Origin of the sequence: Natronococcus amylolyticus DSM 10524 (genome assembly GCF_000337675.1) — an archaeon.
Classification (GTDB): domain Archaea; phylum Halobacteriota; class Halobacteria; order Halobacteriales; family Natrialbaceae; genus Natronococcus; species Natronococcus amylolyticus.
Map to the genome: position 1 here is coordinate 1 of NZ_AOIB01000043.1, position 57671 is coordinate 57671.

A 57671-nucleotide genomic window follows, 5' to 3' on the forward strand; every position below is an offset into this window, starting at 1 on the left:
CCTCGCGCCATCAGAGATGTGTATAAGAGACAGGCGAACGGGATCATCACCGCGAGCGCGAAGATCCCGAGCGTTGCGAGAAAGTTGAGGGTCTCGTAGGGGAACAGCTGCCACCCGACGGCGTTCGCGAACGACAGCAACACCGCTGTCGGGATGTTCATCACCAGCAAGCCGTACCACTGCCAGATGAAGAACGAGCCGACCTGTTTCACTCGCTGGTGGCCGCCCCAGTAGGCCAGGATGAAGAAGATCGGCAGTACGGCCGGGTAGACGAACAACAGGACGTGCCGAGTCGCGTGAATCAGCCCGAGGGCCGCACCGCCGACCCAGCCCTTGAAATACAGGATCAGCGCACTCGCCACACCACCCGAGTATGTCGTCACCTCCGAATCAAGGACCTCCTCGCCGTCCGGGAGGAACAGCTGTGCCGCCGCGTCACTCAACGCGTGCATCAGTGTCGCGAACTCCCAGACCGCCACGATCATCATGACGACGAAGACCCCCGAGGCGAGTATCGAACCGACCTTCCGGCGTGTGATCGCTGTGATCGCCGGCGCGACCAGCATCAACAGCGCTAGGAGGAACATGATCGACATCGCCATCGGCATGATCAGCCCGAGGTAGACCTCCTCGTAGACCGTCACGTAGTTCTGGGAAGCGAAGGCGTCGTATTGACTAGCCTCCGTGTTCGCCGGCGTCTGCTCACCTTCCTCGATGGCTTCCGGCGTGCCGAGGATCCCGAAGGCGCCGTCGTTGTTAATCGTCGGCGTCCCGAGTGCCTGGTTGAAGACCTCGTCGACGAACATCGTCATGGCCGACGCGAACATTTCGGTCAGCCGCTCCCAGACCTGCTCGGCAGCGTCAGCAGGGTCCAACGCGCTACCCGCGGCACCACCAATCGCGTCGCCGATGCCGCCACCCAGCGGCGATCGGCTGTCACCTTCCAGTTGCTCCTGTGCTTCGGAGAGCTCCTGGTGTTCCTCCGGTGTGATCGTGCCGTTCTCGAGGTCCTCCTGAGTGACGCCGTCGACTGACTCTACGGCTTCAGGGTCTAACCCGTCGCCATCGGTCTCGTTCTCTTCGGAACCGATGTCGCCATTATCGTCACCGAGGCCAAAACCCGAATCATCCGACGTACCGGTTTCGTCACCTTCGCCGTCGCCTTCGTTGTCGGCCTCATCGTCGTCGTCCTCTGATGGAGTCCAGACGCTTTCGTTGTCGCCGTCGGCGTCCTCGGTCTGGAGCACTACCCCCTCGGGCGTGAGGCCGGCGTCAGCAGCAGCGAGGCCTGGTACAGCGAGTGCTCCCGCGGTACACAACACTGCGACGACTAGGATGATTCGGGGAAAATTCATTGGAATGAGACTTTAGACGAACGGCGAGCAGCCTTCACCAACTCCTGGTCCATCAGCGTACCCGAGCGCGATGTCGATGAACTGGACGAAGAAGATGAAGGCGATGACACCGACGATCGGGCCAATCATCATCAGACTCCCAACCGCCGTCGAGCCGGTGAACAACGGCACCGCTCGGAGTACCAAGCCCAGCATGAAGATGACGAACAGTGCCCCGAGGATCACCTGCCAGGCCATCATCTGAATGTCGAAGATCATGAGCCCGAAACCCTCCCCGCAGATGTCCGTCCCGCCGTCCTGCGCTGCCACTGACTGGGAAGCGATCAGCGAGACGACTCCCATGAGGACGGTCGCCCGAACCGGTGTTACTAGCTGACGACGTAGCGATACCCCCGACGTGTGGCTTTGGTTGTCTCTCAGTTCCTCGAGCTCCTGGCGACTCTCATGGGCCGACCGCAGGATCCATAGCAGAAGCTTTTGAAACACCGTGCGATCCTTGTCGTCATTCGTGGTGGGTGTCTGTTCAGTCATCCGTGTATTCAACCGCTAGGCCCCACATCTTTCTTACTTTGAGATGCGCTTTCAGTGAGGCTGTGTACTGACAATTCATATCATAGACAATATACCTGGCGGCACTTTTAGCCGATCCGGCAAATGGGATTTTATATAACAAGGCTTCAACTCAGTATATTGTGTTACACAACACATCATATACTCTGGCTCAGGCACAGGAATACAGGTGGGGACTATGACGGACTCCGATAACGGAGACGAACCCAAATCGATCAATATCGAGGTGTCGGGTGCCGAGAAGAAGCGATACGTTTCGGTCGAGATGCCCTACAACCAATACGAACGTCTCGACGAACTCAAGAACCGAAACGGGCTCACTTGGCGCGGACTCCTTATGCACACTCACCGTAGTCTCGGCTCACCAGAAGCCGAAGGTGACGGTCAGTACGAACAGCTAAACGCGACTCGGCAGCACCACGGGTTCACCTGGAAGGGGATGCTTCTGTACGCTGCTCGCGACCTCGAGGACGAATAGCCAGGGCGTCTACTTTTTTACTATGAGAGGCCGAATCCGACGCCGAGAATCAGGAGAACCATCCAGATCACACCCCCAGAAACGCGTCGGAGCGCGCCGTGGTTGTACGGATCTCCAGTGAGAACCCACAGAGCCACGCCGGCGACGGCGAGGGTGAGCGCTGAGAGGAGTTCGGACGACGCAAACGCCGTGTAGGCGGCTATGAACGTCACCACCGCGGTGAACCTCGCAGCTGCAGCGTTCGATCGTGTGAGTAGCCCCGGCATTTCTCTATGACTCCACAGTACAATCTCACTCTACAAAGATCTTTCTCTCATATAGAGAGTTAACAGTAGATTGTAGTGTGACTTCTTTAACTAGTACAGGAGTTGATCTAAAGTAGTCGGTTCGTTATGTGCAGATGCTTACTGATCGCTGATTGTTCTGTCAGGAATGAGTAGATTCCAGAACGGCGTGCTGCGGACTATAGAGAGCGGTTCTTAAGAGCATTACCTGCTCTCGGAAATCGGTTTCTCTCAGTACTACCAGACGTTAGTAGAGAATATCATGAAAGGCGAAGGAACTGCCGATCATCAGCCCGTTCTTCTGTTGCTGGGTACATAATGACAAAGTTGCCGTCGGTGAGCGTCGAGATGCTCTTTGGGAGCGTTTGGAGTTCTGAGTGCCAGCCGACCTCATTGCGACGAGAACTCATACAAACGACGAGGTCGTCCGCCTGTACGTCGTCACGAAGGGTCGAGAGCAATTCCTTCCCCCCGCCGATTTCCTCGAAATCGCCGGGTGCTTCCGGTTCAACGAGCGTGAACAACCGCTCGAACTGCTCGGGATTCCCGTCGACAGCCAGCCCGTAGATCGGTGCCCCAGTATCTTCGGAGATGAGTTTTACCGTGTGTAATGCCTCATAGAATCCGTCATTGTGGTCGATCCCCGGCGGAAGGACGAGGATAATCCGTTGCGTTGTGTTGAGCGGTTCGCTCACCCGCCCAACGAGCGTCAGTTGGGTGGTCCACTTTAGCACCTGATCGATGATGTGACCGAACACCTGCTGAGTGCGCGAGCGGGCGCNTCGAGCGTTGAACGGGCGATCCCTGAGGCGATATTAGAATTGACCTGGGTGTGGTCCTCAATCGGGACTTCAGCTCCTGCAGCGTACTGTTCAACCCCTTCGAAGAGTTCCTCTGCTTCGGCGACTTTCGCTTCGGTCTGTGTCCGCTGTTCGGGTTGGACCACCGATACCGTGTGGATCGGCTGATCGGCGCGCTTGTCACGGATCGTGAATGCGAGGTCCAGCAGGGATTCTGTGTGTTTCGAGTCTTTCGAAACCGGGACGAGGATCCGCTGGGGCGTCTCACTTGGATCGTACTCCGTGCGATCGCGGGCGCGAACAAGCGCCCCGCCAGCACGTTCGACGAGCGCGGGACTCACCAAACTCACCACAAGGATCATCAGCACCACGGCGTTGATCATATGCTGATCGAAACCGGGCACGCCGACATCGAAGCCGATCTGGACGATCGCCAGCGCGGCGGCGGCCTGGCCGACCGACAGGCCGAACATACCGAGGATCTGGTCACTGTCGTACCCATACATCTGTCCTGTCGCCCACGAGGCGGCAAATTTCGTCGTCACAACCATGACGATCAACGAACCGGCGATGAGCAACGTGTCGATTCCCTCGAGGAGGACACCAGCGTTGACAAGNATCAACGAACCGGCGATGAGCAACGTGTCGATTCCCTCGAGGAGGACACCAGCGTTGACAAGCATTCCCACTGAGAGCAGGAAGAAGGGGATGAACAGCGCGTTACCGACGAACTCGATCCGGTTCATCAGCGGACCGGACTCTGGAATTAGCCGGTTGAGCGCCAGTCCTGCGAGAAACGCGCCGATGATGTGCTTGACACCAATGAGTTCGGCGAGGAACGCGCAAATAAACAGAACGGCCATCACGAAGAGAAACTCGAAGTAGCTCTCCTCGTTGTGGAGCCGAAAGAACCACCGGCCGAGTCGAGGGACGATCAGCCACACCCCTGCGAAAAAGACGGACAACCCGACCGCGAGTTGGATCCAGAACGCAGCATCGAGTGTACCGCCGACCGAGGCGACCACGACCGCAAGCACGAGCAGAGCGAGCGTGTCCGTCAGGATAGTGCCGCCGATCGTCGCCGTCATCGCCTCGTTTTTCACGATTCCCAGCCGGTTAACGACCGGATAGGCGAGTAACGTGTGCGAGGAGAAGATCGCCGCGAACAGCAGCGCGGACGCAAGCGTCAGGTCAAGCACGTAGACCCCAACGGCGGTGCCGACTGCCTGCGGCACGATGAACGAGAGCAGCCCGAAGACGATACTGCGATCCTTGTACTCGATGAACTGGTTGAGATTGATCTCGAGACCCGCGATAAACATGAGGTACACCAACCCAACTTCGCCGAGCAACTGAATCGTCTCCCCGCGCTCAAGCAGGTGCGCGCCGTTAGGCCCGATTGCCGCGCCGATAAGGATAATGCCGATGATGCCCGGTAATCGATAGCGCTTGAGCACGAGCGGGGCAGCGAGGAAGATCACCATCGCGATACCGAAGATGAGGATGGGATCGTCGAACGGCGTCGTCAACGACGGGCCCGTTGCGAGCGGAGTGACTGTGCCGGTCCTCGCCACTACGTCGAGCAGCCAGATCTGTAATAGACTATATGTCATATTATGAAACGTTAATTATTAGGAATGTTAGTGGTGCGATTGATCATCGAACGACGGTGACCGGAACGTTTGAGCGACGGATCACCGCCTCGGTGGTACTGCCAAGCAGCTTTTGTTTGAGGCCGACGCGGNAACGTTTGAGCGACGGATCACCGCCTCGGTGGTACTGCCAAGCAGCTTTTGTTTGAGGCCGACGCGGCCGTGGCTGGCCATCACAATCAAATCAGTGTCAGTGTTCTCCGCGCAGGTGACAATCGCTTTCACTACGTTTCCGGTAAGGGCGATCGTCGAGAGTTCGACGCCGCGTTCGGTCGCGAGTTCGCGTGCTCGCCCGAACAGTCGAGACGCCTGGCGTTTTTTCTTCCGATCATCGGCATTGGAGTCGAAGGAGGGGTTACTGGTCATCGAATCGTACACACCGGGGCTTCCAACGCTGTCAACGTACAGCACGGTCACGTCGGATTCGGGATAGACCGAACAGGCGTGCTCGAGCGCCTTCCAAGAGAGCTCCGATCCGTCAATTGGGACGAGTACCCGGTAAGAATCGTCGTCAGCAAGCTCGGTAGCTTCACCGATTTCTGGAGCCTCCTTCTCCGAGTGAGGGAAGACCAGGACCGGAAGCTCAGTTTCGGTTGTCAGCCGATGCGCGTGGTCTCCTGAGAGAAGTTTGACCCACCGGCTACCTGGTCGCGGCGTAAAGCCGATGGCTGCCGTGTCTACTTCCTCAGCGGCAGCAAGGATCTCGTCGATTACGTCCGTACCGTATCGGAGTTCTGTCCGGACGTCGTGGCCGGTCTCGGCCAGCTCCTCGCGAACGATCTCGAAGATCGCGTCGGCCTGCTCCTGTCTCGCCCCGATCGGTGCCTTATCGGGACCTCCTTTGGTCTTCTCGATGACGTGGACGACAACGATGTCGCCCGTCGGCGTGAGGTATGGCCTCACCGCGTCGCACGTTGCCACGGCGTGGTTCTCCTCAGCTATCGGCAGCAGAATGCGGTCAAACACTGGTTGCGTCATCGGTGAATCCCCTCGCGTTCGCCCCCGACGAACGAACGGACTGTCTCCTTACTCACACCTGTGTCGGAGAAGACGGTCACGACGTCGTCCCGGCGGATCGTGGTGTCGCCGTGGGGCGTGAGCAATTCTCCGTCGCGGCTGATTGAGACAACGAGTGGGTTGTCAACGAGGATCCCGTTCTCGACGGCGTCGGAGAGTGTCTCGCCTGCAATGGGCGCGTCGGCGCGGACCGTTAGTTCGACGACTTCGGACCCGGTCGAGGAGCTAATGAAGTCGACGGGGTGCTGGTTACGCGAGTCGTCGGGGCCGAACGCTTCGTACGGTCGTACTTCGTCGTTCTCGACCAGCATCTCATCCTCAATCTCAATACCGAGCTCCGACAATGTCGTCCCGATACGCCGTAGGTCGTCCGTGTCTTCGCCGACCGCGAGCACATGGAAGTTCCGACGGCCGCCCATGAGCATTCGAACGTTGATGACCCCCGGGATCTGGTAGGCTGCTCGAGCGATCGTTTCCCGCTCAGCGAACGGTACGTTGCACATGAACAGTGTCGACAATCGACCATCCGGCCGCTCGAAATCGATGTGTGCGTGATAACCCTTGACGATACCGTGCGCTTCCAGGTCCTCGATTCGATTACGGACGGTCCCCGGCGACACGCCGATCTTCTCGGCGATTGCCGGCGCCGAACTCCTTCGAGCGTCGGTCATCAGCTCGTAGATGATCCGCTGATCGACCTCGTCCAACGGATACGTCGATTCGGTGGTTTCGTCGCCCATCACTGATCACTGACCCTCCAGAGTGGGTGGGGAGATATAAGCATGCTCCTTAGATACTCAACTACTGCCGCTCTAATTCAGCAAATACGGAATAGTGGCGGTATTATTAGCAAAAGAACTGACTCTCGAAAGCGCTGTCTAAGATACTTCCGCCGTCAATCGAGACAAACCGCTACTCGGTTTGGTTCGAGAGACGCAGTATACATCCCTTTTGACAGTATCCGGAGAGATCAATAGCTGCTCCGTTACCTGCTTGACCTATACGTAACGGCTGCCTCCTTTGAGTACAGTTGCGCTCGAGACGAACACGCATTACGTAGAGAGGCGAACTGAACGGTTGGATCGTCAGTTGCCAGTAGACTCCTGTTGTTCCCGTTCCAGCCGCTGGCATCCTACTACTAAGGAGTCGGGAATTTCAGCTGCAGCCGACTGTAGGACTTCAAATACGACGGCGACTTCATCAAACTGCGGGCCACGGGATGCGACTAAGGGTTCAGTCTCCCACTTGATGAACCCCAGATCGGCCAACATCGGAAGATGAGAGTGGTATAACTCTTGCTTGAGTATCTCTGGATTGGCAGGGACATTCGGGTTTATTGCACTTTCTGGGAGTGGCACTGCTTGATCTGACGGCGAATCTAACAATGTGACAATAAGCTGCCGGCGAGGTTCGGCCGAGACAGCTTTAAACACGTTATCCCATTTCTGAATAACACGCTTTCCATTCTCAAATCTCACTACAACCATATTGATTGTGCTTTACGGTCCCACCCCTATTAAAGTGTTAAGTAGGAACAATAATGATTGATAATTCATGATGGTGTGTGCCTCTAATCCGGTTACCCAGAGCGACTAACTCGTTATGGTACTTGTTTCACCTATATTCAGCAGGCGGTTTTGACAGCTATCGGAGAGATTAATTGTCTCTCCGCTACCTGCTTGACCTGGGCCTTGTTTAGACGCGTGATTTCACAGGTGTGAGTCCTCGATGGCGCGTTCGATGTTGCGGACGGCGGATTTCATGACAAGTTCACGGAATTGTCCGAACCAGGTTCTCGACCAGAGCGTCTCGCCGTATCTGCGTCGGAGCCCAAAAAACACCGATTCAGCGTTCGAGCGCTGGTGGTACGCCCGATCCTTGATGAGCAAATTTCTCGCCCACCCTCGCATCCCAGGATCTCGCTGCGGAATCAGCGGCGTGATACTTTCCGCACGCAATCTCGTGCGAAGCTCCTCCCAGTCGTAGCCCTTATCGGCAGCGACAGTCGCCAACTCGTCGAGATTCCGCACTAACACCTGCCAGCCGACCTGTGTATCGTGCGGTTGTTTCATCGAACAGTGTATATCGAGAATCGCACTGGTTTCACAATCGACGAGCAGCGTCGTTTTCACCGCCTCGAACGTGTAGTCCGTCCGTTTTGCGTAGTGCTGGCTGGCTTGGACGCGATCGACACCGGTTGCGTCGATTGCTTGAACATCACCGAGTTCGTACAAGTCAGCCGAAGAATCAAGAATTGTTCGCCACCGCTTCATCGGGATTTCTTGTTTTCGTGTACAAACTGTCGAGAAGTGCGGCAACGTCTCAGCCGTCAACTCAAGTATTTTCGCAACTTGCGGCATCTCTTTGAGGACATCTAGCAGCTTCCTGTAGGGATGTCCGAGATACTCTTTCAGCCCCTGAATGGCGAGAATTACCCAATCAGCGTATCCGTCCTTGCCCGGTCGATAGGCCGGTTCGGGATCTCCAGCGACGGCTTTTTGAGCAAGCGATACAACGGTTTTCGTGAAGCGGGCGGTCTTGGTTTGCACACCCAATTCGTCCCGCTTCACTCCCTAGTAGATGTGGTATTTTCACCGAGCTACTAGCATGACGATACTAGATTCAGAGGGGCCACGCTTCCTGAACTCAACCGTCTAAACAAGGTCCATCCTCTGTATTCAGCGGGCCTCTCTTGTCTGGTAGTGAGGGTTTCAACAGAGCCGAAAATCACGCTCTCTTCAACCAACATACACCCGACTGAGACCGAACGTTGGTTAAGACGCCGTCATTGTATATTATTGGTTGACGAATCTGCGACGATCCCCCGAATACGACACGTACAGAATTTATTCTCTAATCATTTAAAGCAGCAAGTGGACGGAACTTGACTCTCTCGGGGGAACTCCGTCTGTTCTCCTCTCTTCATGCTATGAGGGTAAGTCCGCTGATTCACAGTGATCAAGACAGAGTTCAGCCAATTCAGGGAGGTCACGAATTACGACCATCTCAGACTGCTTATTGTATTCAATGAGCTTTGCATCTTTGAGCTGCGGGAGAAGTTTGTGGTGCAGATCGATCTTTACTCTCTGGGCTGCTTTATTTGAGACTTCACCGGGATGAGAGTTATATTCCCACGTGATGAGGTGGCGAACTATTTCACTTTTAGAGGCTGGACCTTCCTCCTGAAGATATAACATGATACGTCGCCGCTGGGTATTACTAAGACTCCTTAAAATCTCATCAGCCCGATGGTTGGCGCTGAAAGTGACGTTTTCGCGAGTAATGTCGGAGTATCGATAGCTGTCTGACATCGATTTTCGGTTTGACAGGTGTGGGCTTAAAGACTGGGTCACATTACTCTGGGTGAATAGTGGTGACTGTCTAATGGATAAGAACCACAGTCGGCCACTGCGGACCGTCGTCGCCCCTTGCTCACTCGAGTAGTCAGCGAAGACCGCGAATATTATATACTGGGGACCTGTGCCATATAGTGGCACGATGGATTGTGCCATGCGGCAGAGACCGCTGCCACCTGCCGTCATCGCACCCGAAGCCACCCAATTGTCGGGTCCGAACTCATGACGGTCGGTACCCTCTGTCGCTCCTTCAGGAACCAGTGAGCAACGGATCCTTTGAGTTGTCTACAGATGCGGTAGTCGTCAAAATGTCAACACTCAGGGGTTTGCCAAAGCCAACGTTACAGAAACACCCCGAGACCGAACCCCGGGTCATCGTTGTCTTGGGGATTGAGATACGGACAAATCTCATGGTATCGTGGGCCCTGATCAACTAACCGCTTGTTTTGATCCCAAGTGATGAACCCGGCATCGTCGAGGTTTGGAAGGTGATTATGAAATAGCGTTATTTCTTGGAGCCGGACCTCCTTGGAGTGGCCCGGATCGATAAGCGAGGTGAATGGGATGGGTGGATCTTGGCTCTTGAGGGTCGCTAATACCCGGCATCGAGGGGGGTTCGACAGCACCTCCTGGATTGAGTTGTTCACTATTTATAACACCTTGTCAAGAACCCGCTAACGCTCTTGGGTCAATAAGACTAAACCCAAATTCCCTTGGGTGTCATACAGATTTAGTTATTAAATGGTCTGTTGTCGAATCTACGACAAGTATGGCGGGATCACGGGAACGCGCTAATACAAGTGCTGTAACTGTAGCCGCGAAGCCCTCGAGCAGTCGGGAGACGGACAGTCATAGGTTCGAACGCTGATGCTCATACGTAGAACAGAGTCTCGAGACACTAATCAACAGGTGTGTGTATCTATGCCGGTGAGCGTGTCATAGAACTATTCTCATAGAGTTACCCTCATCCCTATTTCAGTGAACCAACCGCTACGTAGATGTGCGAACATAACGCGCTTACTTTCATCATTTAATAGACATATTGAGGAAGTTGTGCTGAATACAGGGCGCAAATATGGCACAGGTTTCGGATCAATTCACAAAGGCGGAAATCACTCGGGAGCCATAATCCGCCATGGTTGATAATTGTTCACTTTATTTCACGATTCGGTTATAAGTGCGCCCATCGAATTGAGTCTGCAATGGTGGATCTAACGACAAGTATACAGACTAATTCAACCATTGAAATTGTGAATAGAGTGGCTGATATGGAGGAACAGGATCCACTGGACTTGCCTCCTCTATATGATAGTGTTGACGTTGATGCACTAGACCGGCTTTCTAAATCAAGCAAGGTCCAGTTTAATTATGTTGGTTACGATATAACTGTAGATAGCGGTACAATCACGGTTGATCAGTAAGCAGGTCTCTTAATCGTATAGTTTAGCACTAACCTCTTGGAAGAAACGATACCAGTTTGCTGCATTCATCCTTCGTATGCAGCATGCCACTTTTGGCAGTGGCTCGGTAGTTCGATCACGATCTGCTGAACAGACAGCACGAATGTGATACGAACTTTGGAGTGATCACGGAGGAAGGTCAAACGCTCAGTACAGGTCAAGCAGATATCAGAGTTCGTCCGTATCTTCGTTCATAATTCGAAGGGTCGAATCCTCACAACAACTTCCCTTCATTCCTCCGATTGGCCGTATATTTCCGTCAGGACTTACGCGAACTGCGGTTGCAGCTCCGCAGTTCTCACAGATTGCTGCTTCGCGCTCAAGTTGGTCTTTATCGGCCATTACGTGAGCATTATTTACCACGCAGCGAGTTAACAGTCGTTGTGTGAAATCCAAAGTGTATAAGTAGGTGACACGTTCGGACGTGTAGTAATCGAATGGTTTCCTACTTTGACGCGAAACAAACAGAGTCGTCGGCTGCACTAATACTCTATATTCAGCAGGCGATTTTTGACAGCTATCGGAGAGATTAATATTCTCTCTTACCTGCTTGACCTGTACGTAACACGAGGCTCTGAATAACGAACCGTACTTCCAACTCCTGTTACGATGATCCATTCAGCGTCACATCCTCGAGCGTCGGCGTTTGGCCGTCCATCACGTCTGTTGGCGCTGATCCGGCATCCCAGCCCTCAGCGACGATGTCCACGTTCCGAAGCGTTACCGGCGCGGATGTCCCTGAGTAGAACGCATCCGCCGGTGCCTGCAGTGTGATCTGGCAGTTCTCGATCGTCGACTCGGTCACACCCGACCGCGCTCCAATTGCGAAGTTCCCTCCGGGCCCGCCGGCGTCGTCCTCGTGTGAGATCACAATCTCGCAGTCGCGGATCAGGCCCTCGCCCGAGTAGTGCCAGATTGACCGGCCGCTCTCGTATGTCCCCGATGGCTGCCGGTCGACGATCGCGATCGAGTTCTCGACTGTCGACGTTGGGTACGTCCCGTCTCGCGTGAGCTCGCCGTTTTCGTTCTCGTCGAGTTCTGGAATCGGGTCCCACTCGTCTGTGCTATTGAACCGGAAGTTAGCCGTCCCCGAGTTCGACGCAATACAGTTTCGGATGATCTGTCGACCGCCGCCTTGGACGTACATTCCGTTATCCGGCCATGGGCCACAGATGCAGTTCTCGAAGAGCGTCGTCCCCTGCATATCGGTGTGGCCCACGATCCCTGTCGTCGACCACGACTGACCAAGCCCCTCCTCATTCGTGTCCCCCGCGTAGTCGGTCGTCTCTCGCGTGTTGATCGTGTCGCCGTAGTGCATCCCTCCACCGCTCATATCGACCGAGCTCACTCGAGCGAAGGCATCCGGTGACGAGGTCGCCACCCGCATGTTCCCGTGTGATCCGAGATCGTGCAGCCCCGCAAAGGCGATGTTCCGGATCTCAGCCCGATCGTTGATGATCGCGTAGAGGCCGCGCATTCCCGAATTCTCCCGACTCCAATCAAAGATGAACCCGCCGAACACGAGCTCACCTTCGTGTGGACTGTTGAACGTCCCGAGCCGGAACAACATCGTCCCGCCGCGATACTCGCCCTCATCGACGGTGTGACCGTGGATCGCTTCGACCTCGCCGTGCCGGATCACCGCGTTCTGTCCGATCAGGCCGACGTCGCGCCACCCCGTTCGTCGGAACCCCTGGTTCATCTTGTACTCCCCCTGGGGAAAGACGATCAGCGTGTCATCCTCCCACGCCATCGACAGTGCGTCACCGATTGGCTCCTCTCCCGATGGGTCCGCGTTATAGGGATCGTCGGTGATGTCTACCACATTGCTGAATCGGTCCTCGTAGGCCGATGGATCCAACGCCGTCGCGACGTCGGTGTCGATACTCGTCGCCCCCGCATTGGCTGGATTTCCCTCACCCAGTGAGGACCCCCCATCGAAGACCATACACCCTGCCAGAGGCGCCAACGCCGCCACTGACGCCGCCGCACCTCCCCTTAGAAAGTCGCGACGCGAATATGAGCCCTCCATAAGTGTTTTGCCATGGCTTAGAGTGATATTTCTTTCGGAGATCCAACTGATTCGTGACGCCGGAGATCGCGACAGCCACTCCAATGTGGCCCAGCGATTGCGCCTCGAGCCGACGCCGCCCGCGGGGCTACCGACTGCGCTCACGCTCCGCTTCGCTCCGCGCTCGCTCCTGTGGATAGTCCACTATGGCTACGCCAGAACTGACCCCCAGACACTACCTCGAGGACGCAGATCTCCTAGGATCGCATGCCTCCACTCGAGGTGATAGTCCTCCTTTCTACCAGCCTGTTGATAGTCCACGCTGCTAGTGCTCAGCCTGATAGTCCACCCCGTCGTCGAGATGTAATTCACTCTGTCATAGCTCGCTGGTCTCCTCTTTCACTGAACTCAGTGAACTTCCCATCTTGCTGGTCGCGCCCACCGCTTTGGTCGTCATCTCACCTGCTGTAGCCTGGCTCATCACTCACACTCTTCTCGCTTCGTTGATAGTCCACTCGAGGCTATCGCCCGGAGTTCAATGTGGTGTTCTCGAGATTAGTGTTGAGGGGGTAGCCGGCCTAGAGTACTGTCGCTAACTCGCGTTTATGCAAAAACTGTCGCAAGTATTTTAGTAAGCTAGATTGATCTATTTGTATGGAACCAGGACAGGAACCAGCCGAGATCGTTGCGGACCTATCACAAAAGCCACACCGGATTTTGGTCTCGATCCAGAACCGAGGCGGGACCGTCAAGAAGTCGCTGATCACCGACGACACCGACATCGGATCGAGCCTCACGAACTACCACCTCACGAACCTCATGGGTGCCGGGCTCGTCGAGCGGACCGATGAAGACGAGCATGAGGGGATCCCTCGCGAGGGCTATACCTACCAGATCACGGATAAGGGTGAGGAGGTCCTCGAAGTCGCCCTGGAAGACTACGAGACAACCCCCGTCGAATCGCGAGACATCCGCCGGCGATTCGAGAAACTCGAGGGCCGAGCCGAGAGCCTCGAGCAGCAGAACCAGAAGCTGGTCGCGAAGGTCGACGAGCTCACCGAAGAGAACGAGCGTTTCGAGGGAAGAATCGAAGAACTCACCAAGGAGAACGAGCGTCTCGAGGGGAGGATCGATGACATGCGCGACGCGAACAGCAAGCTGTGGGAAGACGTACAGAGTCTCAAGTGAGGTTAAAGTGATGTTGGCGTTCTACTGCTCGCTGACCACAGCAATGTCGTGATCGGCGATCTCCTCGGGTCGGCTGTAGGCTGCTATCTCGAAACGCCACGTCTCTCCGGCGCCGAGCTCGGGTGTCAGATCGCGGTGATTGCCTAGCTCCTCGCCGTCTTCGTCGTAGACTCTCACTTCGACCGCCACCGACTCGTACGCTTCGTCACCGACGTTCTCGACCTCTCCCGTGTAGCTAATCTCCTCGTCGTATTCGAACTCCTCGAGGTGCTCTTCGTAGTCGGTGATCTGGAGCCCGCCGAACTCGAGGACATCCTCGCCGGCGTCTCGCTGCTCGACGTCGACAGGATCCGGTGGCTCTTCGCTGTCGGCACCGTCCTCGGTCTCATCGGTTTCTTCTGCGTCGTCCTCCGAGTCGTTAGCCTCGGGCTCGTTGTTGTCGCGATCACCGTCAGCAGCACCCTCGCCGGTGGCGTCTTGCTCTCCCTCCTGGTCACCGTCGTTATCGCTGTCCGGTCGCATGCCGGCGAAGTCGAGACATCCCGATAGGGGCGCGACGACCATGCCGATACCGAGGGCCGCGATCGCGTCCCTGCGGTGCATTACAGATCCTTCGACGCGTGTTTCAGCATGAAGTTGATCGTTGCGTTCCGCGATGGCAGGCTGTACTCCTCCTGGACGCGATCGATGTCGTCAGCGAGATCCTGTGGGATCCGCTGGGTGACGCGAACACGATTGTCACCTCCAGAGTCGTCTTCTGTCCCGGTGTCGGAGCCGGAGTCGGTCCTCGAGCCGTTCTCGTTGTTTTCTTCGCTCTGTTCGGCATCATCGAGAATACTGTCTCGTGGCATATTGGTATCAGTCTGGTTCCAGAGTGACGTCAATCCGCCGCCTATTCGCCGTCGGCTTGACTGGATCCTTCGAGGTCGGCCTCCGGGTCGGCGTACTCGATTTTGCTTGCCAGATCCGCCGTGATCTCCGTGTCGCCGACCTGTGCGTACCGGTATGCGGCCAAGCCGACGAGCTCAGAGAGTGCTGCCGTCGCGACCGCCGGGACACCGCTGCTTCGCTCGTGGATCTCCTCGAGGGATTCGTTGGTGATCGGACCAAGATCGACGTCAGTGTACTGATCGTGGTCGTAATCGGTGACTGTCGCGATCCGCCGACGGACCATTTCGTCGACGCCGTCGTACTCGAGTGGCTCGAGTTGGACATCGTAGGCAACCCGACGCTGGAAGGCTCGCCCGTCGCTGCCGATCTTTCCGATCGCGTCCCACTGCGAGGTCATGCCGGTCATGAGGATACGTGTGTTCGGGAGATCGTTCAGATACTGGATGGTGTGCAGCGTGTCCTTCGAGTTCAGCCCAAACTCATCGACGCCGAGCAGCACGGATTGGTCGACGTCCTTGAGCTCACGCCGAATCTTTGCCTCAGTCAGCTTTGTTGACGACGATTTTCCAACGCCGATTTCATCAGCGATGATTGCCGCCAGTTCGTAGCTCGAGACGTTGTGCTCGCCGATCTCGACCGGCTGGTACTCATCCGAGTACGACTCAAGCAGCATCTTCAGCAGTGTTGTCTTGCCGACACCCGAGTAGCGGCTGTGAACCAACACTGGTCCTGTATAGTCACGGATATGGCTCGCGATATCCGCGACCGTGCCCTCTGATGGGAGTACGTATTCATCCATTGTTGCCCGGTGTGAGAACGGGTTATCCTCCCAACCGATTGCCTCGAGGTAATCTCCCCGTTCTGATTCAGTCGCCTCCGCTATCTGCTGGATTCGGTTTGGTGATGAATTGATCACGGGTTCTCTCTGTATGAGTACATTCTATATGACGTCAAAATGGTTTCTATTTCATGTCATTTTGACGTTATAGTGACGTCAAATAGGCGTCCGACTGGCAGTGATGTTTATTGATTGCTAAATACTGCTTCGCAAATCCCGTGACGCACGATTCACATGTACAAGCTCGCCGAGTTCAAGCGGCTGGATTCACTCAACAGTTTTCGAACCGCTGACTTTGGATCGGTTGTGAGTCTCCTTGGCGTGTTCAACGTAAAGACCGAATCAGCCGTCCGATGGAAAGACGCCAGTTCGAGAGGTGCTAAACTAGGCAGTGCCGCATAGTCTATTGTAGGTCAAAACCCGAATGATGCTCTTCTTTGAGGTCGTGGAGCAGCATCTGTATAGCTCCCAGTTGGTCATCAACTTCTTCGATTTTTTGCTCGAGATCGATAAACCGGTTGGGAATGTGCTGCTCTACTTCGGCTATCGGGAACTGACCACCTTCCCGATCAGTGTAATATAATCTGTTGTCAAAACTACGGGCTTCTATACGCTCGTGCCAGACTAGTTTTTCCAGTCGAGAGGCAACCAACACAGTCCGAGATAATCTAGCAGAATCACCCTTGGTGAGCAACGATTCAGGAAACACCTCTGGCTTTTCAGCTGCAAGATGCTCCGTGATTTCTGATAGCTCATAGGCCGTCTCTGAATTCTTTTGGAGATACCTCTCGATCTCTACTTCTAGAATATCGATCTGCTTGCTCTTGTCCCACTGATTCGATTCAACATCGATCGGCATAGTACCACTTTCCTCTATTTGTAGTATATTAATTCTAGTCTAGTAACGGAATTAATAGGAACGCCCAAATAAGTTAGTTGTAGAAGACATTCATAGACCGCTTTCCTTCTCTTGGTATTTTGGCGTCTTACTCGAGAAATATAGCCAGTAGTGAGTCATCCCGGGACGCCACTACTGAGTTCCTCAAGCAACAGCAGACGTGAACTCGTTCGCTACTGCCCGTCGAGTTCTAAAACAGCGATCCGACCGTTACTGCTAACAACGACTATGTAGTCCGACGCGCCGAACTCAATCCTTGTCGGTGGATCATCACTGATCACCGGATCGCCGAGAAGAGAATCAAGTGCCTCAGGATCGATAGACTCGTATAAAAGATCAAGTTCGGTCGGCCTGACACCCTCAGCTACTGCAAGTGCTCGAATGACTGCCTCGCTTGCTTTCTCATTGCACGAATATCGTGTCTGTACCACCGGTTCGTCACCGTCCCGAGGGTCGTGTTCGTCGGTCATCTTGTTCCCCGTTCTAATTGTTTCATATACCCCCTGGTCTCGAAGACTACGCTCTATACAGAATCTGGGAAGTGACCTGGCAGACGTGTAAGAGGTATTTTATTCTTCTGTTTTCTCATGCAGTTGGCAGCCGATTAACTCCAGCTGTTCGAAAGTACTGTTTCTACCGGCAGAACGCATTTGCCTACACTTGATCAAATTCGTCTTATGACGACGGCCACACCAGAACTCGAAGACGTGCTAGAGAAGGTTGACACAGTCGGCTCACCCGGTACACCAGTGACAACGCCAGAAGTCGCCGATAGGTTCGACTGTACCCAACGGACCATCTACAACAGACTCGAGACGCTTGTCGACGACGGCGCCCTACAGACAAAGAAGGTCGGGGCCAGCAGCCGCGTATGGTGGCGCCCCGTCGAAAGCGATCCGACGGGCAGCGAATCCTCGCGGGGTCGAGAACAGGTACGCTCCCACCCCGTCTTTGATTCGACAATGGTCGGCGTCATCGTCTGGGGAGACGACATGACGATCACCGACGCGAACAACGCTTTTCTGGAGATGACTGGCTTCGAGTACGAGGAGGCACTTGGCACATCGTGGCGCGAACTTACGCCCGAGGAATTCTATCAAGATTCAAAGCGACACGTCGAACAGACCGAGCAAACGGGGAGCGGTGTCCCCTACGAGAAGCAATACTATGACGCGGACGGCTCGCGCTGGTGGGGACGGTTCGAATCGCGGCGGGTGAACGAGGTTGGATACGTGGAGTTCGTTGTCGACGTCACCGAGCGCAAGCATCACGAGCAAGAACTCGAGAAGGAAGCGTCACTGGACGCGTTCCGCGTCGAACTGACGGACGCGATCCGGCCACTCACCGATCCCGTCGAGGTCCAGAACGAGGCAGCCTACGTTCTCGGAGAGTGGCTGGATGTCGATCGCGCTTACTATGGTGAGGTGCTCGCCGACGGCGACACGAACGTTGTCCACGCAGACTACTACCGAAACGGAGTAGCTTCGTTTGTCGGAGAGCATCGCTTGAGTGATTACGGTACGTACATCGCCGAGGGATTTCAGAAGGGCGAAACCCTCGTGGTTGGCGATTACCGTGACCTCTCAGAACTTAGCGACGAGGAACGAGCGATGTACGAGGGGGAAGATACCACCGCCTGGATCGGCGTGCCACTCTACAAGGACGGCGAGCTGGAAGCATTTTTTGTTGTCACAGAATCAGTGCCCCGGGAATGGACGGATGCCGAGGTCGAGATGGTCAAAGAGACGGCTGATCGCACATGGAATGCCGTTCAGCGGGCACAGGCCGAGCAAGCACACCGCGAGAGTGAGGCACGACTCGACGCGTTCGTGACAGCGACCTCCGACGTTGTCTACCGGATGAGTCCTGATTGGACTGAGATGTATTACCTCGATGGTCAGGAGTTCATCGTTGATACGGACGAACCTCGGCAGACATGGCTTGAGGAGTACGTCCCGGCAGACGAGCAAGAGCGGGTGATGACTGCTATCGAGGACGCCATTGCGACGAAAAGCACGTTCGAACTGGAACATCAGGTGATACAGGTGGATGGCACCCGAGGCTGGACACACTCCCGAGCCGTACCGATGCTGGACGACGGCGACATCGTCGAGTGGTTTGGCACGGCATCGGACATTACCGAACGCAAAAGAGCCGAAACGCGATTGAACGAGAGCGAAAAGCGGCTTCGACTTGCGACCGACATCGCGAACATCGCTGTCTTCGAGTGGGACCTCGAGACGGATCTCGTGAGAGGAAACGAGCGAATGAATGAGTTGTTCGGATACGACGAGCACGAGGAAATCGTCGGCTCGGAGTTACTCGAGGAGCGTGTCCATCCGGACGACCGCGAACCGGTAGCTAACCGTCTAGAGGAGGCGTTCGATCCGGCGTCTAGCGGGAACTATGAGTTTGAGTACAGAGCGACGCTCCCTGACGGGAGCAAACGGTGGGTACTCACGAATGGCGAGGGGTTCTTCGAAGGCGACGGGAGCGACCAGAGGGCAGTTCGCGCCCACGGAACTGGTATCGAGATTACCGAGCGCAAGCAGCGAGAGCAGTTACTGAACGAGCAAAAAGAGCTACTCGAGCTGATTGCTACAGGTGCGCCACTTGAGGAGTGTCTCTCCGCGCTCTGTGCTGCTGTTCCGCGGCTGAGTGATGGTGTCCGAGCCAGTATCATGCTCGCAGACGACGAGCGCGACTCGTTCCAGCGCCCTATCGCTCCAGACCTGTACCGATCGTGGGGTGAAGACCTTGAAGACGCACCAATCAACGAGCTCATGATCGGTACGTGCGGAGAGGCAGTATTTCGCGGCGACGGGGTCACCTGCGAGGACGTTACGACCGACGACAGATGGTCGGAGGAGTGGCGTGAGCTCTGTGTCGCGAACGACGTCCTCGCCGGACATTCAGAACCTATCCGGGATGGAGACGGTGATCCTGTGGGATCGTTCATGCTCTGTTTCGACGAGCCACGCACTCCGAACGAGTGGGAACTCCGAGTAACGGACTTCGCCACCTATATCGCGGGTATCGCCGTTGAGCGCCACCAGTCTCGACAGGCGCTGAAGCAGACCAACGACTCCCTCGAACACCTCAACGACGCAAGTCGGGAATTAATCGACGCCAATGTACAGGAGATCCGTGATCACGTTCCCGCGATCACACAAGAGGTACTCAACGCTGACTACGTCGCGCTCTGGCGATACGACGATCAGGCTGGAGAGCTCCACGAGCATACCCGTCAGACGAGTCTCGAGATAGACCCGAAGGCAATCGAACTCCCCGACGGATTTTCCGACCAGGTCTGGCAGACGTTCATCAGCGACGATATCGACATCGACAACGACCTCGACTACCTCGAATGTGCGTCTTCGGCGTCGTCACTTTGCAGCCGCGTGCTCGTGCCACTCGGAAGACACGGCGTTGTCTGTGTAGGATCGACACAAACTGAGGTATTTGACGAGCTGGCGGTCGATCTCGTGGAGACAGTGGCCGCGACCGTCGAAACTGCGTGGGACCGTGCCGCCGGCGAACGAGAACTGGAACGGACAAACGCGGAACTGGCGCGACTCAACGATCTCAACACACTTATTCGGCAGATCGATCAAGCGCTCGTCCAAGCCGAGACAGTCGATGAAATCGACGAGGCCGTTTGTGACCGCCTCGCGGAATCTGGGCTCTTCGAGTTCGCTTGGGTTGGTGACTTCGACGCTGATGCCGAAACGATTGAACCGCGTGCATGGGCGGGTATCGACAGCAGTTCGCTGGCCGATCTCACGACCGAAGGCGACGGACTAGGAAGCGAGGGGAATCCATTCACGTCCGCGTTTCAAACCGGAGAGACGCAGGTCATCGATGATATCGCGACTGATGCGCAGGCCGCCCCCTGGCGCGAGGTTGCCCTGGAACAGGGTGCGCGCTCGTGTCTCAGTGTCCCACTCGTGTATGATGAGTTCGTCTATGGCGTGCTGAAAGTCTACGATGGAACGCCTCAGTATGACGAGCGCGATACCAAGGTGCTGGCGGAACTCGGACAGACGATCGCACACGCGATTCACACTGTCGAAACCAGAGAAACTCGACGGACGGATACTGTAATCGAACTCACGCTCCGTTTGACGGCCGCAGAAACCCCACTGTGCCGCCTCGCCCGGGAAACAGACTGTACGATCGAGTTCAAGGGGCTTGTACCGGGATCGGACGATGGAATGACCGTGTTCTTCACTACGACCGATATCAGCGCTAGTGAGCTCTTAGCTGCTAGTGAGGAGTCCCTCGCGATCGAGGAACTGCATCACCTCACTGACCGAAACGAGAGTACTATGTTCAAAACGAAGTTGGCCGATCCGATGCTTGCCGCAGACATCCTTGCCCAGAACGCGACGATCCGTACGCTCTCCATCGATGCGGGAACTGCGACGGCTGTCATCGATCTTCCTACGTCGGCTGATGTCCGCGCGTTCGTCGAACAGGTCCAGCAAACGGTCCCGGATCTCGAACTTCTCGGCCGACGGACGCGCACTCGCTCATCTGAGATGCAACATACGCTTCAGGACGCGTTCGAGGACCGACTGACGCCCCGTCAGCAGGAAGTTCTCCAATTGGCCTACCGAAGTGGGTTCTTCGAGTCCCCCCGCCTACAGACTGGCAAAGAACTCTCCGACGTACTCGACCTTTCACAGTCAACGTTCAACTACCACCTTCGGGGTGCTGAACGCAGTATCTTCGAACTAGTGTTCGATCATACGTCAACGACCCACGACTGAAGCGATAGGCTTACTAGTACACTTTTTTCTACTGACATAGACGAATGAGTTCCCATTTTTCCGAGATACTTCTCTCTCATTATTGCGTATTACTGACTCACGTCGTACGCTCGTGATATCCTATTCTCTTTCATGAAATGAACTCCAGTCGTCACTTGAAGCCATAGAGCAGTCAGTAGTATTCATTCAATGTAGACTGTATCGCAATGATACGACCGAATTTCCCCAATGTTCGCACTTCTTCGAAGTGTCCCTTTCCCTGCTACAGCCAGAAACAGTAGTGTGAATCTTGACAGGCAGGCAACTGGTACGGGTGATCACACTCGTTTAGCCCAGTCTTCTACTACCGAAGATGGACCGACCCCTGAGATGCTCAGCATCCTAAGCCACCCGCACAGCCGACACGTTCTGCTCACCTCTCTCGAGCAGGAGACACCAATCGAAATCGGTAGACTTGCGACACGCATCGCCGTGTCAGATCCCGAGCCTCTTCGCACAGTAACTACTGGAACGACTAGAGCCCACAAAAACGGCGAGTCCGAATTATGACCGGTGCTGACTCGTTACTGTCGCCCTCGATGGATAACTTTCTAGATGTTCTGGCAAACAGGTACCGTCGGCGGGTACTTATCGCACTGCTCGAGCACAACCCCCAAGATGATAACGACCCACAGATCCCCGACGACGTCTCCCTTGAAACGGAGGCTCTCGAATCACTGATGATCGACATGCGTCATACGCACCTTCCCAAACTAGAGGAAGCGGGATTCATCGAGTGGGACCGGAAGACAAATACCGTCAAGCAGGGTCCGCAGTTCGAGGAGGTTCAGCCGCTACTAGAACTAATGGCGAACCACGCCGATGAGCTCCCCGACGACTGGCTCTGAGTTACCAATCGAATTGCACGACTCCTTTATTCAGAATTCGCGGCTCTGTTGAAATCCTCTCCTTCTGACGTTACGAATCTAAAAGCAACTCTCGAAGAATTCTCCTCAGTTATGCTTGTCAGTCGTCATAGGAGAAGACAGCGAATAGAGGCGAACTCTGGCGAGTGGTTATCTCAGTTTGGTGACCACTCCTATAACTTATGGGTGTATTACGGCAGCTATATCACTACGCCACAATTATTATCTGGCTATGGTAGAAACTCTACTCGCAATTGGCATCGTTGCGTCTATCTTTGTCGGGTTCAATATTGGTGGCTCATCCACTGGGATCGCGTGGGGGCCACCGGTTGGTGCTGGTATTGTCAAAAAGACGACTGCGGCAGCCCTCATGACGTTTTTCGTCTTTCTCGGTGGGTGGACTGTCGGACGGAACGTGATGGACACATTGAGCGAAGGGATCATCACAATTGATCTCACGCTCTCGGCGGGTGTCGCTGTTCTCTTTTTTATTGGAACGGGCATTCTTATCGCCAATATCTTCGGCGTGCCTGTTCCAACGTCAATGACGACCGTTGGAGCGATAGCCGGTCTCGGGTTGGCAACGGACACACTCAACTATGTGACGATTGCTGAGATCGTCTCTTGGTGGGTCGTCACGCCGATCATCGGGTTCTGGGTTGGCGGTATTATTGGACGATACATCTACCCGGAAGTCAACCGACGAGTACAGATTGAGAAATCAGATGGCCCATTACTAATCCTTGATCGGGACGGAACCATTCCGAAGCCAGCGTTCGGCCCAAACACGACGTGGTCTGAAATCGGTAGCACGGCAGTTGTCCTCGTCATTGGCTGTTATATGGCGTTCAGTGCCGGGGCGAGTAACGTGCCGAACGCCGCTGCACCGCTGGTGGGCGAAGCAGGGTTGGAAGCGAATATCGCGATTGTCATCGCCACACTTGCAATTGGGTTCGGTGGGTTCACCATCGCCCGCCGGACGATGGACTCTGTCGGGGGTGAACTGAGTGACATCCCGTTACTCGCAGCCCTGTTCGTCATGGTCACTGCATCGACAATCACAACGCTTCTCTCGTGGATCGGGATTCCAATCAGCCTCGTGATGGCAACGGTGATGACGATTGTTGGCATTGGATGGGGTCGTGCAACTCGACCGGTTACCTTCCGTGAGGCTGTTACCCGAGACACAGAACAGAGCGAAATTGTCCCTGGTGCAATCACCGCCGAGGAAATGGAGGGCGAACCAGCCGCGCCGATTGGTGAAGAGGAACCGGAAGAGGTACTCAACGCGGGTGATCTGTTCAATCCGCGTGCGGTGATGAAATATGTCTCAATGTGGATTATCGGCCCCGCAGTGTCAACTCTTCTGGCCTACGGATTCTTCATTCTCGTACCGGGAGTTGCCTGACAACGGAAGTTAGGTAGCTGGAAAACATCTTTTGAGATATGGTCTCACGGATTCTTGTTCCGATGGATGATTCCGACCACGCTAGTCAAGCCCTCGAATATGCGCTCGACAATTATCCGGACGGGGAAATCAGCGTCTTACACGTTGTTGGTGTCCCCTCAATGATGATGGGTGAAGCGACGGCTCTCGCTCTCGAAGACGACCTCAGTGAGGCTGCTGCCAAGCGATCTGAGCCCGTTTTCGAACGTGCTCACGAGATAGCCGACGAGCAGGGTCGAGAGATCAATACGGTCGTTGAAATCGGCCACCCTGCCCGTCAAATCCTCGACCGAGCTGAGGAGTACGATACTATCGTCCTTGGGGCCCACGGCGCAGATTGGAGCCGCGCAACACGCCGGTTTCTTGTCGGAAACGTCACGGAGACGGTGTCTAAGCGGGCACCAGTCCCAGTAGTCATTGTTCGTTGACCAATACGTACCAGCTATTGTGATGTGATGAACGTTAGAGAGTCTGATCGAGATTGTGGACGACACACGCAAGGGCGAGTTCACGAAACTGCTTCCACCAGCGTCGTGAACGGACGAACGCACCGTACTTCCGCTTGAGCGTTGAGTTGACTGTCTCTGATTGACTCCGTTGGCCATAGAGGTCAGCGTCTAAGCGTGCATTCCATGCCTTGTGAAGTGATGTGAACTCATGATGCTTGTCTCGGGGTTGCATTTGATTAACGACGGAGCGATCTGGCTATCGTGTTTTCGTGTCGTCGTCACGTGTAAATCAAGGACTGCGTTCACTTTAGAATCGACTAGCAGCGTTACTTTGAGTTGCTGAATCGTGAGTTTGGCTCGTTTCGTGTAGTGTTTTGAGGCGTGACTGCGGTCGAATCCAGAAGCATCGATCCCCGTAACGCCGTTGGTCGGGAGCAGTGAAACAGAGAGATTGAGCAGCACTCGCCAGACAGCCATCTCGAGTCTATCGAACGCTTTGCATAGTGTTGATGGAGCAGGCAGTTCAGTGAGATTGATCGCGTTCCGAATACGGGGCACTTCGATGAGTTCGTCGAGGAGTGTTCGATACGTTGTATCCTTTCGAACTTTGAGACAGAGGAGAACGATGTGCTGCTGGAGCGTATAGCGTTGTTTCGGGAACTTCGAGGAGTATCGAGCTACGGCACGTTGCGCTAATTGAAATACTTCCTCGACAAATCGGAGCAACCGAGACTTTGGGAGAGTCTGCATCTACTCAAACTACCGGCTGAACCTGTAACCCACTAAGGATTTCAACAGAGCCTTAGAATCGAAAACGTGGTTGCATCGTCACGGCTGAAGTGAGTACATTGCCACGTCGTAGAACGTATAGCTCGGGTAGTAGCCGTCACAGTGACCACACTCGTATCAGTCGCTGGAGGAGTTTGTTGCAGACGTGATTGGAAAGCGTCTGTGAGAAACCGGTGCTGCCACGCTGGCGTATTGCCCCCGACTAGTCGGGACGAATGAACAAGCAGACCAGTACACGCCTAATATGTTAGCTTTGTACTCTCGGATCGCCTGAACTTGATAGCTCCTTGGCACTCTTCCACACATAATCCAAAGAGTTACAATATGGTTCTCTTATGGGGGTGATACGGAACGCCAGGATAGCTAAATCAACCGAATTAGGGCATGTACCACTGCTATCACCTATAGCTCAATGCCCGAGTAAAATCACTATAGCAGCTACAGAGAAAACATCGTTAAAATGAGAGATACAATCGACGGAGGACAGGTATGAAGCTCCGGCAGCCTACCGACTTCCTGATCCTCGAGGAACTCGAAGACAAAGGACGCAACGTCGCGACAAACTTAGCACAACATACCGGAAAGTCACGCAAGAACGTCAATACGAGACTTCCTGTGCTTGAGGACTATGGTCTTGTTCAGAAGATCGGACCAGCTGAGCGATCTGGTCTGTACGAGATTACGCGGTTAGGAAAAGCAGCGATTATCTACCAAGACGAATACGACGACGCTGACGACTTCGAATCACTCCTCGAATGACCTTTGGTCGCTGTTGATCGGCCTATGAAATCCAATCAGAGGTTGGGACTGTGGTCTTAGCCAGAACCTGGTATCAACTGGCCCGCACACGGTGGCGCGGGGCTTGTCAGTGAACTCGGTCTCGACCGACCGTGGTTAGTCGGATGGGACAAATCCCCGGTTCGGCGTTCACGAGAGCATAGCTCTCGTGCAGCCCATTAGGTTTCTGCGAAACCTGAGGACGTCACCGTTCCTGACTTCAGGACGAGTTGAAAACTGACTTCTCACCGAAAGTAGAGAGTGTCTATAATGATAGCAAGGCCGAACGCGACACTTCCGCCGGTAACGACGATCAGTGTGAGCGACTGATCGGCGCGCAGGAGGGCAAGGATGAGTATCGTGTATGCTGCGTATATTATCGTAAGAGCAACGCCAAACCAGAGCCATCGGATCTGTTCGGAAGCATCCGTCTCTCCCATCTCGTCAGTGCTCATTCGTAGTGCTTCTCGTATTCGCGCCCGACTCTCGTGTAGCTTACCTACCACAGCGGGTGTCCTGTCCCGGTTGTAACGCACGAACTGCGATACCGCCGCCGCTATGGTCCTACACGATGGCCGCTGTTCGAGACGCCCGCGTCAATCGGGGGCACCGAGTACTGGGTTCAAGGCGCTGCGAGGTGAGCGTATTGGCAGCAATGTCTGCTCAGGGCTCCATCACGTTCGTGCCGAGCGTCCACTTCTCACCGACGCACCGTCGCCGTGTCCGTGAGACGATTCGCGCGGAAGCCCCCGACCTCGTCGCCGTCGAACTCGACGAGTTCCGGTTCGAGCACCTCGACCGCGACCGGCGACCGACCTTCGACGACGTCGCACGAACCTTCCCGTCGACGCCGGCAGCGGCCACCTACGGCGCCATTACAGCGCTCCAGCGAACCGTCGTCCGGCTCTCTGGGCTCGACCCGGAGACAACCGATATGGAGGCTGCTATCGAGACGGCAGCCGAACTGGATACCGAGATCGCGCTCATCGACGAGCGAATCGCGAAAACGCTTGCTGAACTCAGTTCGCGGGTGAGTCTCGAGACGCTACCGAAGCTCTGCCTGCGGATGCAGCGGTTGGGACCACAAATGCAGGCCGCCCAAATAGAGTCGCTCACACAGCCGGTTGACGAGATCGAACACGGCGACGACGTCCAGCCTGCAATCGACCAGTTGCGACAGTTGCTCCCCGAAGTCGCCGAAGTCATGATCGACCGGCGCGACCGAGTGATGGCCCAACGACTCCACCGGCTTCGTCGCGAGGGCAACGACGTGGTCGCGGTCATCGGCGCCGGCCACCATAACGGGATCCAACACGCCCTCGAAGAACTCGAGAGTGGAGATACCGATCCCGATCCGGAAATCTCGCTGCCGATCCGCTCGTCCACGAGGACGGTCGTTCGGATTCCGATCAACTGACTTCCGATGACAGCGTCTCGGCCATTCTTGTTGGCAGACAACTAGGGCTTTCGCTCTTATCGCTATTTCTGGTAGTTCAACAGTGACACTATCTCTCCTTCAGACGTCAATTCGAGACTTCTCGTTCCATACTCCGAAGACCACCACCTCCGGTCATACTATGAAGGCGAAGACGATACAAACGGCCTCTGTCTTTAATCAGCAAGAGAATCCCACCGTTCACGGTGAGGAGGATGTCATCACTCGGGTTTCGTGTGTGTGTGAATCACCGGTAGCGTCGTCGAACCACTCGTTGAACCGATCCAGATACCGTTGCTTGGCGGTCATTCCGAACTGGAAGGGGTTCATCATGGTGACAGCGAAAACACTCCCAGCGCGGTGAAATCGCAGCCGCTAACCCGGTTCTATCAATAACGTTGATCATGCAACTTGAGACGAGTTCTTGGACCGAGATTGAGACGGTGGCACCGAAGACAGCACTTGTTCCCATCGGGAGTACGGAACAGCACGGCCCGCACGCGCCCGTCGGGACCGACACGATCATTGCACGATCGATGGCTAATGAGGCAGATCACGTGTGGAATGGCGAGTCAATTGTGCTTCCGGCGCTGCCGGTCGGGGTCGCCCCCTACCACGGTCGCTTTCCCGGGACGTTGTCAGTGTCGACGGAGACGCTCCGTCGCTACACTCGCGACGTTGTGGAGTCGCTTACAGACTCGAGTGTCGAAACAGTCATATTTGTCAACGGGCACGGCGGGAACAGTCAGACGCTGTCAAACCTCGCCCGTGAAATGACCGACGCAGACGAGATCAATCTCGAGGTGTACTGTTGGGAATGGATGCGTGCTGTCGACGAGACCGTCGGTCACGCGGGGGAACTCGAGACATCTGTGCTCTTACATCTCTGTCCAGATGACGTCGGGGAACCAGTTTCTGGCGATGCTTCGACATGGGGTGCCATAGTCGACGGCGGCGCTCTCCACCAGTTCACCGATGAGTTTAGTGAGAACGGCGCAGTCGGTGATGCAGCTGGTGCCTCGACCACGCAGGGAGAAGATGCTGTCTCTTATACACATCNCCTCCCTCGCGCCATCAGAGATGTGTATAAGAGACAGATAATATACTTCTCGTAATTCGGTTCCTGTCCCCAGAGCAGGGGATCCTCCAGTAGTTCGTACTCGACGGTTTCGAGTCCTTGCTCTTGGAGAAACGCTTTCAACTCCTCCGGTGGTCGACCGTCGTACAGCGGCAGGTCGTTGTGGATTTCCTCGTAGCCCTCGAAGGTCTCGTCAAAATCCCAGTGTCCTTCGATCAAGACGATCCGCCCGCCGGGGCGGATGACACGTCGCCACTCCTCGATCGCGCGCTCCGGAGAAGGGAGCGTCCAGATGAGGTGGCGTGCTGTCACCAGATCGTAGGAGTCATCTGGTTGGGTCAGGTTCTCTGCATCGCCCCGTTGGAACGTGGCAGACAGTTCCGACTGGTCGACTTTTGTTCGTGCCTGATCAAGCATCTCCGACGCGAAATCGACGCCCGTGACATCGTGACCGAGCTCCGCGAGCAGCAGCGAGATTACACCGGTGCCACAGCCGACGTCGAGGATCTGTTTTGTCGGTTCGCCCGTCCACGGTTGTAGGACCGACAGCCACGCTTCACGCTGTGCATCGCTGTGGATGCCGTGCTGGCTGTCGTCTTCGAACGAGTCGGCACGGTCACCCCAGTATTCTCGGATGGCCGCTTTGATATCGTCTTCCGGTTGGTCTGAGCGCGTCATGGTTCCTCCACCGTAATCGACTCCAGGCCGTACCGCGATTCCGTCGGATGGGGTTCGTAGCCATTGACCTCGACTGCGGTCGCGACGACGTTCGTATAGCTCGTTAGGACGGCGATTGGGGCGTCCTCGAGCACGATCGACTGAACCTCGTGGTACCGCTCACGTCGCTGCTCGCGATCCTCGACTTCCCGAGCCTCTTCGAGTAAGGCGTCAACCTCCTCGTTCTCGTAGCCGTGGTGGAGATCGCCATCGGAGTGGAACATGTCGGCGAGCCTGTCAGGGTCGGGATACCACAGCGTCCCCCAGGAGGTGAGGTAGGCATCGAAGGAGCCCTGGGAAACCTTGTCGAGCATCGTGCCGTACTCGACGACGGTTATTTCGAGGTTGATGTCGACATCAGCGAGTTGGCCCTGGAGTGCCTCGGCGAGCAACGGGAGGCTCCGGTCATCGAAGGTGACGACTTCGATTTCAAACTCCTCGCCGTCGCGACTCCGGACCCCGCCGTCAGCACCGTTCGTCCAACCGGCGTCCTCGAGCAACTGGCGGGCTCGGTCGGGATCGTACAGCGTTTCCTCAAGGTCCGGATCCGCCCAGTCGGTTATTTCCGGGGAGATGGGACCGACGGCGGGAGTGTCGACGCCCTCAAGGACGGATTCAGTGAGTTGCTCCCGGTCAACAGCGTAGTTCACCGCCTGCCGAACCTGCTCGTCGTCGAACGGCTCAATGGTTGTATCGAAGGTCAGGAAGCGAATCCGGGGGATTTCGGGTGTGTAGACGTCGACCCCGTCCGTTTCTTCGAGTTCGCTTACGGTCTCCTGGGGCAGGATGCGAGCCATTTCGAGTTCGCCGTTCTCGAGGCTCATGCGACGGGTCTGGTCGTCCTCGACGACCTCGTACTGAACGGATTCGATCGTAGGAACCTCACCGTAGTAATCGTCGTTGCGGACTGCCCGGAGTTCCGTACCTGGCTGCATCGACTCGAAGACGAACGGGCCGGTACTGATCGGCTCGACGATCTCGCTGTCCTCGAACGATCCAGGGCTCAGGATAACCGCGTCATTACGGGAGAGGTGGGCCGGAAGCGGGGCAAAGGCGGACTCAGTCTCGACGGCGACCATCGAGTCGTCGACAGCTTCGACGGCTGTAATCGGCACGCCGGCGAACGCTTCCGATCCAACGGTCCGATCGAGAGAGTTGACAACGATGTCAGCGGTGAGTTCCTCGCCGTCGTGGAAGACAACGTTTTCTCGTAGCGAGAACTCCCAGCGGGTGTCCTCGACGCGCTCCCAGTCGGTTGCCAGTCCAGGGGTGGGTTCGGCGTCGTAGTCGACGCTCACAAGAGCCTCGGTAATGCCGAGTCGCCTGAGCGGGGAGCCGTCCTCGAGTGGGTCTCGGCCGACGTCCCACGGCGAGCCGATACGGAACTCGTCCTCGTCGCTATCGGCGAGACAGCCCGCGAGCGCGAGCGTGCCAGCGCCGAGAGTAGTTTTCAGTGCGGTGCGTCGATCCATCGTGAAGTCTATCTCTTCTGGCATGGTTGAGTATCGATTATTTTTCGTCTTGATCGTCAGTAAGCTCGTTCGCGTAGTGACACCGGGAGTTGGCGTCCCCAACGGTCTCCCAGGCCGGCTCGAGTCGCTCACACTTCTCGTCAGCCATCGAACACCGGGGATGGAACGCGCAGCCCGACGGCGGATCGGTTGGGCTCGGCGGTTCGCCTGCCAGTCGAGTCTCATCGTCCATTGGCTCGCCGTCCGGGATGGCCTCGAGTAACGCCGCCGTGTAGGGGTGGGCCGGCTTCGAAAGGACCTGGCTCGCCGGACCGGCCTCGAGGAGCTGGCTTAGGTACATCGTCGCGACGCGATCCGCGACGTGACGGACGACCTCGAGGTCGTGGGAGACGAACAGGTACGCTAGACCGAGCTGGCTCTGGAGTCGCTCGAGCAGGTTGAGAACAGTCGCTTGGACCGAGACGTCCAGGGCGGCTGTCGGCTCGTCGAGTACCAAGACGGTAGGTTCGACGGCTAGCCCCCGGGCGATTGCCACCCGCTGGAGCTGTCCACCCGAGAGCTGGCGAGGGTACCGATCGGCGTACTCCTCTGGGAGTTCGACCAGCGAGAGCAACTCCTCGATCCGCTCCTCTCGACGGCGCTTCCCCCAGCCAGCCTCGAGAAGCGGCTCGGCGAGCGACTCCCTGACCGTTCGCTTCGGGTTGAGGCTTGTCCCCGGATTCTGGAAGACGACACCGACGTCGGCGAGCTGGCCGTCCCGCCTTGAGTCGACGTCGCCGACAGGTTCGCCGTCGAGCCTAACTGTGCCCGTGGTCGGTGATTCGAGGCCGGCGATCACGCGAGCAAGTGTCGACTTCCCACAGCCCGATTCACCGACCAGCCCGAGGGTCTCGCCAGCCCGGAGATCGAGGCAGACATCGTCGACCGCCGTCAGCCGGTCGTCCGTTCCGAGAATCCGATCGAGCACGGCATCGGTGGTCCGGAAGGTCTTGGTAACGCCCTCGAGCTCGAGGACCGGTCGGCCGACGGCGCTCCTGGACGGGCTGACTGTGGTGTCCGTCGGCGAGTCCACTTGAACACCGCCGTCGACTGCTACGGCCACGTTCTGTTCGCGATCTCCCGGATCCGGACCCGGACCGTCAATCGGGTCGGCGGCCGTAGCCTCACGCATGGCCTCGATATCGGCCTCTCGTGCCTCGGGCACGTCACAGCGGACGGTTCGCTTATCATCAAGGTCGGAGGCCGGCCGTTCGCCCTCTCGGCAGCCTTCGCGGGCGAACGGACACCGGTCGACGAAGACACAGCCGGCCGACGGCGGGGAACCGTCGGGTGGACTCCCGCTGACGGTCGGCAGCGTCTCGCCCGGTTCGGATCGGCTAGGGAGACACCCCAGAAGCGCCTTGGTGTAGGGGTGTGCGGGCCTCGAGAGCAGTTGTTCTGTCGGCCCGGACTCGACGACGACCCCGTCGTACATGATGACGATTCGATCACACAGCTGAGAGACGACGCCGAGGTCGTGACTGATGAGTAAGAGACCCATTTCGTACTCGTCATTGATCGTTTTGAGCCGCTCTAAGACCGCCGCTTGGGTGGTCGTATCGAGCGCCGTCGTCGGCTCGTCAGCAATCAGTAGTGAGGGGCGGCGGGCAAGCGCAATCGCGAGCATCACCCGCTGGCGCATGCCGCCGCTGAACTGGTGGGGGTAGTCGTCGATCCGATCTTTGGGTTGCGGGATACCAACCTCGCGCAGCAACTCGAGGACTCGCTCCCGAGTCCGTTTCGAACCCACTCGGGACCGAACGCCTGCGAACAGTTCCCGGAAGAATGGCTGGTCGTCGGGATCGCGATGGACACGAATCGCCTCGGCGATCTGCTCGCCGACGGTGTAGGCCGGGTTGAGCGTCGTCTCAGGATCCTGGAATACCATCGCGAGTTCGCGCCCGCGTAGCCGCTGGAGCGTCCGGTCGTCAGCCGCGGACAGGTCCGTTCCACCGAACTCGATACTGCCGCATGTGATCTCGCCAGGGTCCTCGAGGCGGACGATCGAGCGGGCGGTAACGGACTTGCCACAACCGCTCTCGCCGACCAGTCCGACGATTTCGCCGGTGTCGACCGAGAAAGAGGCCCCGTTGACCGCGTGGGCCGGACCGGATCGGGTGCGAAACCGGACGTGGAGGTCCGAAACGTCGAGGCGCATTCAGGATCGCCCCCGCTCGCGTTCCCCGAGGTGGTCGGGATCCAAGACGTCACGCAGGCCGTCCCCGAGGACATTGAAGCCGATAACGGTGGCCATGATGGCGATCCCCGGCGCGGTGACGATCCATGGAGCCGAGCGCAAGTAGTCTCGTCCCCCCGCGATCATCGTTCCCCACTCAGGGGTAGGTGGCTGTGCGCCCAGTCCGAGAAAGGACAGTCCGGCAGCGGTGAGTACGATCGTCCCGAGGTTCATCGTCGCTAGAACCACAACGGGGTTTACCACGTTCGGCAACAGGTGCCGCCGGGCGATCCGCCGCTGTGGCGTGCCATAGAGACGGGCGGCCTCGACGAACGGCCGATCCTTCACTTCGAGGACGTTCCCTCGCACGACACGTGCATAGGAGGCCCAACCGACGACCGAGAGCGCGATCATGACGTTCCGAAGGCTCGGGCCGAGCACCCCCGCGATCACGAGCGCGAGCACGAGTCCCGGAAAGGCCAGTTGAATGTCGACTAGCCGCATCAATGCGGTGTCGACGAGCCCGCCGACATAGCCTGCCAGCAGCCCGATCGTCGTCCCGATAACGACGCGGACGGCCGTCGCGGCGACTGCCAGCGCAAGTGAAACCCGTGCACCGTGGACGATCCGCGTTGCCACGTCACGCCCGAGCGCGTCGGTCCCAAGTGGGTGAGCGAGTGAGGGTCCCTCGAAGCGGGCCTCGAGTACCTGTGCCGTCGGATCGTATGGGGAGACGAGTGGGCCAAAGACGGCGACGACGGCGAGCAGGCAGACAACTGTCCCGCCGAATCGAACTCCCGGGGTCGTCCGGAGCGACCACGCGAATTGTGAGCGGGTTCGCTCACTGAGCCACTCGCGGACGGCGTCCAGGGACCGCCACATATTTTCAGCGTGACGCTCGCTCACGCGTGCTCACCCCGTTCAATCCGCGGGTCGAGGGCGACGTAGGCCAGATCGACCAGCTGGTTGGTGATCACGAACGCGACCGCCGTCACGAGCACGACTCCCTGAACGATCGGGTAGTCCCGTGCGAAGACGGCGTCAACGAGCAAGGTTCCGAGACCAGGTCGCTGAAAGACGACTTCGACAACCACCGCACCATTAAGGACGAAACCGAACTGAAGGCCGACGATCGTCACAACCGGGATTAAGGCATTTCGCAGGGCGTGTTTGTACACCACAAGCCGCTCGCTGACGCCTTTCGATCGGGCAGTGTCGACGTACTCTTCCTCTAAGACCTCGAGCATCGACGTCCTGACGATCCGGGTCACGATCGCCGCCAAGCCGGTCCCGAGGGTAATTGCCGGAAGTAGGAGGTGGGCGAGTGTGCCCGACCCCGATGTAGGGGTGAGCCCGAGGTGCAACGCGAAGAGAAGGATCAACAGGTAGCCGAGCCAGAAGTTCGGCATTGAGATGCCCAGCAGGGCGGCAAACTGGCTCGTTCGGTCGATCCAGGTATCACGGTGGACGGCACTCACGACTCCGACGGGGATCGAAAGTGCGAGTGAAACGGCCATCGCTGCGAGTGCGAGTTCCACGGTGTTTGGGAGGTACTGGAGCAAGAGCGTCGTTACTGGCTCCGAACTGGCGTAGGAGGTTCCGAGGTCTCCCCGGAAGATGCCGGTGAGCCACTCGATGTACTGGATCACAAACGGCTCGTCCAGGCCGTGTTCGGCCCGGAACATAGCGACCTCGCTTTCCGAAGGTGAACTCCCGCGTCGCTCGTGGAGGATCGTGTGGGCCGGGTCACCGGGGGTGAGATAGATCAACCCGTAGGTGATCAGGGAGACGCCCGCTATCACGACCGTCAGCGAGCCCAGCCGGGAGAGGAGCGCGCGTAACATGGCTACCGGATTGCTCGAGCCATCGTAGTTTTCATCGCCGTATCTGGATCAAATGCGCTCGATGAACAGTGGTATCCGACCAGCATACGCGGTCTTTGGCCGCTCGCAACACGTATTGGCAGTACGAAGTCGACCACATCACACAATCTAATTTGTAGATCTGAAAGTGCGCTTGTAAAGCTTCGGATATTTTGACGCCGAAGGACGGATTGGAACGAGCCCACCCGCCCAGTGTTCTTCGGATTTACGCAGCACACATTAGTAAGATTGTCGAATATATTAATAACTATTGCTATATAGATCTGTATAATTGTTAAGAAGCTTCTACGTTATATGTGATTCATAGAAAGAATCCTGTTAGACAGAGATGTCATAAATTGGCTGACGGGTGACGCCCTGGTATAGTAAACAATAGGTTCAGATGGGATCTTCATCCATGTCTTCGCCGACCTCCGGATTACTGCGGTCGGTCAGACATCGCCGCTTGCATCGGGACGCTCACGTCCGCTTGACCACCCCATTGAAGACGTAGATCCGACCGGTGTTCTCGAGCTCGTCGAACGAAGCGAGAACCGTCTCACAACTGTAGCCTGTTTCATCGATAATCGCTTCGATCAGGAACTGCTTCGTCCACGTGCCTCGAGAGAGCCGAGTGAGGATCTCTCCTCCCGGAGATCGAGTGTTCGCTTCCGTCGATGTGTGTTGAGAGTCCATTGAACTTGTTCACCACAGGCCGACGGCGGGCCGAACTCCCTCGCTCTCTCCGAGAGAGAGCCGAGAGCGAACACACCCGCCGCTAATCGTTTGATAATTAACACTACTACTGCAACGGGATTTTAGCCGAATGAAAGGGCGGTGGGATACCTCGTTGGAAAGAACCCATCTCTACCGCCCCCCTCCCTCGGTGCTTGTGGTGAACTTGTTCACAGCCTCCGGATCGCTGTGAAGTGCTTCAAAATCGACGACGATCGCCTTCGTCTGCTTCCCGTCGTCGATCTCGACACTCCCGAACTGACGCTCTCTGGCCTCGCTTCGCGTGAGGATCCAGTGATGCTGCTCGGGAAGATCCTCGATCAGGTCGTAGGCGTAGCGCCGTGAGACGCCGGTCACCGTCACGATCTTTGCGGCGTCAATCACGACCGCGGGCTGCTCGCCGGTACGATTGTTCTCGGCGCCGGCGACGATCTGACGGACCTTTCCATCCTTGCTGCTCGAGCCGTCCTCAAGGACCTCCATCCGTGCCTCAAGGGCTTCGAGGCGATCGCGAAGTTCGTTGTTCTCGTCCTCGAGCTCGCTGACGCGGTCGTCGGTGTTCTCGAGCCAGCTCGAGAACGCGTCCAGTCGTGCCTCGAAGTCGTTGACACGGTCGTGAAGTGAGTCGACCAGCTCCTTCATGTCCTCGGCGCTTCGAGGAGCGACGCTCATCGAATCACCTCGTGGACGCCGAAGGTACGCCGGCAGTTGCGACACTCCCAGCGTGAGCGATCGTTCGCGAGACGCCAAGCCTCAGGCAGGATCCAGCCACACTCGGGACAGTCGGGCTCGTACGCGCTCGTCGACGAGCTCACGCACGCTCACCTCCTGATGTCTCAGCAGGGCCAGAGGTGGCCGACGTCATGTTGCCACCCCCCTTACTTCCGCTGTAACAGGTGTGGCTTTGAACCTGAGGTTCAGTTCTTTGCTCGAGTCGAAACCAGCGAGAAACCCGAGACTAAGGAGTAGAAGCTTTGAACCTGAGGATGCAAGCCGGTGGAGGGATTTGAACCCTCGACCTAATCCTTACGAAGGATTCGCTCTGCCAGTCTGAGCTACACCGGCACGTCGACGAGTGCATTTATTCGTACGTCCGATACCGTCCATAAGGGTTGCGAATCGCGACGGTCGTGATATCGCGTTTCGTACGATGACCTATCGCTCGAGCCGGACGTCCAGACAGACGTTCAGCTCGTGGGGTGCGTACGAACGGACCGTGTGCCGCGTCTCGACGGATACCTCGTACTCGGGCTCGGCGGCCTCGCGGATCGCGCGCTCGCCCGGACCGAACGGGTCGTCCTCGTGCTGGATGTCGTAGTAGTGCAGCGTACAGTCCTCGCCCGCGATCGTCACTGCCGACTCGAGGAACGCGTCTGCGCTGTGGGGCAGGTTCATCACGATCCTGTCGGCCCAGCTCTCGTGGTCGGGGGCGACGTCGCGGACGTCGTCGCAGATCGCCGTGACGCGGTCTTCAACACCGTTTCGGCGGGCGTTCTCGCGAAGGTAGTCGATCGCGGTCTCGTTGACGTCGACGCCCACGCAGTCGGCGCCGCGTTTCGCGAACGGGATCACGAAGGGGCCGACGCCTGCGAACATGTCGAACGTGTGCTCTCCCTCCGTTACCTGTTGGGCAACCCGGTGGCGTTCGGTCGCGAGCCGGGGCGAGAAGTACACCTCGGCGAGGTCCAGCGCGAACTCGCAGCCGTACTCGCGGTGGACGACCTCGGTCCCCTCGCCCGCGAGCAGCTCCCAGTCCCGAACCCGCGTCTCGCCTTTGACCTTCGAGGCCTTGTTCAACACGGTGTCGACGGGGAGATCAGACTCGAGGATGGCGTCGGCGATCGCCCGCGCGCGCTCGGTGTCATCCTCGTCGAGTAGGGCGGCCTTGCCGAGGCGTTCGTAGGACGGCTCGAACGAAAGCAACTCCGCGGGGGTCGTCTGGCTCTGACGCTCGTCGACGGCTCGCTCGACGACCTCGTACTCGCTCGAGAGCGCCTCGGGGTCGGTGACCGGGACGTATAGCCAGCCCTCCGCGACGGTGATCTCGTAGTCGTCGTTGATCAGGTCCGCCTCGGCCAGAGTCGAGCGCGTCGCCTCGCCCGCCTCGGGTTCGACGCGGACACACGGCACCTCCATACCGACACTCGCCACCGCCGGCTCCTAACGCTGACGCTTCGATCGCCGTGTCGAAAGCTTATAACGGCCGCTCGCGCTACCGACGGCCATGCTCACCTTCATCGGGCTCGGGCTCTACGACGAGCGGTCGATCACCGTCGAGGGCCGACGAGCGCTCCGGGAGGCCGATCGGGTCTACGCCGAGTTCTACACCAGCAAGCTGCTCGGGACGACCGTCGAGGAGCTCGAGTCGGCCCACGACGTCTCGATCGAGGTTCGCGATCGGGCGGGCGTCGAGCAGGACCCCGAGGAGATGCTCGCCGCGGCCGAGGACGAGGATGTGGCCTTCCTGACGGCCGGCGATACGATGATCTCGACGACTCACGTCGACCTCCGGCTGCGGGCCCACGAGCGCGGGATCGAGACGCGGGTGATTCACGGCGTCACCGCCCAGACGGCCGCCAGCTCCCTGACCGGGCTACAGAACTACCGGTTCGGGAAGGCGACGACGCTTCCCTTCCCCTACGCTCACGGCGCCGACGGGCTCCCCTCGAGCGTGACCGGGACGATCGACGCGAACCGCGCGGACGGGCACCACACCGTCGTTTATCTGGATATTAAGGCCGAGCGCGGCGAGTACATGACCGCCGACGTCGGTGCCGAGCTACTGGCCGAGGTCTACCCGGATCTCGTCGGAGTCGTCGTCGCTCGAGCCGGCAGTCCCGACCCCCTCGTCGCAGCCGGGACGATGACCGAACTCGCACAGCGGTCGTTCGGCGATCCGCTGCACCTGCTGGTCGTCCCCGGGGACTGTCACCTTCTCGAGGCCGACGCGCTCGTCGAGCTGGCTGGTGCCGATCGGTCCACTCTGGAAATCGTCTGAAACCGCCAGCAGGCGGGGTGTTAGCTATCGGATAAGCGTCTCCGCACCGATCGGTCTCGGATACAGTCCTTTCGGGAAGAAGGTTTAGTACCTCTATTAACAAGTATACAGGTGCGGAAAGTTCAGATCACACATGGATAACGGTACTAACACTGGATTCGGGTCGTCCAGGCGGCGGCTGCTAGCCGCTGTCGGTGCAACGTCGGCGACGCTCGCCGGCTGTACGGACTTCCTGTCCGAAGACGAAAACGGCGACGACGGTGGGAACGGCGACGACGAGGGGAACGGTGACGATTCGAACGGCGGGAACGGCGACGACTCCGACGACGGTGGGGACGGCGGAGGCGAGACGCTGTGGCCCGCGATCGACGACGGCGAACTGCTGGCCGACTTCGAGGAGGAGCCGAGTCGGCGGTCGGGCGAGCTCTCGATGTCGTCCGACGAGGCGCGACGAGGATCGCAGGCCGCGGTCGTCGAGGACGAAGACGGCGAGGAGGCGGGGCTGACCGTCTACTTCTCGGACGGGATCGATCTCACCGAGCACGACGTCTCGTTTGCGGTCAAACCGGAGTCCGCAAACCGGATCGTCGTCGAGTTTGTCGCGCCCGGCCGGGGGAGCCGGCTTACGACCGTTCGAACCGTTCCCGGTGAGTTCACGGGCTGGTTCCGGCTCGACTGCGGGTACGAACACAAACCCGGCGACGAGCCGGACCTCTCGAACGTCACCGCGATCAACATCCTCGCGACGAACGACGGCCGACCGATCAAGATGGCCGTCGACGACCTCCGAAAGGTCGAGTCCGTCGACAACGGGAAGGCGATCCTCCTGTTCCACGGCGGTTACGAGTCCCAGTACGAGATCGCCGCCGACATGCTCGAGGAGCGAGGCTGGGCCGCAGCCGTCCCGCTCCCGCCCGAAGCGATCGGTGAGGGCGGTCGGATGGACGCGACGCAGCTCCAGGAGCTGCAGGACCGTGGCTGGGACATCTGTTCGAACCCGTCGACGACGACGGCGCTCTCGGACTCGCCCCAGGACCGCCAGCGAACGGTCCTCGAGAACTCGAAGAACATGCTCGAGGAACAGGGCTTCGAGGACGGCGCGCGCCACTTGCTCGTCCCTGGCGATCGGATGAGCGAGGAGACCTACGAGGTCGTCAGGGACGTTCACGAGACGGCGTTCCTGTTCGGCTCCTGTCCGAGCACGATGCCGCCGACGGAGCGTCACATGATCCCGCACATCTGGGGTCCCGCACTTCACGACGGCGTGCGCCGGCACATCAACCTCGTCGACCAGTACAACCAGCTCACCGTCCTTCGGATGCAGCGAATCGTCGACACGGACGATCCCGAAGACGGCGAGATGAGCCTCGACGACTTCGAGCACCTGCTCAACCACCTCGAACACCGCGGACTCGACGTGATCACGCCCTCCGACCTCGTCGACGAGAGCTACGAGCGCGAGACCGACGACGACGTAGACGACGAGCGCCCCGAAGGGACGATCCTCGAGGCGGGTCGCTCCTACGAGTTCGAGGGCGACGGATCGACGGCCGAGACTGTCGAGCTCGACGAGGGGGTCGTCGTCGCGAGTTTCTCCCACGACGGCGACGACGAGTTCGTCGTGGAGCTCGACGGCGACGTGCTCGCGACGACCGCCGGACAGACGACCGGCGAATCCATCCTTCCAGTCGACGGCGGCAGCTATCAGCTCGAGATAGCGGGCGACGGGGAGTGGCTCGTCGACCTCTCGCAGCCGGAGATCCACGGGGAGGACCTCGAGGAGCTTCCGGTCGAGCGCTCCGGTAACGGCTCCTCGTTCGTCGGCCCGCTCTGGGCGCCCGACGACGTCTCGCTCTCGCTGACCCACGACGGCGACGGCGAGTTCGTCGTCACCGGCTACGGCGCCGACGGGAGCTACGAACAGCTCGTCGATCAGACTGGATCGTTCGACAGCCCGCGGTCGTACGCGGCGGCCGGGACGGTCTGGATCGACATCGAGGCCGATGGCAACTGGACGCTCGAGGCCGAGGACGCCTGAACGTCGGAACCGTCGTAGCTGTAGCGTAGCTGGAAAGCGCTCGCTCGTCCCACCCATTTTTCGTCCGTTCGATTTCGCCGGCCTCGTTTCGAGCGGTACCGCCGCCCGGATGGCGAGCCGGCCTACAGAACAAGCGGGCCGAGCGCTTCGGGGTCGTCCGGAGGACTTCCTCTTCCGTGACTGAGCGGAGATTCGCTCCGCGCTGTCCGCGAGACCGGAGGTCTCGCTTGACGACGAGAGAGCAACGCTCTCTCGAACCACTCGACCCCGAGGCGGTTCACAGCCGGTCGATAATCGCGTTCGTTACGTCCTCGGTGCTGGCATCGCCGCCGAGGTCGCCCGTCCGCGGTCCCGCTTCCAGGGTCGTTTCGACCGCCGACCGGACCGCCGCGGCCTCCTCGTCGTACTCGAGGTACTCGAGGAGCATCGCCGCCGAGAGGATCGCCGCGGCGGGGTTGGCGGCGCCCTCGCCGGCGATGTCGGGGGCGGTGCCGTGGACGGGTTCGAACAGCGCCCGCTCGGGGCCGACGTTCGCGGAGGGGAGCAGGCCGAGTCCACCGACCAGCCCGGCCGCGAGATCCGAGAGGACGTCGCCCGCGAGGTTCGGACAGACGACGACGTCGAACTGCTCGGGGTCGAGACAGACCTTCGTCGCGAAGGCGTCCATCAGCACCTCGTCGGTTTCGACGCCAGCCTCGCTGGCGACGTCGGCGACCGTCTCGCGGAAGAGCCCGTCCGTCTCGCGCATCACGTTCGCCTTGTGGGCGATCGTGAAGCCGTCGTGGTCGCCCTGCTGGACGTAGTCGCAGGCGAACTCCGCGAGCCGTCGGGAGGCCGTCTCCGTCGTCACGCGGGTCAGCGTCGCGACGTCGTCGGTGAGCCGATCCTCGTGGCCCGCGTAGACGCCCTCGGTGTTCTCCCGGAGGAAGACGAGGTCGGTCTCGGGACGGACGGCGTCGACGCCCGGATACGCGGTCGCGGGACGGACGTTGACGAACGAGCCGACGGCCTCCCGCAGCGGGAGGATGACGTCGGCCGCGGTCTCGCCGGCCGCGCCGAACAGCGTCGCGTCGGTCGACGCGGCGAGGTCGTACGTCTCCTGGGGCAGCGGGTCGCCAGTCTCCTCGGCAACCGCGTCGCCGGCCTCGGCCTCGGTGAACTCGAAGTCGATCTCGAGGGCGTTCAGTACGTCGACCGCTGCGGGCGTGACCTCCTGCCCGATTCCGTCACCGGGCACGACGGCGATCTCGTGAGTCATGTCGGACTCTCGCGTGCCGGGGAAAAAGAGGGTATCGAAAACCACGAGAACTGCCCGCCTGCGAGGCAGAAATCGGATCAGGACCGCGCCAGCCGCGCGACGCCGACCGCGACGACCACGCCGGCCGCGGCGAGAACGATCAGGCCTGGTCCGCCCGAATCGCCCTCGGTAGGCGCGACGACGACGGTCTCGGTCGTTCCCTCCTCGACAGCCCCCGTTTCGACCGTGGTCGACTCGAGATCCGATCCCGAGGCCGTCACCGTGTACTCCTCGTCGGTTCCGGGAACCGCAACCTCGAGCGTGCCGTCCGCAGCCGTGCGCTCGTCCGGCTCGAGCGTCTCTCCCGCCTCTGACTCGACGACGACTGAGGCGTTTTCGATCGGGTCCCCGCTCCCGGTTTCGACCGCGACCTCGAGGGTCGAATCGCCCCGCATGTCGAACGACTTCGGCCGGGTTTCCGATCCGTCGACGGCGACCGTCCGCTCGTCCGCGAGTCGTCCGGGTGCGTCTACCTCGAGGGCGTACTCCTCGTCGCCGGGAACGGCGTCGATCCGGTAGCTCCCGTCGTCCGTTCGCTCGCCCGGATACGAACCGGTCGGTCCCGTCGCCGTGACTGTTCCATCGTCGACCGTCGTTTCGAACTGCTCGTCCGCGAGGTCGACGTCGATCGTCCCGCTACCGGCGAGCGAGAGATCGACGGTCGCCGATCCGTCGGCCGGCGGTGTCGCCGTCTCCGACGTCGGCTCGTAGCCGGAGCCCTCGGCGACGACCTCGTACTCCCGGTCGGCCTCGAGGCCCTCGAACTCGAACGTTCCCTCGGAGTCGGTCGTCGTCTCGTGGCGGTCGTCGTCGGCGGTAGCCGTAACCGTCGTCTCATCGAGGGGCGCGTCCGTGACGGTATCGGTGGCCGTCCCCTCGATCGTCGAGTACGAGCCGGCCCGCTCGATCGCCGCCGGAACGTCGATGATTCCGTGGCCGTTGCGCTGGTCGTCGGCGTCGACCGCGGTCTCGGTCAGCGCGGTCTCGAGTTCCGTCGCGTCGAGCGTCGTCGCGGTCGCCGACTGGACGAGCGCGGCCGCCCCGCCGGCCGCTGGCGCGGCCATGCTGGTGCCGCTTTTGGTCGTGTACCCGCCGCCGGGAGCCGTGCTCATAACGTCGACGCCGGGCGCGACGAGGGTCGGAACCTCGTACGAGCCGGGCCAGTGCTCCGGCGCGTCCGAACCCCACGCCTCGGCCGTCTCGATCCCCTCGCTGCTCGAGAACTCGGGGACGGTGCCCTCGTCGTCCACCGCGCCGACGCTGGTCGTCGCGTGGAGGTTGCCCGGCGACGTCGAGGTTCCCGCACCCTGGTTGCCGGCCGAGCTGATAACTGGCGTTCCGGCGTCGTTCGCGTTCTCGATCGCCTCGAGCAGCCCCGGGTTGTACCCCTCGATCCCCAGGCTCAACACGATGACATCCGCGTCCGCCTCGACGGCCCACTCGAGACCCGCGATGATGTCGCGCTGGTAGCCGACGCAGTCCTCACCCTCGCAGTGGGTCATCACGGCGCCGTGGTAGAGTTCGGCCTCGGGAGCGACGCCGATCTGCGTGCCGCTCTCGTTGCCTCCGGTGACGACACCCGAGACGTGGGTGCCGTGATCGTCGTAGGCGATCGGCTCGTCCGAGGGGTCGTCACCGAAGTCGCGCCACTCGGCGACGTCGAGATCGGGGTGGTCGCCGTCGACGCCCGAATCGAGGACCGCAACGGACGTTCCCTCGCCCTCCGTCCGGTAGGTATCCCACGCCTCGGGAACGTTTAGCTGCTCGAGCCCGGCCGAGGGACCGTCCGACTCGGACGCCTCTCCGTCGACGTCCGCGTCGGCGTCGTCGACCACTCGATCGGACGCGCCGGAAACCGCCTCGTCGGCGCTGACCGCGGAAACCCCATCGGCCTGGGCGAGCGTCTCGAGATCCATCCGATCGGTGTCGACCGTCGCGAGGACGGCCGCGGTGAGCCAGAATTCCCGTTCGACGGAGACGGCGTCGTTCGAGGCGACCTCCCGATCGAACCGGTCGTGGCTCGCCTCGGCTCGCGTCCGTCGGTCCGCGGGCTCCTCGCTGCCCTCAGACGGGGGCGACTCGAGGTGGACGAGGACGGTAACCTCGCCCTCGGCGTCCTCGAGTGCGGGATCGATCGGAGTCTCGGTGGCCGTTGCGTCGTCGACCCCAGCTGTCGGGTCGTCGACCCCGGCCAGCGGTCCGGCGGGGACGCCGACCGACCCGACCGCCGCTCCCGGGACCAGTCCGACGACCAGCACGAGCGCGAGAAGGACAGCTCTCGGCCGGGTCGCGAGACGACCGACTCCCGATCCCGGAGACATTAGTGTAATATAGAAATTCAATATACTAAATATGATCGGCCGTTAGCTACCGCTACTCGGTCGAGGAACCAACGGAAAAGGAGGCCTACTCGGCCTCGGGGATCGCTTCGGAGTCGACGTATGGCAGTTCGCGGGCGGTATCCCGAACCGCACCCGCGTTGGACTTCATCAGCGCCGTCGTGTCCCAGACCCCGTCGACCAGGGCCTTGCGCTGGGCGTCGTCGACGGTGACGTCGATCGTCTCGCTACCGTAGGAGACGGTCTCGGCCTCGACGTCGATCTCGAGTTCCTCGTCGGGATGGTCGTCGACCCAGTTCTGGAGCGCCTGAATCGTCTCGCTGTCGGCCGTCACGGTCGGAATGCCGAGTGCGAGGCAGTTGCCCGCGAAAATCTCGGCGAAGCTCTCGCCGATCACGGCGTCGATCCCCCAGCGCATCAGCGCCTGGGGGGCGTGCTCGCGCGAGGAGCCACAGCCGAAGTTCGAGTTGACCACCATCACGGACGAATCCTGGAACCGCTCCTCGTTGAACGGGTGGTCCTTCTGGTTGTCGTCCTCGTCGAACCGCAGATCGAAGAACGCGAACTCGCCCAGCCCGTCGAAGGTAACGACCTTCATAAAGCGCGCCGGGATGATCTGGTCGGTGTCGATGTCGTTGCCGCGGATCGGAACGCCGGAGCCCGAGACGTAGTCCACCTCGGGGATCTCCACGTCGTCCGTGCCGCTCATTGGGCGGCCACCTCCGCTTCCGGCAGCTCGCGCACGTCGGAAACCTCTCCGGTGATCGCCGCCGCGGCGACCATCCGCGGGTTCATCAGGACGGTTCGGCCGTCCTTGCTGCCCTGGCGGCCGACGAAGTTCCGGTTCGAGGAGGAGGCACAGGCCTCGTCGCCCTCGAGCTGGTCTTCGTTCATACCCAGACACATCGAACAGCCGGCGTTGCGCCACTCGAAGCCGGCTTCCTCGAACACGTCCTTCAGCCCTTCCTCCTCGGCGGTCTTCTGGACGCGCTGGCTACCGGGGACGACGAGCGCGCGGACGTCGTCGTGGACCTCTCGGCCCTCGACGATCCGGGCCGCCCGTCGCAGATCGGGCAGGCGGGCGTTGGTACAGGAGCCCAGGAAGGCGACGTCGATGTCGTACCCCTCCATCGTCTCGCCGGGTTCGACGCGCATGTGCTCCTGTGCGCGTCGTGCGGTGTCCTGCTTGTCTGCGGGCAGCTCCTCGGGCTCGGGGATCGAGTCGGTGATGCCGATCCCCTGACCCGGGGTCGTGCCCCAGGTGACGACGGGCTCGAGCTCGTCGGCGTCGATCGTCACGACGTCGTCGTACTCGGCGTCGTCGTCCGAGCGAATCGACTCCCAGTACGGTTTGAGCTCGTCGAACTTCTCCGGATTCTCCTGGAAGTAGTCGGTCTCCTCGAGCCACTCGTAGGTGGTCTCGTCGGGGTTGACGTAGCCCGCGCGAGCGCCGCCCTCGATGGACATGTTACAGATCGACATCCGACCTTCCATACCTAGGTCCTCGATCGCGGAGCCGGCGTACTCGTAGACGTAGCCGACGCCGCCCTCGGTACCCAGTCGGCGGATAATCTCGAGGATGACGTCCTTCGCCTCGACGCCGTCGCCGAGTTCACCCTCGACTTCGATCTTTCGCACCTTCTGCTTCTCGAAGGCCAGGGTGCCCGTCGCGAGCACGTCCCGGATCTGGCTGGTGCCGATACCGAAAGCGAGCGCGCCGAAGGCGCCGTGAGTCGAGGTGTGGGAGTCGCCACAGACGATCGTCTTCCCGGGCTGGGTCAGCCCCTGCTCCGGACCGACGACGTGGACGATCCCCTGGTCCCCGCTGTTGGGGTCCGAGAACTCGATTCCCGCCTCGCGGACGTTCTCCTCGAGTTCGCTCATCATCTCCTCGGCGGCGTCCTCGTCGTAGGGACGGGACTGATCCGCCGTCGGGATGATGTGGTCGACCGTCGCGTGGGTAAGCTCGGGGTAGGCGACCTCGAGGTCCCGCTCGCGGAGCATGCCGAAGGCCTGCGGGCTGGTGACCTCGTGGATGAGGTGGAGGCCGACGAACAGCTGGTCCTGTCCGGTCGGCAGGGTGGTCACCTTGTGGCGGTCCCAGACCTTGTCGTACAGGGTGCCCTCGCTCATACGTCGGTTGCTCCCCGCTCGTCGTCGCGGCCGTGTTCGTTGCCCCGCTCGAAGACGTCGTTCGCGTCGTCGGCGCCCTCCGGCGGCGTGTGATCGACTCGTTTCATCGTGTCGTCGGCCGACGGGTCCGTCGCGGCCGGGTTCTCGTCGTCGGCCCCGTTCCGCCGGCCGCCGTCGGCCACGACGGTCGGACCGCGGCTGAACAGCCGTCCGGCCGTCTCGCCGGTGTAGGGGTTGGTGTGGCTGACCGCACGCATCGAGTCGTCGTCCGATTCGGTGTCGTTCGTTCGTTTCATTCTAATCCGCTTGCAGTTTCTCTCGCTCGTCCTCGGTTTCCGATTCCTGTTCTTCCTGCCAGGCGAACAGCGCGCGGAGGCGCTCGCCGACTTCCTCGATCTCGTGGTCCTTCTCGGCCTGGTTGAGCTGGGTGTAGACGGGCCGGTTGGCCTGGTTCTCGGTGACCCACTCGGTCGCGAACTCGCCGTTCTGGACCTCCTCGAGGACCTCCTCCATGTTCGCGCGAACCTGGTCGTCGATGACGGCTTCGCCGCGGGTGAGACCGCCGTACTCTGCCGTATCGGAAACCGAATCCCACATCGCGCCGATTCCGTCCTCGTACATCAGATCGACGATGAGCTTCATCTCGTTGAGACACTCGAAGTAGGCCATCTCCTTGCTGTAGCCCGCGTCGACGAGCGTCTCGTAGCCGACCTTGATCAGTTCGGCGATGCCGCCACAGAGGACGGCCTGCTCGCCGAAGAGGTCGGTCTCGGTCTCCTCTCGGAACGACGTCTCCACGACGCCGGCGCGAGCGCAGCCGATCGCCTTCGAGTACGCGAGCGCGCGCCCTTTCGCGTCGCCGGTGGCGTCCTGATAGACCGCGAGCAGCCCTGGCGTCCCCTCGCCGTTCTCGTAGTTGCGCCGCACGAGGTGGCCCGGGGACTTCGGCGCGATCATCGTCACGTCGACGTCCTCGTCGGGCTGGATCTGGTTGTAGTGGATGTTGAAGCCGTGGGCGAACTGGAGCGTGTCGCCGGCCTCGAGCTCGTCCTCGATCTGCTCGTAGACGTGAGGCTGGACTGTGTCCGGGACGAGCATCGAGACGATGTCCGCTCGCGCGGCCGCCTCGACGGGCGTCACGACCTCGAGCCCGTCGGCTTCGACGGCCGAGCGCGAGGAGGAGTCCTCGCGGAGGCCGACGACCACGTCGACCCCGCTGTCGTGGAGGTTCAGCGCGTGGGCGTGGCCCTGGCTGCCGTAGCCGAGGACGGCGACGGTTACGTCGTCGAGCTGCGATTCGTCTGCGTCCGATTCGTAGTAGATCTCGGTGGTGAATTCGTCGTCAGTCATCGTCTGCTGGTTGGGTGTAGGGGGTGTTGTTCGCCTCGTTGGCGGTCGATTCTGCCGGAGCGGGTGCCGCGGTGTCGTCGGTACCGCGCGCGAGCGCCGTCGTCCCGGTTCGGGCGATCTCGCGGATGCCGAACTGGGAGAACGTCTCGATCGCGGCTTCGATCTTCTGGCGGGCGCCCGTGATCTCGAACGTCGCCGTTTCGGGGCTCGAGTCGACGGTCTTGGCGTCGTACATGTCCGCGACGGCGGCGACCTGGTCGGGTCGCTCGGCGTTGACCTTCACCAGGGCGAGTTCGCGGCGCATCGCGTCGGGCTCGAGTTCGCGCACGGCGATCACCGGAATCAGCTTCCGGAGCTGTTTTTTGATCTGGTCGATGCCGGGGTCAGGCTCCTCGACGACGAGCGTGATCCGCGCGCGCTCGTCGTCGTCGGTCGGGCCCACGGTGAGGCTCTCGATGTTGAACTGCCGCCTCGAGAACAGTCCCGAGGCTTCGGCGAGCACGCCGGGTTCGTGTTCGACCAGTGCCGAGATGACGGTCCGTCGGGGATCGTGTTTCGCCTCGACCTCGGGGTCGATACGGATCCCTTGTTTGTTGCGTCGACCCGCAGGAGACGGTCGCTCCTCGGGAGCGGGTCCGTCGAGGCCCTGCTCTCGTGTCATAGCTGGTCCTCCGTCAGTGCGAACTGACCGTTGTCGCCGCCGCTTGGCACCATCGGGTAGACGTTCGCCTGCGGATCGATGTGGACGTCGATCACGGAGGGACCGTCGTAGACGAGCGCGGCCTCGATCGTGTCGGCGACCTCGTCATAGTCGTCGATCCGAAACCCTTCCGCGCCGAACGCCTCGGCGAGCGTGTCGAACTCGGGCATCCAGCCGTAGTCCGAAGCCGAGTGGCGTCCGTCGAAGAACGCGTCCTGCCACTGTCGGACCATCCCGATATACTCGTTGTTGAGCACGGCAACCGTGATATCCAGCTTCTCGCGGACAGCGACCGACAGTCCCTGCAGCGTCATCAGGAACGAGCCGTCGCCGTCGACGCAGACGACCTCCTGGTCGTCGTCGGCCGCGAAGCGAGCGCCGATCGCCGCCGGCAGACCGTACCCCATCGCGCCCAGCCCGTGACTCGAGACCCAGGTGCGGGGCTCGGTGTAGGTCCAGTACTGCCAGGCCCACATCTGATGTTGGCCAACGCCGGTCGTAACGACCGCACGGTCGCTCGTGGCCTCGTCCAGGGCCTCGACGACGAACTGCGGTTTGACCGGTTCGTCCTCGGGCGTGTCGTAGGCCATCGAGTAGTCGGACTTCCACTGCTGGCACTGTGCGCGCCACTTCGTCGCCTTTGGCGACTCGTCGACGGCCTCGGTCAGCTGGGAAACGACGGTGCCGGCGTCGCCGATCAACGGGTAGTCCGCGTGGATGTTCTTCGAGATCTCCGCGGGATCGATGTCGACGTGGATGATCTCGGCGTCGGGTGCGAACGTATCGATACCGCCCGTCAGGCGGTCGTCGAACCGGGTGCCGACGGCGACCATCGTATCGCAGTGGGTGATCGCCATGTTGGCGTAGCCGGTACCGTGCATCCCCGCACCCTCGAGTGCGAGCTCGTGGTCCTCGGGGAAGGCACCGGTTCCGGGCATCGTCGTGACGACCGGGATCTCGTGTTCGATCGCGAACTCGCGACAGACCTCTGCGGCGTCGCCCTTGATCACGCCCCCGCCCAGCAGCATGATCGGACGGCTGGCGTTCTCGACGCGTTCGGCCGCGGCCGCGACGATCTCGGGGTCCGCTCGCTCCTGGACCTCGTAAGTGTCGGGCGTCCGCGGCTCGTCAGGTTCGCGGTCGGTTTCGGCGTTCGTGACGTCCTTGGGCAGATCGACCAGCGTCGGCCCCGGTCGCCCCTCGCTCGCGAGCGCGAACGCCTCGCTAACGTCCGTACCGACCCGATCGGGCTCGCTCGAGAAGGTGTTGGTCTTCGTGACCGGCATCGTGACGCCGGTGGTGTCGGTCTCCTGGAAGGCGTCGTTGCCGACGAACTCCGTCGGCACCTGGCCGGTCAGTGCGACGACCGGATCCGAATCCATGTCGGCGTCGGCCAGCCCGGTGACGAGATTCGTCGCGCCCGGTCCCGACGTCGCCAGGCAGATGCCCGGCTCCCCGGAGACGATGCCGTAGGCGTCGGCCGCGTGAGAGGCCCCCTGCTCGTGGGCCATCGTCACGTGGTGAATCTCGGAGTCGTACAGCGCGTCGTAGACGGGCATGATCGCGCCGCCCTGCACGCCGAAGGCGTGCTCGACGCCCGCGTTCTCGAGTGCGCGAACGACGGATTCGGCGCCCGTCGTGACGGGGGTCGGCTGGGCGTCGGTCGCCGGCTCGACGTCTTTGGTCGGGGCCGTCTCCGCCGACTCCTCCTGCGTCTCCTGGTCGTCGTGCTGTTCCTCGGTCGCGGTAACCGGTGGTGCGCGTTCGCTCATCGATTACCTCCTGTCGCCTCTCGGCGGTCCGGTGCGCTTGCTGGTGTCATCTGGTAGGTTGCTGGTCGCTCGGTGGTCGGTGCGACGGATACGGGCCGGGGTCGAGGAAGGAGTTGGTGAGGGGCTAGTCGGCCCCTACAATACGAATGCGAGCGAGCGCGCTGCCGCCGGTGTCGCGAGTGCGAACCGATGGTCGAGCGCGATCCGTCATTACTCCACTGGTAGGCGGGGCAACCAGTATAATAGTTTCGTCCCGGGCAACGCTGGCGGGAACGACGGCGCGATAGCCGGGGCTCCCGGCCGGTGGCAAACGAGGGAGCCATCCCTCAGATCTGCACCTCCTCTCGCTGGCGCTCGACGCCAGCCTCCTTGGCGAACCGCTCTAAGTCCTCGACCGTGATGCGGCGCTTCTCGGCGCCATAGTCCTTGACACGGCGCGTTACCGTTCGCACCTCGTCGTCGGTGGGCACGTACCCGCGCTCCTCGAGGCGTTCGCGGACCGAGTGGGTCCCGGTGTGTTTCCCCATGACCAGTCGGCGCGTCGCGCCGACCATTTCGGGGGTCATGACGCCGGGTTCGAAGGTGTCCGAGTTCTCGATGACGCCCGCGGCGTGGATGCCGCTCTCGTGGGAGAAGGCGTTGTCGCCGACGACGGGCTTGTTCCCCGGCGTTTCGATCGAACTCTTCTCCTCGACGAGCTCCGAGAGCTCCATGATGCGGGTCGTGTCGATACCCGTATCGCACTGGTAGACCGATTCGACGGCCATCACGAACTCCTCGTAGGCGGCGTTGCCGGCCCGCTCGCCGATCGAGTTGACCGAGACCTGTGCCTGGTCGGCACCTGCCTCGATCCCCGACAGGGCGTTGGCGGTCGCCAGTCCGAAGTCGTCGTGGGTGTGGACGTCGACCCGCGCGTCCGTGTGGGCACAGACCTTCTCGATCATCATCCGGAACCGGTTCGGCGTGGCGACGCCGCAGGTGTCCGGGATGTTGATCCAGTCCGTTCCCGCCTCCGAGACGGCTTCGATCACGTCGATCAGGAACGCCTCGTCCGTCCGGGTCGCATCCATCGGTGAGAACATGCAGGTCGCTCCTGCCTCCGTGATCCGTTCGACCGACTCGACGGCGCGCTGTACCACGTCTTCGCGGGTCGCGTGCATCGAGTCCTCGATCTGGACGTCGCTGGTGCTGACGAACGTGTGCACCATCTCGACGCCGGAATCAAGTGCGGCTTCGATGTCGTCGTCGACGACGCGGGCCAGCCCGCAGGTGGTCGTCGACGTCGAGGACGCGATATCCCTGACCGCCTCGAACTCGGCCTCGGAGTTGACGGGGAACCCAGCCTCGATGACGTGGGTACCCATCTCGTCCAGAACGGCGGCGATCTCGCGTTTGTCGTCGTAGGAAAACGACGTGCCGGGCGACTGTTCGCCGTCCCGCAGCGTCGTATCGAAGACACGTGCTGACTCGATTTCGTCAGTGGAATCTAACGTGCCCTGGAAGAACTCGACCCCCCTGACTGGTGTCAGAGGTCGGGTTGCCTTGTGAAGACATTGTATCCGATCCGAGGATCGACGACGTATATAAACCTGACGCTGCCCGCGTGATGGGACGACGTGTCAACCTTCGCAAAGCTCCGCTGAGAGGAGAAAACCGCAAGACATCAACGACCTATTATCCAACAGATAGCCTATTATCATACTACTCGATCCGGGAGTCGACTCCGAAATCCCTCGCCCGATCCGCTACAATCCACCCAAATATGCTCGAAAAGAATTCGGTTCGGCTGGCGCGCGCTTCCCGGTGGACGGTCGGTCAGTAAGAAACCACCACGCGGAACGGATTTAGACTATCGTCCAGTTGTTCGTATATTTCGAGACATAAGTCGAGAGAAGAACAGTCTCCCGGGACGAACCGACCCGTTACCGACGGGGATTCGTACGTGTTGCAGCTTCGCCCGGTCCAGGAGACCCCCTCGCTCGGAGTCAGAGCGGTCACTCGAGGGCATCCCGGTGAGACTCGTACCGACTCAGGTATCGATCCTCGCAGGAAGAACAGCAGAACGTCTTGATCTCGCCGTCGACCGTCGCCGTCACGCCGTCGCCGGTGACCTGCTTTCCGCAGACGACACACTCGAGGGCGAACCCGGTTGCCGAGAGCGCAGCGATGCGGGCCGACCGGTTGAGCAGTGTGACATCGTAGCCCGACAGCGAGGCAAGGTCGATCTCCCGGGCGAGCCACGAGCGGATGTCGCCGTCGGCGATCGTCGCGTGGACGAGGACGCGGCCGTCCACCCCCTCGAGGACGCGCTCGACGCCCTCGAGTTCGCCCGCGGCTGTGTAGACCTCGTCGACCGCCTCGGGAGCGGGCTCGAGGTCGACCAGTACCGAGACCTCGCCGTGGAGTCGCTCGCGGTCGACGTCGATCGTAAACCCTTGGATGATCCCCTGGCTCTCGAGCCGGGCGATCCGATCCGAGACCGCCGGCGGCGTCAGGTCGACCCGGTCGGCGATCTCCTTGTACGGCCGCCGGGCGTCGGTCGCCAGCAACTCGAGGATCTCGAGGTCCGTCTCGTCGAGCTCACGCATGAGCGTAGCTTAGGAGGCCTGCGTCAAGAGTGTACCGCGGAAGCGAACGTTTTTCTCGTCGCGCTTCGAGGGGGTCGGTATGAGCGATTTCGACCTCGACCTGCGGACCGTCGAGGAACACATCGACGAGGAGTTCGAACTCGACGGTGAAATCGTCCTCGGCGTCCTCGACGGAACGACGCCGTCCTCGGAGTGGCTCGAGGCGGTTTCGACGGGGAACGTCCTCGTTCTCTGTGTCGACGGCGAGGTCAACGAACTCGCCTCCGGCTTCGCCCGCGACGTCAAGGAGTCGGGCGGGAACCTCATCCACTTCCGCGGTTTTCTGGTCGTCACGCCGCCGGGAATCGACGTCAACACCGATCGACTGTAACGCTCCGGATCGGAGTCGAGATCCGAGTTTCCGATCGGATTCGAATCGTACGAAAACAGTGGGTTTCGGCATCGAGTCAGCTGACAGCGTTCGAGGGAGTCAGGCCTCGAGCTCGTCGTAGTCGAACTGCTCACCGTACTCCGAGAGGGTGTCGAGTTCGTCCTGTTCCTCGCGCAGCGTCTCCTCGAGCGTGTCGGCGGCGTCATCCATCCCGAGCTGGTCGGCCATCGGAATGAGGTTGCCGTAGACGGCAATCTCGTAGTGTTCGCTCTTCTGTCCGGCGGCGATGTTGAACCGGTCGGTGGCCTCCTCGCTCGGGTCCTTGCTCATGAACTCCTCGTGAGCTTCGATCATCCCCTCGACGACAGGGTCCTCCTCTGCCTCGGCCTCGGCGTCGAGCTGGTCGAACACCTGTTCGATGCGATCGACGTGTGTCTGGGTCTCCTCGCGATGTTCGGCGAATCCGCTCTCGAGCTCCTCGTTCGAGGACGTCTCCTCGAGTTCATCGAGGGCGTCGACGAGGCGCTGTTCGGTGTAGTAGGCGTGTTTCAGTCCTTCGACGAAGAGATCCTCTGTTGTGTCGATGGTCATGGGTTCTCCGTCGGGACGGAGTCCGCTGGGGCGAATAAGCCCCGTGCCTGCGTGTTGCAGGCTCCGTCGCGAGGGGCCGTTCGCGGCCACTCTTGGCGCGCAGGCGTGCGAGTGCGAGACGAGAAGAGCGGGGTACTACTCGCGGCCCCCCTGCTTTCTGAAGACGGCGCTTCCGTCCTGCTCGACGGTGATTCGGTACCCCTCGTAGGAGAAGGTGATCTCGGCCTCCGCGGCGGGAACGGGCGGATCCGAAAAGATGTGCTCGAGGACGTGGTCGATACAGCCGTACAACGGCGTCAGTTCCTCGGTCTCGACGTCCTCGAGTTCGGCGACGGTTCGGGCGACGCTCACGTTTGGGTCGGCTTCGTCGACGTCGAAGGTCCGGTAGACGGCGCTTTCGTCGTCGCTTTGTGATTGATCTGGCACATTCGAACTCTCGTGCCGACTGGGCTGAAGGAACTTCGCCGTTCAGTTGCAGGCACTGCCCGATCGAAACGTCAGCCAGTGACCGTCCGAATCGCGGACGACGACCTCCTCGTCCGTCTCCCGTTCGACTCGAGCGACGCGATCCTCGATCGCCGCGAGCGCCGCGTTCGGATCGTCGGTCTCGAACCCGAGATCGACGTGGACGCCGCCGCGGCCGTCGGCGATCCCGAGGTGGGGCTCCCAGAGCTCGAGGGCCATCGGGCCGTTCAGCCGTACCCGTTTTCGGTCGTCGCCAACGTCGACGGTCCGAAAACCAAGCGCCTCGTAGAACTCGCGGGCCCGCTCGAGGGACTCGACCTCGAGGACGACCTCGAACAGGCCGTCGATCCCCGGCCCCGCGACGTCGCGCTGGCCGAGTTCGACGCAGTTTCCGTCGGGGTCGTACAGATACAGCGATCGCGAGGATCCAAACTGCGCCTCCTCGAGGTCGTACTCGGCGCTCAGACGGTCCCACCACTCGTCATACTCCGCGGCGGGAATCGAGAGGGCGTAGTGGGTGTGGAGCCCGCCTCGCGGAACCGCCTCGGGTCGCCGGAGGACGAGGTCGGTCTCGCCCGCAGCCAAGACGACCTCGTTCTCGCCGTCCGCGCGGACGGGCAGGGACAGCGTCTCCGCGTAGAACCGCCGTGCCGGCTCGAGATACTTGACCTCGAGGGCGAGCCAGGAGAGCCCGGTGAGCATGGGCACACCTACTCGGGGCGGGGGCATAGAAGCGTCGCCGCGGCGAGTTCGGCGGTGTCTGGAACGGTGCGGAGGCGGCTCGGCACGGAGCGGTCGGCGTCGAACCGGCGGAATCGACGGCTTCGTCCAGGTTTATGACGCGAGCGAGCGTACCGCCGTCCATGCCATTTCGCGTCGACGAGCGCTCGACCGAGTTCGCGGAGATCGATCGGTTCGACGGCGGCGTCGGCTGGATCGCCCACCCCGACGAGGAGATGCAGCGGGCCAGCCACGCCCTCGAGCACGAGGGCGAGGTATGGGTGATCGACCCCGTCGACGCCGAGGGGGTCGACGCCCTTCTCGCGGAGTTCGGCGAGGTCCGCGGCGTCGTCGTCACGCTGGATCGACACGCGCGCGACGCGGCCGACGTCGCGAACCGCCACGACGTCCCGGTGTACCTCCCGGCGTTCTTCGAGGGCGTCTCCGAGGAGCTCGAGGCGCCCGTCGTTCGCTTCGGCGACGAACTCGCCGACACGGGGTTCAAGGCTCGGACGGTCGTCGACAGCCGGTTCTGGCAGGAGGTCGCCCTCTACGATCCCGACCGGCGAACGCTGGTCGTTTCGGAGTCGGTCGGCACCGCGGACTACTTCCTCGCCATGGGGGAACGTCTCGGGGTCCACCCGATGCGGCGGGCGATCCCGCCGCGGGACGCTCTCGGCGACCTCGCCCCCGACCGCGTGCTCGTCGGCCACGGCGCTGGCGTGTTGACCGACGCGACGACGGCCCTCGAGACCGCCCTCTCTCAGTCCCGAACGCGGGCCCCGCTGCTGTACGCCAAGACGGGACGAAAGCTGTTGCCGTTCTGATGGGATACAGCTAACTGTCGCGGGCCCGTACGAGTACGGCGTGGTCTACGTCACCCGCGCCCTGGTCGAGGTGTTGCTCGAGCTGGCCGAGGACGCCGATCCGGACCGGGTCCGGACCGGGGTCTCGATGACGCCAGCCGGCGAGCTCGAGGGAGCCGAGGGGCTTCCACCCGAGACGCCGGTCTTTACTGACTTCTTCCTGCCCGACCCCGGGAACGCGGTCAACGCGGTGTTCGGCGTCGACCTCTCGACGCCGGCCCGACAGGCCCAGGGCCAGTTCGTCTCCCATCCCGTGCGGGAACTCGAGGTGACGAAACGCGACGACCTCGCACAGGTGGTCTTCGTCGCCGTTCCGCCCTGGGAGATCGACGAGGCGTCGTTCGGCGCCTTCGATCGGTTCGGCGAGCGCCAGCCACTCGAGATCCTCGACGCTCGGGCGCCCGAGCGAGAACTCCGGGACTGAACATTCAGGACTGAGCACCGGCGGATCGAGCCCGCTCCGACGAGGTGCGGCGCTACTCGAGGTAGCCCAGTCCGCGGAGCTGTTCGGTGATCTCCTCGAACTCGGCCTCGGTCAGCTCGCCCTGTCGCTGGTGCTGGATGACGATGCTTCGGAGCAGAAACCGGACCAGGTCGCTGGTGCTCTGGAAACTCGTCCCCTCGATCGTTTCGTCAACGCGATCTGCCAGATCCTTCGGGATCGAAACCGTGGTGTACTCGACCATACGAGATACTCCGCCGCGGTCCCCAAAGACGTGTCGCCGCTCGACGGCTCGTTTCTCGGAGACGGGCAGACGACGGCTCGCCTCTTACGGCCCGCCACGGCTCGATGGCGCGGGGTGTGGAGGCGAGCCACACACGTCGTTCGGAAACTACCGGATCGCCGACCGTCTCCGTAGCGGTTTTGATATGTGGCGTTCTACTGGCAACGTATGGGAGTCAGGCCACCATCGAACGACGACGACGACGAGCCGGAGAGCGTCGATTTCGGAATCGCCGCCGTCGACGCGCGCCTCAGGCGCTCGGAGCTAACGTTTCCGGCGACCAAAGACGACGTCGACGCCGAACTCGGTCACGAGCGGATCTCGTACGACGTTCACGGGAACGACGTTCCGCTCGGCGAGATGCTCGCAGAGGCCGACCAGCAGCGGTTCGACTCGCGTCAACAGCTGTTGAACGCGCTGCACGAACCGTTCGAGGAACACCGCCGACAGAACTCTAACGGCGTCGTCCAGCAGTTTCGGTCGATGCTGCCGTTCTAGCCGTTCCGGTCGCTACTCGTCGTCTCGGTCCCGCTCGCGTTCGGCCCGCGTAATCTGCTCGAGCCGGCGGCGCTGTTCGCGGTGCAGCGTTACGAGCATGTCCGAGAGCACGCCGAACATGAGCAACTGCACGCCGAGCAGAATCGCGGCCGCCGAGACGACCGCCAGAATCTCGTGGCCCTGCTGGTACTGGATCCACTGCCAGAGGACGTACATCGCCACGACACCGCCGGAGGCGATGCTCGCCGCGCCGAGGCTTCCGAAGTAAAACAGCGGGTTGTTCGTCTTCGCCAGCGAGTACAGTGCCAGCACGATCGTCCCGCCGTCCCTGAGCGGGTGGAGGTTCGTCTCCGAGGCCTCCGGCCGAGCGCTGTAACTGACCGGGACGACCGTCGTATCGACCCCGTGTTTGACGCACTCGACGGCGAGTTCGGTCTCGATCGTGAACCCGTCCGAGTCGAGCGCGAGGCGTTCGAACGAGTCGGTCGTAAACGCCCGGTATCCCGAGAGGATATCCTCGTACTCGGCGCCGTGAATCAGCCGAAACGAGCGGTTGATCAGTCTGTTTCCGAACCCGTTCAGCGCCTTCATCGCGTCGTCGTCCATGTCTGCAAACCGGTTTCCGATGACGTGTTCGTACCCCCGCGAGAGCGGCTCGAGCATCCGTTCGGCGTCGGCCGGATCGTAGGTGCCGTCGCCGTCGACCATCAGTACGTACGGGACGGTGACGTACTCGAGGGTCTCTCTGACGGCCTGGCCCTTCCCGTTGC

General features: G+C 60.3%; 54 protein-coding genes, 1 tRNA gene and 3 pseudogenes (1 of these 58 running past the window's edge). 16 read left to right on the forward strand and 42 right to left on the reverse strand.

All coding sequences use genetic code 11. The features are described from left to right. Positions 1 to 1247 (reverse strand): hypothetical protein (locus C491_RS20440; RefSeq protein ID WP_005559823.1); only part of this gene is annotated, 1247 nt, incomplete at its 3' end. Between the two features lie 120 nt (positions 1248 to 1367). Then, positions 1368 to 1886 carry a hypothetical protein gene (locus C491_RS20445; RefSeq protein ID WP_005559825.1) on the reverse strand — a complete coding sequence of 173 codons (519 nt, stop codon included), beginning with the start codon at positions 1884 to 1886 and terminating at the stop codon, positions 1368 to 1370. 217 nt (positions 1887 to 2103) lie between these two features. Between C491_RS20445 and C491_RS20450 the strand changes: the two genes are divergently transcribed. Further along, the gene (locus tag C491_RS20450) at positions 2104 to 2403 is read left to right on the forward strand and encodes a hypothetical protein (RefSeq protein ID WP_005559827.1); all 300 of its coding nucleotides are present in this window, start codon (positions 2104 to 2106) and stop codon (positions 2401 to 2403) included. 20 nt (positions 2404 to 2423) lie between these two features. Here the strand turns inward: C491_RS20450 and C491_RS20455 are convergent, their stop codons facing one another. The 9 genes and pseudogenes from C491_RS20455 to C491_RS24445 all read right to left on the reverse strand — a co-directional run bounded on the left by C491_RS20455 (position 2424) and on the right by C491_RS24445 (position 10159). Then, entirely contained in the window at positions 2424 to 2669 is a 246-nt protein-coding gene (locus C491_RS20455; protein WP_005559829.1) for a hypothetical protein, read from the reverse strand. Positions 2670 to 2947: 278 nt separating this feature from the next. After that, positions 2948 to 5100 (reverse strand): annotated as a pseudogene (locus C491_RS20460) (cation:proton antiporter). Positions 5101 to 5143: 43 nt separating this feature from the next. Beyond that, positions 5144 to 5209, reverse strand: a complete 66-nt coding sequence (locus C491_RS24330; protein ID WP_083909405.1) for a universal stress protein — start codon at positions 5207 to 5209, stop codon at positions 5144 to 5146. Further along, the gene (locus tag C491_RS22245) at positions 5182 to 6117 is read right to left on the reverse strand and encodes a universal stress protein (protein ID WP_005559831.1); all 936 of its coding nucleotides are present in this window, start codon (positions 6115 to 6117) and stop codon (positions 5182 to 5184) included. The genes C491_RS24330 and C491_RS22245 overlap by 28 nt, the downstream gene beginning before the upstream one ends. Continuing rightward, on the reverse strand, positions 6114 to 6896 hold the full coding sequence (locus tag C491_RS20470) for an Lrp/AsnC family transcriptional regulator (protein ID WP_005559833.1): 783 nt from the start codon (positions 6894 to 6896) through the stop codon (positions 6114 to 6116). Before C491_RS20470 ends, C491_RS22245 begins: the two co-directional genes overlap by 4 nt. Positions 6897 to 7241: 345 nt before the next feature. Next, the gene (locus C491_RS22250; protein ID WP_083909399.1) at positions 7242 to 7643 is read right to left on the reverse strand and encodes a hypothetical protein; all 402 of its coding nucleotides are present in this window, start codon (positions 7641 to 7643) and stop codon (positions 7242 to 7244) included. Between the two features lie 222 nt (positions 7644 to 7865). After that, positions 7866 to 8726 (reverse strand): IS5 family transposase, encoded by an 861-nt coding sequence (locus C491_RS20475; protein ID WP_049892440.1) that lies wholly within the window; start codon positions 8724 to 8726, stop codon positions 7866 to 7868. Between the two features lie 357 nt (positions 8727 to 9083). Beyond that, on the reverse strand, positions 9084 to 9698 hold the full coding sequence (locus C491_RS24440) for a DUF7344 domain-containing protein (RefSeq protein WP_449289274.1): 615 nt from the start codon (positions 9696 to 9698) through the stop codon (positions 9084 to 9086). A gap of 155 nt (positions 9699 to 9853) precedes the next feature. Beyond that, positions 9854 to 10159, reverse strand: a complete 306-nt coding sequence (locus C491_RS24445; RefSeq protein ID WP_449289275.1) for a DUF7344 domain-containing protein — start codon at positions 10157 to 10159, stop codon at positions 9854 to 9856. A 555-nt stretch (positions 10160 to 10714) separates the two neighbouring features. On the opposite strand from C491_RS24445, the gene C491_RS22255 reads away from it, so the two are divergent. After that, on the forward strand, positions 10715 to 10933 hold the full coding sequence (locus tag C491_RS22255; protein WP_083909400.1) for a HalOD1 output domain-containing protein: 219 nt from the start codon (positions 10715 to 10717) through the stop codon (positions 10931 to 10933). Positions 10934 to 11576: 643 nt separating this feature from the next. Here the strand turns inward: C491_RS22255 and C491_RS20480 are convergent. Then, entirely contained in the window at positions 11577 to 13148 is a 1572-nt protein-coding gene (locus C491_RS20480) for a twin-arginine translocation signal domain-containing protein (protein WP_241431377.1), read from the reverse strand. Positions 13149 to 13637: 489 nt separating this feature from the next. On the opposite strand from C491_RS20480, the gene C491_RS20485 reads away from it, so the two are divergent. Continuing rightward, on the forward strand, positions 13638 to 14171 hold the full coding sequence (locus C491_RS20485) for a hypothetical protein (protein WP_152421399.1): 534 nt from the start codon (positions 13638 to 13640) through the stop codon (positions 14169 to 14171). 21 nt (positions 14172 to 14192) lie between these two features. Here C491_RS20485 and C491_RS20490 read toward each other — a convergent pair whose 3' ends face one another. The 5 genes from C491_RS20490 to C491_RS22265 all read right to left on the reverse strand — a co-directional run bounded on the left by C491_RS20490 (position 14193) and on the right by C491_RS22265 (position 17268). Continuing rightward, positions 14193 to 14774, reverse strand: coding sequence for an FxLYD domain-containing protein (locus C491_RS20490; RefSeq protein WP_005559841.1), 582 nt, complete (start codon positions 14772 to 14774; stop codon positions 14193 to 14195). Beyond that, entirely contained in the window at positions 14774 to 15022 is a 249-nt protein-coding gene (locus tag C491_RS20495; RefSeq protein WP_005559842.1) for a hypothetical protein, read from the reverse strand. Before C491_RS20495 ends, C491_RS20490 begins: the two co-directional genes overlap by 1 nt. Before the next feature lie 41 nt (positions 15023 to 15063). Next, positions 15064 to 15978 (reverse strand): AAA family ATPase, encoded by a 915-nt coding sequence (locus C491_RS20500; RefSeq protein ID WP_241431378.1) that lies wholly within the window; start codon positions 15976 to 15978, stop codon positions 15064 to 15066. Between the two features lie 325 nt (positions 15979 to 16303). Beyond that, a complete protein-coding gene (locus C491_RS22260; RefSeq protein ID WP_083909401.1) occupies positions 16304 to 16759 on the reverse strand; it encodes a hypothetical protein in 456 nt (151 codons plus the stop codon). 212 nt (positions 16760 to 16971) lie between these two features. Beyond that, positions 16972 to 17268 carry a HalOD1 output domain-containing protein gene (locus C491_RS22265; protein ID WP_083909402.1) on the reverse strand — a complete coding sequence of 99 codons (297 nt, stop codon included), beginning with the start codon at positions 17266 to 17268 and terminating at the stop codon, positions 16972 to 16974. Between the two features lie 207 nt (positions 17269 to 17475). Between C491_RS22265 and C491_RS20505 the strand changes: the two genes are divergently transcribed. The 4 genes from C491_RS20505 (at position 17476) to C491_RS20520 (ending at position 24350) form a co-directional block, all read left to right on the forward strand. Further along, the gene (locus C491_RS20505; protein ID WP_005559844.1) at positions 17476 to 21570 is read left to right on the forward strand and encodes a GAF domain-containing protein; all 4095 of its coding nucleotides are present in this window, start codon (positions 17476 to 17478) and stop codon (positions 21568 to 21570) included. A gap of 545 nt (positions 21571 to 22115) precedes the next feature. Continuing rightward, positions 22116 to 22457: a DUF7344 domain-containing protein gene (locus C491_RS20510; protein WP_049892442.1), complete on the forward strand. Its 342-nt coding sequence runs from the start codon at positions 22116 to 22118 to the stop codon at positions 22455 to 22457. A gap of 250 nt (positions 22458 to 22707) precedes the next feature. Beyond that, a complete protein-coding gene (locus C491_RS20515) occupies positions 22708 to 23883 on the forward strand; it encodes an inorganic phosphate transporter (protein WP_049892443.1) in 1176 nt (391 codons plus the stop codon). A gap of 38 nt (positions 23884 to 23921) precedes the next feature. Continuing rightward, positions 23922 to 24350 (forward strand): universal stress protein, encoded by a 429-nt coding sequence (locus tag C491_RS20520; protein ID WP_049892444.1) that lies wholly within the window; start codon positions 23922 to 23924, stop codon positions 24348 to 24350. A 34-nt stretch (positions 24351 to 24384) separates the two neighbouring features. Here C491_RS20520 and C491_RS22270 read toward each other — a convergent pair. Continuing rightward, a pseudogene (locus tag C491_RS22270) lies at positions 24385 to 25121 on the reverse strand (IS5/IS1182 family transposase). 528 nt (positions 25122 to 25649) lie between these two features. Between C491_RS22270 and C491_RS20525 the strand changes: the two are divergent. Continuing rightward, a pseudogene (locus tag C491_RS20525) lies at positions 25650 to 25916 on the forward strand (winged helix-turn-helix domain-containing protein); the annotation flags it as partial. Positions 25917 to 26182: 266 nt separating this feature from the next. On the opposite strand, the gene C491_RS20530 reads toward C491_RS20525, so the two are convergent. Further along, on the reverse strand, positions 26183 to 26392 hold the full coding sequence (locus C491_RS20530) for a hypothetical protein (protein WP_005559857.1): 210 nt from the start codon (positions 26390 to 26392) through the stop codon (positions 26183 to 26185). 200 nt (positions 26393 to 26592) lie between these two features. On the opposite strand from C491_RS20530, the gene C491_RS20535 reads away from it, so the two are divergent. Both C491_RS20535 and C491_RS20540 read left to right on the forward strand, forming a co-directional pair. Continuing rightward, positions 26593 to 27354 (forward strand): TraB domain-containing protein, encoded by a 762-nt coding sequence (locus C491_RS20535; RefSeq protein ID WP_005559858.1) that lies wholly within the window; start codon positions 26593 to 26595, stop codon positions 27352 to 27354. Positions 27355 to 27776: 422 nt separating this feature from the next. Beyond that, entirely contained in the window at positions 27777 to 28487 is a 711-nt protein-coding gene (locus C491_RS20540; RefSeq protein WP_049892445.1) for a creatininase family protein, read from the forward strand. On the opposite strand, the gene C491_RS20545 is transcribed toward C491_RS20540, so the two are convergent. The 8 genes from C491_RS20545 to C491_RS20585 all read right to left on the reverse strand — a co-directional run bounded on the left by C491_RS20545 (position 28421) and on the right by C491_RS20585 (position 37587). Further along, positions 28421 to 29128: a class I SAM-dependent methyltransferase gene (locus C491_RS20545; RefSeq protein ID WP_005559863.1), complete on the reverse strand. Its 708-nt coding sequence runs from the start codon at positions 29126 to 29128 to the stop codon at positions 28421 to 28423. The two genes, C491_RS20540 and C491_RS20545, sit on opposite strands and share 67 nt — an antisense overlap. Next, on the reverse strand, positions 29125 to 30663 hold the full coding sequence (locus C491_RS20550) for an ABC transporter substrate-binding protein (RefSeq protein WP_005559865.1): 1539 nt from the start codon (positions 30661 to 30663) through the stop codon (positions 29125 to 29127). The genes C491_RS20545 and C491_RS20550 overlap by 4 nt, the downstream gene beginning before the upstream one ends. Before the next feature lie 13 nt (positions 30664 to 30676). Further along, on the reverse strand, positions 30677 to 32836 hold the full coding sequence (locus C491_RS20555) for a dipeptide ABC transporter ATP-binding protein (protein ID WP_005559868.1): 2160 nt from the start codon (positions 32834 to 32836) through the stop codon (positions 30677 to 30679). Next, positions 32837 to 33736, reverse strand: coding sequence for a nickel transporter permease (gene nikC, locus C491_RS20560; protein WP_005559870.1), 900 nt, complete (start codon positions 33734 to 33736; stop codon positions 32837 to 32839). Between the two features lie 20 nt (positions 33737 to 33756). Then, complete coding sequence (gene nikB, locus C491_RS20565; protein ID WP_005559871.1) at positions 33757 to 34698, reverse strand: nickel ABC transporter permease; 942 nt, start codon at positions 34696 to 34698, stop codon at positions 33757 to 33759. Between the two features lie 885 nt (positions 34699 to 35583). Further along, positions 35584 to 36123, reverse strand: coding sequence for a hypothetical protein (locus C491_RS20575; protein ID WP_005559873.1), 540 nt, complete (start codon positions 36121 to 36123; stop codon positions 35584 to 35586). A gap of 319 nt (positions 36124 to 36442) precedes the next feature. Further along, positions 36443 to 36516 (reverse strand) — tRNA-Thr (locus C491_RS20580). A 90-nt stretch (positions 36517 to 36606) separates the two neighbouring features. Beyond that, positions 36607 to 37587 carry a class I SAM-dependent methyltransferase gene (locus C491_RS20585; protein ID WP_005559874.1) on the reverse strand — a complete coding sequence of 327 codons (981 nt, stop codon included), beginning with the start codon at positions 37585 to 37587 and terminating at the stop codon, positions 36607 to 36609. A gap of 88 nt (positions 37588 to 37675) precedes the next feature. On the opposite strand from C491_RS20585, the gene dph5 reads away from it, so the two are divergent. Both dph5 and C491_RS20595 read left to right on the forward strand, forming a co-directional pair. Continuing rightward, positions 37676 to 38449, forward strand: a complete 774-nt coding sequence (dph5, locus tag C491_RS20590) for a diphthine synthase (RefSeq protein WP_005559875.1) — start codon at positions 37676 to 37678, stop codon at positions 38447 to 38449. A gap of 133 nt (positions 38450 to 38582) precedes the next feature. Beyond that, positions 38583 to 40487, forward strand: coding sequence for a polysaccharide deacetylase family protein (locus C491_RS20595; RefSeq protein WP_005559876.1), 1905 nt, complete (start codon positions 38583 to 38585; stop codon positions 40485 to 40487). 277 nt (positions 40488 to 40764) lie between these two features. Here C491_RS20595 and C491_RS20600 read toward each other — a convergent pair whose 3' ends face one another. From C491_RS20600 to C491_RS20645, 10 genes are all read right to left on the reverse strand, one after another. Then, positions 40765 to 41745, reverse strand: a complete 981-nt coding sequence (locus C491_RS20600) for an isocitrate/isopropylmalate dehydrogenase family protein (RefSeq protein WP_005559877.1) — start codon at positions 41743 to 41745, stop codon at positions 40765 to 40767. 77 nt (positions 41746 to 41822) lie between these two features. Then, positions 41823 to 44105: a S8 family serine peptidase gene (locus C491_RS20605; protein ID WP_049892447.1), complete on the reverse strand. Its 2283-nt coding sequence runs from the start codon at positions 44103 to 44105 to the stop codon at positions 41823 to 41825. 85 nt (positions 44106 to 44190) lie between these two features. Then, positions 44191 to 44832 carry a 3-isopropylmalate dehydratase small subunit gene (gene leuD / locus C491_RS20610; protein ID WP_005559880.1) on the reverse strand — a complete coding sequence of 214 codons (642 nt, stop codon included), beginning with the start codon at positions 44830 to 44832 and terminating at the stop codon, positions 44191 to 44193. Further along, entirely contained in the window at positions 44829 to 46256 is a 1428-nt protein-coding gene (leuC, locus tag C491_RS20615) for a 3-isopropylmalate dehydratase large subunit (RefSeq protein ID WP_005559882.1), read from the reverse strand. Before leuC ends, leuD begins: the two co-directional genes overlap by 4 nt. Beyond that, positions 46253 to 46552 carry a hypothetical protein gene (locus C491_RS20620; RefSeq protein WP_005559884.1) on the reverse strand — a complete coding sequence of 100 codons (300 nt, stop codon included), beginning with the start codon at positions 46550 to 46552 and terminating at the stop codon, positions 46253 to 46255. Before C491_RS20620 ends, leuC begins: the two co-directional genes overlap by 4 nt. Position 46553: 1 nt before the next feature. Next, a complete protein-coding gene (gene ilvC, locus C491_RS20625) occupies positions 46554 to 47606 on the reverse strand; it encodes a ketol-acid reductoisomerase (RefSeq protein WP_005559886.1) in 1053 nt (350 codons plus the stop codon). Further along, positions 47599 to 48267 carry an acetolactate synthase small subunit gene (ilvN, locus tag C491_RS20630; protein WP_005559888.1) on the reverse strand — a complete coding sequence of 223 codons (669 nt, stop codon included), beginning with the start codon at positions 48265 to 48267 and terminating at the stop codon, positions 47599 to 47601. The genes ilvC and ilvN overlap by 8 nt, the downstream gene beginning before the upstream one ends. Next, positions 48264 to 50078: a biosynthetic-type acetolactate synthase large subunit gene (gene ilvB / locus C491_RS20635; protein WP_005559891.1), complete on the reverse strand. Its 1815-nt coding sequence runs from the start codon at positions 50076 to 50078 to the stop codon at positions 48264 to 48266. The genes ilvN and ilvB overlap by 4 nt, the downstream gene beginning before the upstream one ends. 326 nt (positions 50079 to 50404) lie before the next feature. Beyond that, positions 50405 to 51637: a LeuA family protein gene (locus tag C491_RS20640; RefSeq protein ID WP_193787555.1), complete on the reverse strand. Its 1233-nt coding sequence runs from the start codon at positions 51635 to 51637 to the stop codon at positions 50405 to 50407. A 435-nt stretch (positions 51638 to 52072) separates the two neighbouring features. Continuing rightward, positions 52073 to 52666: an AsnC family transcriptional regulator gene (locus C491_RS20645; RefSeq protein ID WP_005559893.1), complete on the reverse strand. Its 594-nt coding sequence runs from the start codon at positions 52664 to 52666 to the stop codon at positions 52073 to 52075. Positions 52667 to 52745: 79 nt separating this feature from the next. Between C491_RS20645 and C491_RS20650 the strand changes: the two genes are divergently transcribed. Beyond that, positions 52746 to 53036 (forward strand): DUF5779 family protein, encoded by a 291-nt coding sequence (locus tag C491_RS20650; protein WP_005559894.1) that lies wholly within the window; start codon positions 52746 to 52748, stop codon positions 53034 to 53036. Between the two features lie 99 nt (positions 53037 to 53135). On the opposite strand, the gene C491_RS20655 is transcribed toward C491_RS20650, so the two are convergent. The 3 genes from C491_RS20655 to C491_RS20665 form a co-directional block, all read right to left on the reverse strand. Continuing rightward, positions 53136 to 53627, reverse strand: a complete 492-nt coding sequence (locus C491_RS20655; RefSeq protein ID WP_005559895.1) for a YciE/YciF ferroxidase family protein — start codon at positions 53625 to 53627, stop codon at positions 53136 to 53138. A 135-nt stretch (positions 53628 to 53762) separates the two neighbouring features. After that, positions 53763 to 54053: a HalOD1 output domain-containing protein gene (locus tag C491_RS20660; protein ID WP_005559896.1), complete on the reverse strand. Its 291-nt coding sequence runs from the start codon at positions 54051 to 54053 to the stop codon at positions 53763 to 53765. A 42-nt stretch (positions 54054 to 54095) separates the two neighbouring features. Beyond that, positions 54096 to 54794, reverse strand: a complete 699-nt coding sequence (locus tag C491_RS20665) for a VOC family protein (protein ID WP_005559897.1) — start codon at positions 54792 to 54794, stop codon at positions 54096 to 54098. A 161-nt stretch (positions 54795 to 54955) separates the two neighbouring features. Between C491_RS20665 and C491_RS20670 the strand changes: the two genes are divergently transcribed. Together C491_RS20670 and C491_RS20675 are read left to right on the forward strand one after the other, a co-directional pair. Beyond that, entirely contained in the window at positions 54956 to 55639 is a 684-nt protein-coding gene (locus tag C491_RS20670; protein WP_005559898.1) for an MBL fold metallo-hydrolase, read from the forward strand. 40 nt (positions 55640 to 55679) lie between these two features. Next, a complete protein-coding gene (locus tag C491_RS20675) occupies positions 55680 to 56102 on the forward strand; it encodes an MPN domain-containing protein (RefSeq protein ID WP_005559899.1) in 423 nt (140 codons plus the stop codon). A 52-nt stretch (positions 56103 to 56154) separates the two neighbouring features. Here C491_RS20675 and C491_RS20680 read toward each other — a convergent pair whose 3' ends face one another. Then, a complete protein-coding gene (locus tag C491_RS20680; RefSeq protein ID WP_005559900.1) occupies positions 56155 to 56364 on the reverse strand; it encodes a ribbon-helix-helix domain-containing protein in 210 nt (69 codons plus the stop codon). A 207-nt stretch (positions 56365 to 56571) separates the two neighbouring features. On the opposite strand from C491_RS20680, the gene C491_RS20685 reads away from it, so the two are divergent. Continuing rightward, positions 56572 to 56901 (forward strand): DUF5789 family protein, encoded by a 330-nt coding sequence (locus C491_RS20685; RefSeq protein WP_005559902.1) that lies wholly within the window; start codon positions 56572 to 56574, stop codon positions 56899 to 56901. Positions 56902 to 56913: 12 nt separating this feature from the next. Here the strand turns inward: C491_RS20685 and aglJ are convergent, their stop codons facing one another. Further along, positions 56914 to 57671, reverse strand: the 3' portion of a protein-coding gene (aglJ, locus tag C491_RS20690) for an S-layer glycoprotein N-glycosyltransferase AglJ (RefSeq protein WP_005559904.1). Its footprint extends 256 nt past the window's final position; only the last 758 of its 1014 coding nucleotides appear in the window; its start codon lies off the right edge, out of view; its stop codon occupies positions 56914 to 56916.

Bases quoted from the DNA above. Each gene is read 5' to 3' on its own strand.
- C491_RS20445 (WP_005559825.1), bottom strand. From the start codon at position 1,886: ATGACTGAACAGACACCCACCACGAATGACGACAAGGATCGCACGGTG.
- C491_RS20450 (WP_005559827.1), top strand. From the start codon at position 2,104: ATGACGGACTCCGATAACGGAGACGAACCCAAATCGATCAATATCGAG.
- C491_RS20455 (WP_005559829.1), bottom strand. From the start codon at position 2,669: ATGCCGGGGCTACTCACACGATCGAACGCTGCAGCTGCGAGGTTCACC.
- C491_RS20470 (WP_005559833.1), bottom strand. From the start codon at position 6,896: ATGGGCGACGAAACCACCGAATCGACGTATCCGTTGGACGAGGTCGAT.
- C491_RS22250 (WP_083909399.1), bottom strand. From the start codon at position 7,643: ATGGTTGTAGTGAGATTTGAGAATGGAAAGCGTGTTATTCAGAAATGG.
- C491_RS24440 (WP_449289274.1), bottom strand. From the start codon at position 9,698: ATGACGGCAGGTGGCAGCGGTCTCTGCCGCATGGCACAATCCATCGTG.
- C491_RS22255 (WP_083909400.1), top strand. From the start codon at position 10,715: ATGGTGGATCTAACGACAAGTATACAGACTAATTCAACCATTGAAATT.
- C491_RS20485 (WP_152421399.1), top strand. From the start codon at position 13,638: ATGGAACCAGGACAGGAACCAGCCGAGATCGTTGCGGACCTATCACAA.
- C491_RS20490 (WP_005559841.1), bottom strand. From the start codon at position 14,774: ATGCACCGCAGGGACGCGATCGCGGCCCTCGGTATCGGCATGGTCGTC.
- C491_RS20495 (WP_005559842.1), bottom strand. From the start codon at position 15,022: ATGCCACGAGACAGTATTCTCGATGATGCCGAACAGAGCGAAGAAAAC.
- C491_RS22260 (WP_083909401.1), bottom strand. From the start codon at position 16,759: ATGCCGATCGATGTTGAATCGAATCAGTGGGACAAGAGCAAGCAGATC.
- C491_RS22265 (WP_083909402.1), bottom strand. From the start codon at position 17,268: ATGACCGACGAACACGACCCTCGGGACGGTGACGAACCGGTGGTACAG.
- C491_RS20505 (WP_005559844.1), top strand. From the start codon at position 17,476: ATGACGACGGCCACACCAGAACTCGAAGACGTGCTAGAGAAGGTTGAC.
- C491_RS20510 (WP_049892442.1), top strand. From the start codon at position 22,116: ATGACCGGTGCTGACTCGTTACTGTCGCCCTCGATGGATAACTTTCTA.
- C491_RS20515 (WP_049892443.1), top strand. From the start codon at position 22,708: ATGGTAGAAACTCTACTCGCAATTGGCATCGTTGCGTCTATCTTTGTC.
- C491_RS20520 (WP_049892444.1), top strand. From the start codon at position 23,922: ATGGTCTCACGGATTCTTGTTCCGATGGATGATTCCGACCACGCTAGT.
- C491_RS20530 (WP_005559857.1), bottom strand. From the start codon at position 26,392: ATGAGCACTGACGAGATGGGAGAGACGGATGCTTCCGAACAGATCCGA.
- C491_RS20535 (WP_005559858.1), top strand. From the start codon at position 26,593: ATGTCTGCTCAGGGCTCCATCACGTTCGTGCCGAGCGTCCACTTCTCA.
- C491_RS20550 (WP_005559865.1), bottom strand. From the start codon at position 30,663: ATGCCAGAAGAGATAGACTTCACGATGGATCGACGCACCGCACTGAAA.
- C491_RS20555 (WP_005559868.1), bottom strand. From the start codon at position 32,836: ATGCGCCTCGACGTTTCGGACCTCCACGTCCGGTTTCGCACCCGATCC.
- nikC (WP_005559870.1), bottom strand. From the start codon at position 33,736: ATGTGGCGGTCCCTGGACGCCGTCCGCGAGTGGCTCAGTGAGCGAACC.
- nikB (WP_005559871.1), bottom strand. From the start codon at position 34,698: ATGTTACGCGCGCTCCTCTCCCGGCTGGGCTCGCTGACGGTCGTGATA.
- C491_RS20575 (WP_005559873.1), bottom strand. From the start codon at position 36,123: ATGAGCGTCGCTCCTCGAAGCGCCGAGGACATGAAGGAGCTGGTCGAC.
- C491_RS20585 (WP_005559874.1), bottom strand. From the start codon at position 37,587: ATGGAGGTGCCGTGTGTCCGCGTCGAACCCGAGGCGGGCGAGGCGACG.
- dph5 (WP_005559875.1), top strand. From the start codon at position 37,676: ATGCTCACCTTCATCGGGCTCGGGCTCTACGACGAGCGGTCGATCACC.
- C491_RS20595 (WP_005559876.1), top strand. From the start codon at position 38,583: ATGGATAACGGTACTAACACTGGATTCGGGTCGTCCAGGCGGCGGCTG.
- C491_RS20600 (WP_005559877.1), bottom strand. From the start codon at position 41,745: ATGACTCACGAGATCGCCGTCGTGCCCGGTGACGGAATCGGGCAGGAG.
- C491_RS20605 (WP_049892447.1), bottom strand. From the start codon at position 44,105: ATGTCTCCGGGATCGGGAGTCGGTCGTCTCGCGACCCGGCCGAGAGCT.
- leuD (WP_005559880.1), bottom strand. From the start codon at position 44,832: ATGAGCGGCACGGACGACGTGGAGATCCCCGAGGTGGACTACGTCTCG.
- leuC (WP_005559882.1), bottom strand. From the start codon at position 46,256: ATGAGCGAGGGCACCCTGTACGACAAGGTCTGGGACCGCCACAAGGTG.
- C491_RS20620 (WP_005559884.1), bottom strand. From the start codon at position 46,552: ATGAAACGAACGAACGACACCGAATCGGACGACGACTCGATGCGTGCG.
- ilvC (WP_005559886.1), bottom strand. From the start codon at position 47,606: ATGACTGACGACGAATTCACCACCGAGATCTACTACGAATCGGACGCA.
- ilvN (WP_005559888.1), bottom strand. From the start codon at position 48,267: ATGACACGAGAGCAGGGCCTCGACGGACCCGCTCCCGAGGAGCGACCG.
- ilvB (WP_005559891.1), bottom strand. From the start codon at position 50,078: ATGAGCGAACGCGCACCACCGGTTACCGCGACCGAGGAACAGCACGAC.
- C491_RS20645 (WP_005559893.1), bottom strand. From the start codon at position 52,666: ATGCGTGAGCTCGACGAGACGGACCTCGAGATCCTCGAGTTGCTGGCG.
- C491_RS20650 (WP_005559894.1), top strand. From the start codon at position 52,746: ATGAGCGATTTCGACCTCGACCTGCGGACCGTCGAGGAACACATCGAC.
- C491_RS20655 (WP_005559895.1), bottom strand. From the start codon at position 53,627: ATGACCATCGACACAACAGAGGATCTCTTCGTCGAAGGACTGAAACAC.
- C491_RS20665 (WP_005559897.1), bottom strand. From the start codon at position 54,794: ATGCTCACCGGGCTCTCCTGGCTCGCCCTCGAGGTCAAGTATCTCGAG.
- C491_RS20670 (WP_005559898.1), top strand. From the start codon at position 54,956: ATGCCATTTCGCGTCGACGAGCGCTCGACCGAGTTCGCGGAGATCGAT.
- C491_RS20680 (WP_005559900.1), bottom strand. From the start codon at position 56,364: ATGGTCGAGTACACCACGGTTTCGATCCCGAAGGATCTGGCAGATCGC.
- C491_RS20685 (WP_005559902.1), top strand. From the start codon at position 56,572: ATGGGAGTCAGGCCACCATCGAACGACGACGACGACGAGCCGGAGAGC.